This is a genomic window from Rhizobium sp. 05N430, assembly GCF_056396985.1.
Genome location: NZ_JBFTMO010000004.1, coordinates 168472 through 222868, shown reverse-complemented (window position 1 = coordinate 222868; position 54397 = coordinate 168472). Strand labels below are relative to the sequence as shown.

59 protein-coding genes (2 of these 59 running past the window's edge) are annotated in these 54397 nt (G+C 60.9%); 32 read left to right on the top strand and 27 right to left on the bottom strand.

The window, feature by feature from the left end; translation table 11 throughout:
* Positions 1 to 648 carry the 3' portion of an aldo/keto reductase gene (locus AC1DJO_RS11560; protein ID WP_477970590.1) on the top strand. 183 nt of this gene lie to the left of the window's left edge, so only the last 648 of its 831 coding nucleotides appear in the window; its start codon lies beyond the left edge, outside the window; the stop codon is at positions 646 to 648.
* A gap of 63 nt (positions 649 to 711) precedes the next feature.
* On the opposite strand, the gene leuC is transcribed toward AC1DJO_RS11560, so the two are convergent.
* The 4 genes from leuC to rplS form a co-directional block, all read right to left on the bottom strand.
* Complete coding sequence (leuC, locus tag AC1DJO_RS11555) at positions 712 to 2121, bottom strand: 3-isopropylmalate dehydratase large subunit (protein ID WP_112385849.1); 1410 nt, start codon at positions 2119 to 2121, stop codon at positions 712 to 714.
* A gap of 237 nt (positions 2122 to 2358) precedes the next feature.
* On the bottom strand, positions 2359 to 3177 hold the full coding sequence (locus tag AC1DJO_RS11550) for an amino acid ABC transporter permease (RefSeq protein WP_477970588.1): 819 nt from the start codon (positions 3175 to 3177) through the stop codon (positions 2359 to 2361).
* 16 nt (positions 3178 to 3193) lie between these two features.
* Entirely contained in the window at positions 3194 to 3991 is a 798-nt protein-coding gene (locus AC1DJO_RS11545; protein ID WP_477970586.1) for a transporter substrate-binding domain-containing protein, read from the bottom strand.
* Positions 3992 to 4141: 150 nt separating this feature from the next.
* Positions 4142 to 4678: a 50S ribosomal protein L19 gene (gene rplS / locus AC1DJO_RS11540; RefSeq protein WP_112385845.1), complete on the bottom strand. Its 537-nt coding sequence runs from the start codon at positions 4676 to 4678 to the stop codon at positions 4142 to 4144.
* Between the two features lie 345 nt (positions 4679 to 5023).
* Here rplS and AC1DJO_RS11535 point away from each other — a divergent pair, with 345 nt between their 5' ends.
* On the top strand, positions 5024 to 6478 hold the full coding sequence (locus AC1DJO_RS11535) for an NCS1 family nucleobase:cation symporter-1 (RefSeq protein WP_477970584.1): 1455 nt from the start codon (positions 5024 to 5026) through the stop codon (positions 6476 to 6478).
* A gap of 28 nt (positions 6479 to 6506) precedes the next feature.
* Here the strand turns inward: AC1DJO_RS11535 and trmD are convergent, their stop codons facing one another.
* The 5 genes from trmD to ffh form a co-directional block, all read right to left on the bottom strand.
* Positions 6507 to 7187, bottom strand: a complete 681-nt coding sequence (trmD, locus tag AC1DJO_RS11530; protein WP_477970582.1) for a tRNA (guanosine(37)-N1)-methyltransferase TrmD — start codon at positions 7185 to 7187, stop codon at positions 6507 to 6509.
* Between the two features lie 3 nt (positions 7188 to 7190).
* Positions 7191 to 7760, bottom strand: a complete 570-nt coding sequence (gene rimM / locus AC1DJO_RS11525) for a ribosome maturation factor RimM (RefSeq protein ID WP_112386059.1) — start codon at positions 7758 to 7760, stop codon at positions 7191 to 7193.
* Between the two features lie 126 nt (positions 7761 to 7886).
* Positions 7887 to 8255: a 30S ribosomal protein S16 gene (rpsP, locus tag AC1DJO_RS11520; RefSeq protein ID WP_477970580.1), complete on the bottom strand. Its 369-nt coding sequence runs from the start codon at positions 8253 to 8255 to the stop codon at positions 7887 to 7889.
* A gap of 48 nt (positions 8256 to 8303) precedes the next feature.
* Entirely contained in the window at positions 8304 to 8612 is a 309-nt protein-coding gene (locus AC1DJO_RS11515; RefSeq protein WP_112385841.1) for a chorismate mutase, read from the bottom strand.
* Positions 8613 to 8628: 16 nt separating this feature from the next.
* On the bottom strand, positions 8629 to 10200 hold the full coding sequence (gene ffh / locus AC1DJO_RS11510; protein ID WP_112517792.1) for a signal recognition particle protein: 1572 nt from the start codon (positions 10198 to 10200) through the stop codon (positions 8629 to 8631).
* 293 nt (positions 10201 to 10493) lie between these two features.
* On the opposite strand from ffh, the gene AC1DJO_RS11505 reads away from it, so the two are divergent.
* From AC1DJO_RS11505 to AC1DJO_RS11480, 6 genes are all read left to right on the top strand, one after another.
* Positions 10494 to 11501: an MBL fold metallo-hydrolase gene (locus AC1DJO_RS11505; protein WP_477970578.1), complete on the top strand. Its 1008-nt coding sequence runs from the start codon at positions 10494 to 10496 to the stop codon at positions 11499 to 11501.
* A gap of 73 nt (positions 11502 to 11574) precedes the next feature.
* Entirely contained in the window at positions 11575 to 12480 is a 906-nt protein-coding gene (dapF, locus tag AC1DJO_RS11500) for a diaminopimelate epimerase (RefSeq protein ID WP_477970576.1), read from the top strand.
* Positions 12477 to 13751, top strand: coding sequence for a tRNA (N(6)-L-threonylcarbamoyladenosine(37)-C(2))-methylthiotransferase MtaB (mtaB, locus tag AC1DJO_RS11495; protein ID WP_477970574.1), 1275 nt, complete (start codon positions 12477 to 12479; stop codon positions 13749 to 13751). Before dapF ends, mtaB begins: the two co-directional genes overlap by 4 nt.
* 15 nt (positions 13752 to 13766) lie before the next feature.
* Positions 13767 to 15365, top strand: a complete 1599-nt coding sequence (gene ftsY, locus AC1DJO_RS11490; RefSeq protein WP_477970572.1) for a signal recognition particle-docking protein FtsY — start codon at positions 13767 to 13769, stop codon at positions 15363 to 15365.
* A gap of 65 nt (positions 15366 to 15430) precedes the next feature.
* Positions 15431 to 16075 (top strand): septation protein A, encoded by a 645-nt coding sequence (locus AC1DJO_RS11485; protein ID WP_477970570.1) that lies wholly within the window; start codon positions 15431 to 15433, stop codon positions 16073 to 16075.
* Positions 16072 to 16659, top strand: a complete 588-nt coding sequence (locus AC1DJO_RS11480; protein WP_477970568.1) for a DUF2585 domain-containing protein — start codon at positions 16072 to 16074, stop codon at positions 16657 to 16659. The genes AC1DJO_RS11485 and AC1DJO_RS11480 overlap by 4 nt, the downstream gene beginning before the upstream one ends.
* On the opposite strand, the gene AC1DJO_RS11475 is transcribed toward AC1DJO_RS11480, so the two are convergent.
* The 5 genes from AC1DJO_RS11475 to ccmA all read right to left on the bottom strand — a co-directional run bounded on the left by AC1DJO_RS11475 (position 16656) and on the right by ccmA (position 19758).
* Positions 16656 to 17261, bottom strand: a complete 606-nt coding sequence (locus AC1DJO_RS11475) for a DsbE family thiol:disulfide interchange protein (protein ID WP_477941204.1) — start codon at positions 17259 to 17261, stop codon at positions 16656 to 16658. The two genes, AC1DJO_RS11480 and AC1DJO_RS11475, sit on opposite strands and share 4 nt — an antisense overlap.
* Positions 17258 to 17425 (bottom strand): heme exporter protein CcmD, encoded by a 168-nt coding sequence (gene ccmD / locus AC1DJO_RS11470; protein WP_112385833.1) that lies wholly within the window; start codon positions 17423 to 17425, stop codon positions 17258 to 17260. The genes AC1DJO_RS11475 and ccmD overlap by 4 nt, the downstream gene beginning before the upstream one ends.
* Before the next feature lie 3 nt (positions 17426 to 17428).
* Positions 17429 to 18190, bottom strand: a complete 762-nt coding sequence (locus tag AC1DJO_RS11465) for a heme ABC transporter permease (protein WP_477941207.1) — start codon at positions 18188 to 18190, stop codon at positions 17429 to 17431.
* A 58-nt stretch (positions 18191 to 18248) separates the two neighbouring features.
* Positions 18249 to 18908, bottom strand: coding sequence for a heme exporter protein CcmB (ccmB, locus tag AC1DJO_RS11460; protein ID WP_477970566.1), 660 nt, complete (start codon positions 18906 to 18908; stop codon positions 18249 to 18251).
* Positions 18909 to 19110: 202 nt separating this feature from the next.
* The gene (gene ccmA / locus AC1DJO_RS11455) at positions 19111 to 19758 is read right to left on the bottom strand and encodes a heme ABC exporter ATP-binding protein CcmA (RefSeq protein ID WP_477970840.1); all 648 of its coding nucleotides are present in this window, start codon (positions 19756 to 19758) and stop codon (positions 19111 to 19113) included.
* Between the two features lie 261 nt (positions 19759 to 20019).
* Here ccmA and acnA point away from each other — a divergent pair, with 261 nt between their 5' ends.
* The 3 genes from acnA to AC1DJO_RS11440 all read left to right on the top strand — a co-directional run bounded on the left by acnA (position 20020) and on the right by AC1DJO_RS11440 (position 24349).
* Positions 20020 to 22710: an aconitate hydratase AcnA gene (acnA, locus tag AC1DJO_RS11450; RefSeq protein WP_477970564.1), complete on the top strand. Its 2691-nt coding sequence runs from the start codon at positions 20020 to 20022 to the stop codon at positions 22708 to 22710.
* 220 nt (positions 22711 to 22930) lie between these two features.
* Positions 22931 to 23671: a DUF1223 domain-containing protein gene (locus AC1DJO_RS11445; RefSeq protein WP_112385827.1), complete on the top strand. Its 741-nt coding sequence runs from the start codon at positions 22931 to 22933 to the stop codon at positions 23669 to 23671.
* A 276-nt stretch (positions 23672 to 23947) separates the two neighbouring features.
* A complete protein-coding gene (locus AC1DJO_RS11440) occupies positions 23948 to 24349 on the top strand; it encodes a DUF2794 domain-containing protein (protein WP_477970562.1) in 402 nt (133 codons plus the stop codon).
* A gap of 3 nt (positions 24350 to 24352) precedes the next feature.
* On the opposite strand, the gene AC1DJO_RS11435 is transcribed toward AC1DJO_RS11440, so the two are convergent.
* Entirely contained in the window at positions 24353 to 24910 is a 558-nt protein-coding gene (locus AC1DJO_RS11435; protein ID WP_477970560.1) for an N-acetyltransferase family protein, read from the bottom strand.
* A 304-nt stretch (positions 24911 to 25214) separates the two neighbouring features.
* On the opposite strand from AC1DJO_RS11435, the gene AC1DJO_RS11430 reads away from it, so the two are divergent.
* The gene (locus AC1DJO_RS11430) at positions 25215 to 25415 is read left to right on the top strand and encodes a hypothetical protein (protein ID WP_112444593.1); all 201 of its coding nucleotides are present in this window, start codon (positions 25215 to 25217) and stop codon (positions 25413 to 25415) included.
* A gap of 149 nt (positions 25416 to 25564) precedes the next feature.
* Here the strand turns inward: AC1DJO_RS11430 and AC1DJO_RS11425 are convergent, their stop codons facing one another.
* The 3 genes from AC1DJO_RS11425 to AC1DJO_RS11415 form a co-directional block, all read right to left on the bottom strand.
* Entirely contained in the window at positions 25565 to 26293 is a 729-nt protein-coding gene (locus tag AC1DJO_RS11425) for a Bax inhibitor-1/YccA family protein (RefSeq protein ID WP_112385825.1), read from the bottom strand.
* Between the two features lie 194 nt (positions 26294 to 26487).
* Positions 26488 to 29031 carry an ABC transporter permease gene (locus tag AC1DJO_RS11420; protein ID WP_477970558.1) on the bottom strand — a complete coding sequence of 848 codons (2544 nt, stop codon included), beginning with the start codon at positions 29029 to 29031 and terminating at the stop codon, positions 26488 to 26490.
* On the bottom strand, positions 29028 to 29735 hold the full coding sequence (locus tag AC1DJO_RS11415; protein ID WP_477970556.1) for an ABC transporter ATP-binding protein: 708 nt from the start codon (positions 29733 to 29735) through the stop codon (positions 29028 to 29030). Before AC1DJO_RS11415 ends, AC1DJO_RS11420 begins: the two co-directional genes overlap by 4 nt.
* Positions 29736 to 29788: 53 nt before the next feature.
* On the opposite strand from AC1DJO_RS11415, the gene AC1DJO_RS11410 reads away from it, so the two are divergent.
* A complete protein-coding gene (locus tag AC1DJO_RS11410; protein ID WP_477970838.1) occupies positions 29789 to 30433 on the top strand; it encodes an arylesterase in 645 nt (214 codons plus the stop codon).
* Positions 30434 to 30501: 68 nt separating this feature from the next.
* Positions 30502 to 31095 carry an RNA 2',3'-cyclic phosphodiesterase gene (gene thpR, locus AC1DJO_RS11405; protein WP_477970554.1) on the top strand — a complete coding sequence of 198 codons (594 nt, stop codon included), beginning with the start codon at positions 30502 to 30504 and terminating at the stop codon, positions 31093 to 31095.
* Here the strand turns inward: thpR and AC1DJO_RS11400 are convergent.
* Positions 31002 to 31502 carry a low molecular weight protein-tyrosine-phosphatase gene (locus AC1DJO_RS11400; protein ID WP_477970552.1) on the bottom strand — a complete coding sequence of 167 codons (501 nt, stop codon included), beginning with the start codon at positions 31500 to 31502 and terminating at the stop codon, positions 31002 to 31004. The genes thpR and AC1DJO_RS11400 overlap by 94 nt on opposite strands.
* 36 nt (positions 31503 to 31538) lie before the next feature.
* Between AC1DJO_RS11400 and AC1DJO_RS11395 the strand changes: the two genes are divergently transcribed.
* Complete coding sequence (locus AC1DJO_RS11395) at positions 31539 to 31847, top strand: 4a-hydroxytetrahydrobiopterin dehydratase (protein WP_477970550.1); 309 nt, start codon at positions 31539 to 31541, stop codon at positions 31845 to 31847.
* 50 nt (positions 31848 to 31897) lie between these two features.
* A complete protein-coding gene (locus tag AC1DJO_RS11390) occupies positions 31898 to 32287 on the top strand; it encodes a YkvA family protein (RefSeq protein ID WP_112385818.1) in 390 nt (129 codons plus the stop codon).
* On the opposite strand, the gene AC1DJO_RS11385 is transcribed toward AC1DJO_RS11390, so the two are convergent.
* On the bottom strand, positions 32284 to 32844 hold the full coding sequence (locus AC1DJO_RS11385) for a sigma-70 family RNA polymerase sigma factor (protein ID WP_477970548.1): 561 nt from the start codon (positions 32842 to 32844) through the stop codon (positions 32284 to 32286). The two genes, AC1DJO_RS11390 and AC1DJO_RS11385, sit on opposite strands and share 4 nt — an antisense overlap.
* Before the next feature lie 337 nt (positions 32845 to 33181).
* On the opposite strand from AC1DJO_RS11385, the gene AC1DJO_RS11380 reads away from it, so the two are divergent.
* The 7 genes from AC1DJO_RS11380 (at position 33182) to AC1DJO_RS11350 (ending at position 39690) form a co-directional block, all read left to right on the top strand.
* Positions 33182 to 33700, top strand: a complete 519-nt coding sequence (locus AC1DJO_RS11380) for an invasion associated locus B family protein (protein ID WP_112385816.1) — start codon at positions 33182 to 33184, stop codon at positions 33698 to 33700.
* Positions 33701 to 33928: 228 nt separating this feature from the next.
* Positions 33929 to 35158 carry a dual-specificity RNA methyltransferase RlmN gene (gene rlmN, locus AC1DJO_RS11375; RefSeq protein ID WP_477970546.1) on the top strand — a complete coding sequence of 410 codons (1230 nt, stop codon included), beginning with the start codon at positions 33929 to 33931 and terminating at the stop codon, positions 35156 to 35158.
* An 89-nt stretch (positions 35159 to 35247) separates the two neighbouring features.
* Entirely contained in the window at positions 35248 to 36201 is a 954-nt protein-coding gene (locus tag AC1DJO_RS11370) for an ABC transporter substrate-binding protein (protein ID WP_112385814.1), read from the top strand.
* A gap of 116 nt (positions 36202 to 36317) precedes the next feature.
* Complete coding sequence (locus tag AC1DJO_RS11365) at positions 36318 to 37199, top strand: ABC transporter permease (RefSeq protein WP_477970544.1); 882 nt, start codon at positions 36318 to 36320, stop codon at positions 37197 to 37199.
* Positions 37196 to 37990, top strand: a complete 795-nt coding sequence (locus AC1DJO_RS11360) for an ABC transporter ATP-binding protein (RefSeq protein ID WP_477970542.1) — start codon at positions 37196 to 37198, stop codon at positions 37988 to 37990. Before AC1DJO_RS11365 ends, AC1DJO_RS11360 begins: the two co-directional genes overlap by 4 nt.
* Before the next feature lie 93 nt (positions 37991 to 38083).
* Entirely contained in the window at positions 38084 to 38437 is a 354-nt protein-coding gene (locus tag AC1DJO_RS11355; RefSeq protein ID WP_477970540.1) for a YciI family protein, read from the top strand.
* Positions 38437 to 39690, top strand: a complete 1254-nt coding sequence (locus tag AC1DJO_RS11350) for an RNA polymerase sigma factor (protein WP_477970538.1) — start codon at positions 38437 to 38439, stop codon at positions 39688 to 39690. The genes AC1DJO_RS11355 and AC1DJO_RS11350 overlap by 1 nt, the downstream gene beginning before the upstream one ends.
* A gap of 2 nt (positions 39691 to 39692) precedes the next feature.
* Here AC1DJO_RS11350 and AC1DJO_RS11345 read toward each other — a convergent pair whose 3' ends face one another.
* On the bottom strand, positions 39693 to 40334 hold the full coding sequence (locus AC1DJO_RS11345; protein ID WP_477970536.1) for a LysE family translocator: 642 nt from the start codon (positions 40332 to 40334) through the stop codon (positions 39693 to 39695).
* A gap of 98 nt (positions 40335 to 40432) precedes the next feature.
* Positions 40433 to 41284 (bottom strand): SDR family NAD(P)-dependent oxidoreductase, encoded by an 852-nt coding sequence (locus tag AC1DJO_RS11340; protein ID WP_477970534.1) that lies wholly within the window; start codon positions 41282 to 41284, stop codon positions 40433 to 40435.
* A gap of 190 nt (positions 41285 to 41474) precedes the next feature.
* On the opposite strand from AC1DJO_RS11340, the gene AC1DJO_RS11335 reads away from it, so the two are divergent.
* Positions 41475 to 42698: an argininosuccinate synthase gene (locus AC1DJO_RS11335; protein ID WP_477970532.1), complete on the top strand. Its 1224-nt coding sequence runs from the start codon at positions 41475 to 41477 to the stop codon at positions 42696 to 42698.
* Positions 42699 to 42818: 120 nt separating this feature from the next.
* Positions 42819 to 43460, top strand: coding sequence for a LysE family translocator (locus AC1DJO_RS11330; RefSeq protein ID WP_477970530.1), 642 nt, complete (start codon positions 42819 to 42821; stop codon positions 43458 to 43460).
* A gap of 3 nt (positions 43461 to 43463) precedes the next feature.
* Here the strand turns inward: AC1DJO_RS11330 and AC1DJO_RS11325 are convergent, their stop codons facing one another.
* Positions 43464 to 43898, bottom strand: a complete 435-nt coding sequence (locus AC1DJO_RS11325; RefSeq protein WP_477947806.1) for a hypothetical protein — start codon at positions 43896 to 43898, stop codon at positions 43464 to 43466.
* Between the two features lie 212 nt (positions 43899 to 44110).
* Here AC1DJO_RS11325 and AC1DJO_RS11320 point away from each other — a divergent pair, with 212 nt between their 5' ends.
* The 4 genes from AC1DJO_RS11320 (at position 44111) to AC1DJO_RS11305 (ending at position 50561) form a co-directional block, all read left to right on the top strand.
* Positions 44111 to 46198 (top strand): M3 family metallopeptidase, encoded by a 2088-nt coding sequence (locus AC1DJO_RS11320; protein WP_477970528.1) that lies wholly within the window; start codon positions 44111 to 44113, stop codon positions 46196 to 46198.
* A gap of 133 nt (positions 46199 to 46331) precedes the next feature.
* A complete protein-coding gene (locus AC1DJO_RS11315) occupies positions 46332 to 47909 on the top strand; it encodes an alkaline phosphatase D family protein (RefSeq protein WP_477970526.1) in 1578 nt (525 codons plus the stop codon).
* A gap of 124 nt (positions 47910 to 48033) precedes the next feature.
* Positions 48034 to 49851 carry a translational GTPase TypA gene (gene typA / locus AC1DJO_RS11310; RefSeq protein WP_112385802.1) on the top strand — a complete coding sequence of 606 codons (1818 nt, stop codon included), beginning with the start codon at positions 48034 to 48036 and terminating at the stop codon, positions 49849 to 49851.
* Between the two features lie 203 nt (positions 49852 to 50054).
* A complete protein-coding gene (locus AC1DJO_RS11305) occupies positions 50055 to 50561 on the top strand; it encodes a GNAT family N-acetyltransferase (protein ID WP_112385801.1) in 507 nt (168 codons plus the stop codon).
* A gap of 10 nt (positions 50562 to 50571) precedes the next feature.
* Here the strand turns inward: AC1DJO_RS11305 and AC1DJO_RS11300 are convergent, their stop codons facing one another.
* Positions 50572 to 51012 carry an MEKHLA domain-containing protein gene (locus AC1DJO_RS11300; RefSeq protein ID WP_477970524.1) on the bottom strand — a complete coding sequence of 147 codons (441 nt, stop codon included), beginning with the start codon at positions 51010 to 51012 and terminating at the stop codon, positions 50572 to 50574.
* Here AC1DJO_RS11300 and AC1DJO_RS11295 point away from each other — a divergent pair.
* Both AC1DJO_RS11295 and ppa read left to right on the top strand, forming a co-directional pair.
* Positions 51011 to 51220 (top strand): hypothetical protein, encoded by a 210-nt coding sequence (locus AC1DJO_RS11295; RefSeq protein WP_477970522.1) that lies wholly within the window; start codon positions 51011 to 51013, stop codon positions 51218 to 51220. The genes AC1DJO_RS11300 and AC1DJO_RS11295 overlap by 2 nt on opposite strands.
* Positions 51221 to 51229: 9 nt before the next feature.
* Positions 51230 to 51763 (top strand): inorganic diphosphatase, encoded by a 534-nt coding sequence (gene ppa, locus AC1DJO_RS11290; RefSeq protein WP_112517760.1) that lies wholly within the window; start codon positions 51230 to 51232, stop codon positions 51761 to 51763.
* A gap of 2 nt (positions 51764 to 51765) precedes the next feature.
* Here the strand turns inward: ppa and AC1DJO_RS11285 are convergent, their stop codons facing one another.
* Both AC1DJO_RS11285 and AC1DJO_RS11280 read right to left on the bottom strand, forming a co-directional pair.
* Positions 51766 to 52080 (bottom strand): DUF167 domain-containing protein, encoded by a 315-nt coding sequence (locus AC1DJO_RS11285; protein ID WP_477970520.1) that lies wholly within the window; start codon positions 52078 to 52080, stop codon positions 51766 to 51768.
* A complete protein-coding gene (locus AC1DJO_RS11280) occupies positions 52077 to 52367 on the bottom strand; it encodes a YggT family protein (RefSeq protein ID WP_112386055.1) in 291 nt (96 codons plus the stop codon). Before AC1DJO_RS11280 ends, AC1DJO_RS11285 begins: the two co-directional genes overlap by 4 nt.
* Before the next feature lie 140 nt (positions 52368 to 52507).
* Here AC1DJO_RS11280 and AC1DJO_RS11275 point away from each other — a divergent pair, with 140 nt between their 5' ends.
* Positions 52508 to 53758 carry an MFS transporter gene (locus tag AC1DJO_RS11275; RefSeq protein WP_477947816.1) on the top strand — a complete coding sequence of 417 codons (1251 nt, stop codon included), beginning with the start codon at positions 52508 to 52510 and terminating at the stop codon, positions 53756 to 53758.
* On the opposite strand, the gene AC1DJO_RS11270 is transcribed toward AC1DJO_RS11275, so the two are convergent.
* Positions 53733 to 54397, bottom strand: the 3' portion of a protein-coding gene (locus AC1DJO_RS11270) for a glutamine amidotransferase (protein ID WP_112385796.1). Its footprint extends 97 nt past the window's final position; the window shows 665 of its 762 coding nt (coding positions 98-762); the start codon falls outside the window, past its right edge — the gene reads right to left on this strand; the stop codon is at positions 53733 to 53735. The two genes, AC1DJO_RS11275 and AC1DJO_RS11270, sit on opposite strands and share 26 nt — an antisense overlap.

Here is a 54397-nt window from a genome sequence, read left to right as displayed (position 1 = left end):
CGCTCTTCCGGTCTCGACCGCAAGGACGTTTTCATCACCACCAAGTTGCGCAACCCCGATCAGGGTTATGACAATACGCTTCGCGCCTTCGACGGCAGCCTGAAGAAGCTCGGCATGGACTATGTCGATCTCTATCTCGTCCACTGGCCGTCGCCGCATCGCGGCCTCTATCGCGAGACGTGGAAGGCTTTCGTGAAGATCAAGGAAGAGGGCCGGGCGCGCTCGATCGGCGTGTCGAACTTCTATCCCGATCATCTTGAGCACATCATCGGCGATACCGGCGTCGTGCCCGTCATCAACCAGATCGAGCTGCATCCTGATTTCCAGCAGAAGGCGGCGCAGGAGGCGCACAAGAAGCTCAACATCGTAACGGAATCCTGGAGCCCGCTCGGGCAGGGCAAGTTCATCGCTAATGCCGTCATCGGTGAGATCGCCAAGAAGCACGGCAAGACGCCGGCGCAGGTGATCATCCGCTGGCATATCGACACCGGTCTGGTGGTCATCCCGAAATCGGTAACGCCGTCACGCATCGAAGAGAACTTCAATGTCTTCGATTTCAAGCTGGATGCGGACGATATGGCTGCGATTGCCAAACTGGATGACAAGGGTGCCCGGATGGGGCCTGATCCTTATACGGCGACGTTCTGATATTATTCAGAAACAAAAAAGGGCGGCTCGAGGCCGCCCTTTTCATTTTATGCAGTTAGACGCTCAGTTCCATTCGCGGATATCGACGAAGTGGCCGGCAATCGCCGCAGCAGCAGCCATGGCGGGCGACACGAGATGGGTGCGGCCCTTGAAGCCCTGGCGGCCCTCGAAGTTGCGGTTGGAAGTCGAGGCGCAACGCTCGCCGGGCTTCAGGCGGTCGTCGTTCATCGCGAGGCACATCGAGCAGCCCGGCTCGCGCCAGTCGAAGCCCGCGGCCTTGAAGATCTTGTCGAGGCCTTCCTTCTCCGCCTGTTCCTTCACCAGGCCGGAGCCCGGGACGATCATGGCGCTGACGGTGGAGGCAACGGTCTTGCCTTCGACGACCTTGGCAACTTCGCGCAGGTCTTCGATGCGGCCGTTGGTGCAGGAGCCGATGAAGACGCGGTCGATGTTGATGTCGGTGATCGGCGTACCGGGCTTCAGGCCCATATAGTCGAGCGCGCGCCACTTGGAGGTACGCTTGGTTTCGTCCTTGATATCGTCCGGGTTCGGAACGATGCCCTGAACCGAGATGACGTCTTCAGGCGAGGAGCCCCAGGAGACGATCGGCGGCAGTTCGGCGGCGTTGAGCTTGACGATGCGGTCGAAATGGGCGCCTTCGTCGGTCTTCAGCGTCTTCCAGTAGGCGATCGCCTGTTCGCGCTCGGCGCCCTTCGGCGCGCGCGGCTTGTCCTTCAGGTATTCGAAGGTGATTTCGTCAGGCGCGATCAGGCCGGCGCGGGCGCCGCCTTCGATCGACATGTTGCAGATCGTCATGCGGCCTTCCATCGACAGCGCGCGGATGGCTTCGCCGGCATACTCGATGACGTAGCCGGTACCGCCGGCCGTGCCGATTTCGCCGATGATGGCGAGAACGATATCCTTGGCGGTGACGCCCGGCGGCAGCTGGCCGTCGACCTGCACCAGCATGTTCTTGGCCTTCTTCTGGATCAGCGTCTGGGTGGCGAGAACGTGCTCGACTTCAGAGGTGCCGATACCATGGGCAAGCGAGCCGAAGGCGCCGTGCGTAGAGGTGTGGCTGTCGCCGCAGACGATCGTCATGCCCGGTAGGGTGAAGCCCTGTTCCGGTCCAATGATGTGAACGATGCCCTGGCGCTTGTCGTTCTCCGAGTAATACTCGACGTTGAACTCGGCGGCATTGATCGCCAGCTGCTCGACCTGGATGCGGCTTTCCTCGTTCTTGATGCCGAGGTGGCGATCGGGAGAGGTCGGAACGTTGTGATCGACCACCGCCAGCGTCTTCTCCGGCGCACGAACCTTGCGGTTCGTCATGCGCAGGCCTTCGAAAGCCTGCGGGGAGGTGACTTCATGGACCAGATGGCGGTCGATGTAGAGAAGACAGGTGCCGTCGGCCTGTTCGTCAACCAGGTGATCGTCCCAGATCTTGTCGTAAAGGGTACGCGGTGCGCTCATAGCGGTATGTCCGTTTTTGGATGCAATGGAAAAAGGAAATGGCGGAAAAGCCCGCCGGCCGTCATTCGATCAACGAAGTCGGCTGTTGAGAGCGCCCGAAACGCACGCAAAGAACCGCGCCGGCAGGCGATAATGGTCCTGCAGCACGAAAATATGCGCGCCTGTGCACTTGAACTTGCTTTCCATGAGGCTGGATATAGCGATTTTTCTCATAAACGGCAATTCGAATCGTCGGGACTATCGTCCGTACTTGCGGCGCATCCGCTGCTCCACCTGTCTCAGCCCCAGCGACAGGCCGATGGTCAGGATCAGGTATATGTAGGTGACGATCGAGTAGGTCTCGAAGAAGCGGAAGGAGCCGGAGGCGTAAACCTTGCCCATCTGCGTGATGTCGGAGACGCCGAGCACAGAGACCAGGGATGAGTCTTTCACCATCGAGACGAAGTCGTTGGAGAGTGGCGGGAAGATGACGCGGATCGCCTGCGGGAAGATGACGAGCCGGAAGCGATGATAGCGCGACAGGCCGAGGGCCTTGGCGGCTTCGATCTGGCCGTGATCGACGGACTGGATACCGGCGCGGAAGACTTCGGCGATGAAGGAGGAGTAGCCGATCATCAGCGCGATAATCGCCCGCCACATCAGCGACAGGTCGCGAACGAGAATGGGTTCGGCGATGCCCGATTTCACCAGCGGTGTGATCAGGAAATTATAGGCAGCGACAATGCCGGGCGCGCCGACGAAGGCGACGTAGAAGAGCAGCACCAGCATGGGGATGCCGCGGATGATCTCGATATAGAAACGCGAGATCTGCCGCAGCACCTTGCTGTCGGACAGCCCGAGGAGTGCGATTCCAAGGCCGAGAATCGTTGCCAGCACAAAGGCGACGATGGTGACGAAAACAGTGATCCAGACGCCGTTGAAGACGGTCTGGAAGACCTGCGCATAGATGCCGTTGGTGACGATGACGATGGCGAGGATGATGCCGATAACGGCAAGGGCGACCAGCCACCAGGGATAGTCGCCCTTCTCGGATCGCGGGGATGGGTGTGGCGCCATCTGCGATGATCCGGAATTACTGGCCCATCTTGTAGTCGAGGAACCACTTCTTGTTCAGCGCATCGAGTGTGCCGTCGGCCTTGAGGCTGGCAATGGCGGCGTTCACAGGGGCAACGAGATCCGAGCCCTTTGGGAAGATGAAGCCGAAGTCCTCGGTACCGAGCGGGCCGCCGATGACCTTGAGCGTACCGTTCGACGCGTCGACATAGCCCTTGGCGGCGACACCGTCGGTCAGCACCGTATCGACGTCTCCGGTCTTCAGGGCCTGAACGGTGGCGCCGAAGGTTTCGAAGAGCTTGATGCGCGGGTTCTGCTCGTTGCCGTCGAGGATTTCGTAGACGGCGGTATAGAAGGGCGAGGTGCCCGGCTGGGCGCCGACCAAGCCGTCCTTGAAGGCGCCGAAAGTCTTGCCGTCGGTGAAGCGGTTTTCATCGGCGCGGACAAGCATGAACTGCTGCGAGCGCATGTAGGGGTCGGAGAAATCGACCTTCGTCTTGCGGTCGTCCTTGATGGTGATGCCGGTCATGCCGATGTTGTACTGGTTGTCGGAGACCGCCTGGATCATCGCGTCCCAGCTGGTGTTCTGGTATTCGGCCTTGAAATTCAGCCGCTTGGCGATCTCGTTCATCGCATCATATTCCCAGCCGATCTGCTTGCCGGATTTCGGATCGACAAACTGCAGCGGGGGATAAGCGTTTTCGGTCACGACCACGACCGACTTGCCGCCGAGATCAGGCAGGCTTTCGGCAACGGCGGCGAGCGGCGAAAGCGAAAGGGCCGCGAGGCCCGCGAGAATGGTGCGGCGGAAAAGCATGCTGAAAATCCCCGGTAAAATGTGGCTGGCGGAAACTGTCATAGAAGAGAATGCGATGGCAAGAGCGGCCAGTGCGCGGCTGCGGCTCTAAAACAGAAAAGGCGGCCCGAAGACCGCCTTTTCATGCAAGAATTTTGCGCTGGGCAGAACTTATTCTGCTGCAGGCTCAGCAGCGGCTGCTGCTTCTGCAGCTGCCTTTGCTTCAGCGGCTTCGGCTGCTGCCTTTTCGGCGGCGAGAGCCTGTGCTGCTGCAACCTTTTCAGCTTCCAGACGTGCCTTTTCCTCGGCAACGGCGGCGCGCTCGGCGTCGTTGAGCTTGCGGGCGCGAACGCCGGTGTCTTCAACGATACGGGCAGACTTACCGCGACGGTCGCGCAGGTAGTAGAGCTTGGCGCGACGGACCTTACCGCGGCGAACGATTTCGACGCTTTCGATCATCGGCGAATAAACCGGGAATACGCGCTCGACGCCTTCGCCGTAGGATATCTTGCGGACTGTGAAGTTTTCCTGCAGGCCGCCGCCGGAGCGGGCGATGCAAACGCCTTCGTAGGCCTGGACGCGGGTACGCGTGCCTTCCGTGACCTTCACGTTGACGCGGACGGTGTCGCCCGGGGAGAATTCAGGCAGGGTGCGCTTGGCTTCGATCTTGGCGACCTGTTCGGCCTCAAGCTGCTGGATGATGTTCATGACTCAACCTCTTTGTTGGTTCAACAGCCAGAGCGCTCTACGATCTATCTTTGGCGAAGCCTCGGATATATGCCGGTGAAGGCAGGAGCGAATTCGTCTGCTTTTCTTTACGTGGTTGATGGGATTTTTTCCCATTCCGGGCGTGCGCATACCCTATCGCGCAGGCTTTGTCACCCCTCCAGCCCTGAAAAACAGCAGGAAGCGTCCGTCCTGTGTGCCGGTTGCCGGATGCTGCGCGCAATCAAGGCAGCGAGTTCCCTGATTAAATATTTGTCGAATGCCTAATTTAGGAGCAGATTCTGATTCGGGCCAAATCATGACCCGTGGGAATTTGGAGGGGAATGAATGTCTATAAGCAATCCATCGCCTTCGTTGTATAACGAGGACTTGGCGCCTGCAGAAGAGAGGAAGTGGGGCGCCTTCAGTATTTTCAACGTCTGGACGTCTGACGTCCATAGTCTTTGGGGCTATTACCTCGCCGCAAGTCTTTTCCTGCTGTGCGGCAGCTTCATCAATTTCGTGATTGCGATCGGCATCGGTTCGCTGGTCATCTTCTGCTTGATGAGCCTTGTCGGCAATGCCGGCGTCAAGACGGGCGTGCCTTTCCCAGTTCTCGCCCGTGCTTCCTTCGGCACGTTCGGCGCCAACCTCCCGGCGCTGGTACGCGCCGTCGTTGCCTGCTTTTGGTATGGCGCGCAAACGGCGGCGGCTTCGGGTGCGATCGTTGCGCTCCTTATCCGCAACGACAGCATTCTCGCCTTCCACCAAAACAGCCACATGCTCGGTCATTCGACGCTGGAGCTCATCTGCTACGTGATCATCTGGGCGCTGCAGTTGCTGATTATCCAGCGCGGCATGGAAACCGTCCGCAAGTTTCAGGATTGGGCCGGGCCTGCGGTCTGGATCATGATGCTGGTGCTTGCCGTCTATCTCGTCGTCAAGGCGGGGACTTTCTCCTTCGGCAGCGAGATCCCGCGCGATGTGCTGCTCGAAAAGACGAAGGATGCGGGCGTTCCAGGTGAACCCGGTTCCTTCCCGGCACTCGCTGCGGTCGCGGCGACCTGGATCACCTATTTCGCTGCGCTCTACCTGAACTTTTGCGACTTCTCCCGCTATGCCAAGGACACGAAGACCTTGCGCAAAGGCAATCTCTGGGGCCTGCCGATTAACCTGCTGGCCTTCTGCCTGGTCGCGGGCGTGACGACGACGGCGGCTTTCACGGTTTATGGTGAGGTGCTGCTGCATCCCGAAGCGATCTCGGCGAAGTTCGACAGCTGGTTCCTGGCGCTGCTGGCGGCTCTGACCTTTGCGGTCGCGACGCTCGGCATCAACGTCGTCGCCAACTTCGTGTCGCCGGCCTTCGACTTCTCGAACGTCTTCCCGCGGCAGATCAGCTTTAAGCGGGGCGGCTATATCGCGGCTCTGATCGCGCTGGTGCTTTATCCGTTCGCGCCCTGGGAGACGGGTGCGGCGCATTTCGTCAACTTCATCGGCTCGACGATGGGGCCGATCTTCGGGGTGATGATGGTGGACTACTATCTGATCCGGAAAGGCGAACTTAACGTCGCGGCACTCTACCGCGAAGACGGCGAATTCCGCTTCCAGAACGGCTGGCACACCAACGCCTTCATCGCCTTTATCGTCGGCATGGTGTTCTCGTCGATCCTGCCGACCTTCACATCGATCCTGCCGGATTGGTGGGGTACCTATGGCTGGTTCTTCGGCGTCGGTATCGGTGGTCTGGTCTATTACGTGCTGAGGATGAGCACGCGCGGCTCTGCCGTTGGCGCCGCAACCTGACAAACGAGGCGCCTGGTCTTCCGGGCGCCTATTCTTCCAAGAGGTCGGGCCGTCGTTTCCTCGTCAGGTCAACGGCCTGTTCATGCCGCCATTTCTCGATGGCACCGTGATTGCCCGACGTGAGGATCGCAGGGATCTCGCGGCCTTCCCATTCCTGGGGACGGGTATAATGCGGATGCTCCAGCAGACCGCCTTCGAAGCTTTCATGCAGGCCCGAGAGATCGTTGCCCATGACGCCGGGCAGGATACGGATGATGGCGTCGAGAAGCGTCAGCGCCGCCGGTTCGCCGCCTGAGAGCACATAGTCGCCGATCGAGACTTCCTCGAGCTGGCGCGCCTCGATCACCCGTTGGTCCACGCCTTCGAAACGTCCGCAGACGATGATCACGCCTTCGCCAGCGGCGAGTTCGCGGACGCGCTGCTGCGTCAGGGGCTTGCCGCGCGGGCTCATCAGCAGGCGCGGGCGATTGTCGTTTTCGGAAACAGTATCGATGGCGCGGGCGAGCACATCCGGCTTCAACACCATGCCGGCGCCGCCGCCAGCGGGCGTATCATCGACCGTCCGGTGCTTGTCGGTGGAGAAATCGCGGATCTGGACGGTTTCCAGCGACCACTGCCCGCGCTCCATCGCCTTGCCTGACAGCGAAAAGCCGAGATGGCCCGGAAACATCTCCGGATAGAGGGTCAGCACGCTTGCCCGGAAGGCCATGGCTTACTTCTTTTTCTTCGGCTTGCCGGTGGCGAGCTTGGAGATGTCTTCCGGATCGTCGATCAGGCCGGCTGCCATCGGGTCGATACGGATCGTGCCGCCTTCGAGGTCGATCTCCAGCACCGAAGCTTCGGAGAAGGGGATCAGCACCGGGCGCTTGCCCGGGCCTTTCAGTTCCAGCAGATCGCCGGCGCCGAAGTCGAAAACGCCCGTGATCGTGCCGTAGCTGACGCCCTTGTCGTCGAGCGCTTCGAGGCCTTCGAGATCGGCATAATAGAACTCGTCCTCCTCCAGCTCGTCATCGGGAAGATTGTCGCGTTCCATATAGAGCTCGAGGCCGTTCAGCGCCTCTGCGGCGTTGCGGTCGTTGATGCCGCGGAAGCGGACGACGACCATGTTCTTCATCTCGCGCAGTTCGAGAATTTCGAAGACGCGGCCATCGAGGCTGTGCAGGTGGCCGTAATCGCCGAGTGCCGTCGGGTCGGCCGTATAAGGCTTGACACGAACTTCCCCGCGGATGCCCTGCGCGCCGCCTATGGTGCCCATCAGCACGGGGTTCTCAAGCTTTGTCATGGTGTCCTTCATCCGAATTCTGCATCGATCCGCGTTCAAGCCTCTCATAAACGAAGTGCGCCGGAATGAAAACGAAAACGGGCGGCATGTCGCCATGCCGCCCGTTCGAAACGAAATCCTTGCGGATTATTCTGCGGAAGCTGCAGCTTCGGCGGCGTCAGCAGCCTTCTGAGCCTTCTCAGCAGCGCGCTCCTGAGCCTTCTTGCCCGGCTTTGCCTTTTCCGGGTTGTTCTTGGTGTCGCGCTTGGCGAGACCAGCTTCGTTCAGGAAGCGCAGAACGCGGTCGGTCGGCTGTGCGCCCTGATCGAGCCAATGCTTGATACGGTCGTTGTCGAGCTTGATGCGCGCGTCGTTGTCCTTGGCGAGCATCGGGTTCCAGGAACCGAGGTTCTCCAGGAAGCGGCCATCGCGCGGCGAACGGGCGTCAGCGAGAACGATGTGGTAGTACGGGCGCTTCTTGGAACCACCGCGTGCGAGACGAATTTTCAGTGCCATGTCATTTACTCCTTAGGCTTTTCTTGACCGCTTCGTAGGGCGGCAGGTTCATTTTGCTGCGGCGTGGTCCGCAGCGATCTGCTCATGATGCCGGATGACTTCCTTGATGATGAAGTTCAGGAACTTCTCGGCGAAATCCGGATCCAGATTGGCATCCTTGGCCAGGCGGCGAAGGCGTTCGATCTGGTATTCTTCGCGCGCCGGATCGGCCGGCGGCAGCTGGTACTTGGCCTTGAGAACGCCGACCTCTTTGGTGCAGCGGAAGCGTTCGGCCAGAATGTGGACGAGTGCCGCGTCGATATTGTCGATCGACTGGCGGTAGCTCGAAAGCTGGGCTTTGATTTCAGGATCAATCATCGTTCAGGCGACCCTTTCACTTCTTCTTGGGCAAACCGGGAAGCCCCGGGAAACCGCCACCCAGACCCGGCAGCTTGGCGCCGCCCAGGCCCGGAAGTCCGCCAAGGCCCGGCATGCCGCCGCCCGGCTTTCCAAGACCCGCCGCTTCAGCCTGCTTCTGGAGCGCTTCCAGCTGCTTCGGGTCGATGTTCGAGAGGTCGGGCATGCCGCCCATTCCGCCACCCATGCCGCCAAGACCCATCTTGCCGGCGAGGCCGCCCATCATCTGCTTCATCAGGCCGCCTTTGCCCTTGCCGCCCATCATCTTCATCATGTCCGCCATCTGGCGGTGCATCTTCAGAAGCTTGTTGATGTCGGAGGCATCGGTGCCGGAGCCGGCGGCGATACGCTTCTTGCGCGAATGCTTCAGCATGTCGGGATTGGCGCGCTCGGCCTTGGTCATCGAGGAGATGATGGCGAGCTGGCGGCCGAACAGGCTGTCATTCAGACCGGCCGAAGCCATCTTGTCCTTCATGCCCGACATGCCGGGCATCATCGACATGATGCCGCCCATGCCGCCCATCTTCTGCATCTGGCGCAGCTGGTCGGCGAGGTCGTTCAGGTCGAATTTGCCCTTGGCCATCTTGGCAGCCATGGCGGCTGCCTTTTCGGCGTCGATGTTTTCGGCGGCGCGCTCGACCAGCGAGATGATGTCGCCCATGCCGAGAATGCGGTCTGCGATGCGGCGGGGGTGGAACTCTTCCAGCTCGCCCATGCGCTCGCCGACACCGATGAGCTTGATCGGCTTGCCGGTGACGGCGCGCATCGAAAGGGCGGCACCGCCGCGGCCATCGCCGTCCATGCGGGTCAGGACGAGGCCGGTAATGCCGACGCGCTCGTCGAAATTGCGGGCAAGATTGACGGCGTCCTGACCGGTCAGCGAATCCGCGACCAGGAGGATTTCATGCGGGTTCGACTTCTTCTTGATGTCGGCCATTTCGACCATCAAGGGTTCGTCGATATGCGTGCGGCCGGCGGTGTCGAGAATGACGACGTCGTGGCCACCAAGCTTGGCGGCCTGAACGGCGCGGGCGGCAATATCGGTCGGCGACTGGCCAGCGATCACAGGCAGCGTATCGACGCCTGTCTGGACGCCGAGCTGGCGCAGCTGTTCCTGGGCGGCGGGACGGCGCGTATCCAGCGACGCCATCAGCACCTTTTTCTTGTCGCGGTCGGTGAGCCGCTTGGCGATCTTTGCCGAGGTCGTGGTCTTGCCGGAGCCCTGCAGGCCGACCATCATGATGACGACCGGGGCAACGGCGTGCAGATCGACGCCCACGCCTTCGCCGCCGAGCATCTCGATCAGCTCGTCATGGACGATCTTGACGACCATCTGGCCGGGCTTGATCGATTTCAGAATTTCGGCGCCGACGGCCTTTTCGCGAACACGGTCGGTGAAGCCACGGACGACTTCCAGCGAAACGTCGGCTTCCAGAAGGGCACGGCGAACCTCGCGCAGCGCAGCGGAAACATCGGCTTCCGAAAGCGCGCCACGGCCTGTCAGTCCATTGAGAATGGATCCAAGACGGTCCTGGAGGTTTTCAAACATAGGCTCTTCCTTGTGTTTCCGGATATGCCGGAAACCTCGTGCTTTTCCTTGACGAAAACAAGACGCAAAGCCAAAAAGCACCCGAGGGCGCATCGCGCTGTCGGGTGTGGACCTCCGGGATCAGGTCCCGGTCGGCGGCTCGGAGTCATGTCGCTCGTCGCAGAATTGAGGCGCGGTAAACAGGAAAGCGGCCGGAAAGTCAAGCCAAAGCGGGCAAATTCGCGCTTCCGGTCCTTCTCAAATCGTCTGCGCCTTCCCAAATGCATCCTCCCGACACGAGAGTCCATCCGTTCATGCCCGACGCCAAGATGCGCAATTCCTATTACCAGGGGCCGGTCTCCGACCATTTCGATGGCGTCCATTTTTTCAATCCTGATGGGGTCGAGCCGCTCGGTTTTCGCGAGTTGATGCGCTGGCAGTTCGGCGGCGGGCGTTTTCGCTGGCCGAAGGCGGTGCAAAGCGCGTTTCCGTCCGCCAAGCCTGCAGAGCGCGTCAGCGGCGAGGATTTGCGGGTGACCATGGTTGGCCACGCGACGATGCTGATCCAGGTCGCGGGCCTCAACATATTGACGGATCCTGTCTGGTCGGATCGCGCCAGCCCCTTCTCCTTTGCGGGACCGCGACGGGTCTCGCCGCCCGGCATCCGCTTCGAGGATCTGCCGCCGGTCGATATCGTGCTCGTCTCGCACAATCACTATGACCATCTCGATACCAGGACGTTGAAGCGGCTCTTCGAGGAGCATGGTCCGCATTTCGTGACGCCGCTCGGAAACGATACGATCATTCACCGTGCCATTCCCGAGGCGAAGATCTCCGATATGGATTGGGGCGACCGGCTTTCTTATTGGGATGGGGTCACCATCGATGCCGAGCCCTGCCATCACTGGTCGGCGCGCGGCACGCGTGACCGGCGCATGGCGCTCTGGGCAGCCTTCGTCATCTCGACGCCATCAGGCAAGATCTACCATGTCGGCGATACCGGCTTTCACGATGGCATCAACTACCGGGCTATCCGCGAAAAACATGGCGGCTTCCGCCTGGCGATCCTGCCGTTCGGCGCTTACGAGCCGCGCTGGTTCATGAAAGGGCAGCATCAAAACCCAGAGGAGGCGGTGGAGGGCATGGAGCTCGCCAATGCCGCCTATGTGGCAGGGCACCACTTCGCGACGTTCCAGCTGACGAACGAGGCGATCGACGCGCCGGTCACGGCACTTGCGACCGCGCTTGCGGCGCGCAACATCGCGCCTGGCCGTTTCCGGCCGCTGAGGGCGGGCGAAGTGTTCGACGTTCCCAAGGCTTGAGCAATCGGCAGCCTACTGGTAATTCCCCCGCATTTCCGCCATATACAGGCCGAAAGCAACGGAAGCAGCAGCAATGAGCACGACGGTCGAATTCGCGAAGATGAACGGGCTTGGCAACAAGATCCTGGTTGTCGATATGCGCGGCCGTCCGGATGCCGTGACGCCCGCTGCGGCGATTGCGCTGAACGCCGATCCGGCAACACAGTTCGATCAGATCATGGCGATCCATGATCCGAAGGCTGAGGGCACTGATGCCTGGATCGATATCCTGAATTCCGACGGCTCGAAGGCCCAGGCCTGTGGCAACGGCACGCGCTGCGTTGTGCAGGCACTCGCTGCTGAGACCGGCAAGAAGGCCTTCACCTTCCAGACCGTCGCCGGGATCCTCAATGCCGTCGAGCAGGCGGATGGGACGATTTCCGTCGATATGGGCAAGCCCGTTTTCGAATGGGACAAGATCCCGCTTGCCGAAGAATTCTACGATACGAGCCGGATCGAACTGCAGATCGGGCCGATCGACAATCCGGTGCTGCATTCGCCGTCGGTTGCCTCGATGGGCAATCCGCATGCGATCTTCTGGGTTGACAAGGACGTGATGTCCTTCGATCTCGGCCGTTTCGGGCCGCTGCTCGAAAACCACCCGATGTTCCCCGAAAAGGCGAATATCACCCTGGCTGAGGTTACCTCGCCGTCTTCGATCACCACGCGGACGTGGGAACGCGGCGCCGGCCTGACGCTTGCCTGCGGTTCGGCGGCCTGCGCCACTGCCGTTTCCGCCGCCCGCACCGGCCGCACCGGCCGCGATGTCACGATCAAGGTTGCGAGCAGCCCGAATGCGGGTTCGCTCTCGATCGAGTGGCGCGAGCGCGACGATCACGTCATCATGACCGGCCCGGCCGAATGGGAATGGTCGGGCATGGTCGATCCCAAGACAGGCAGCTGGGCGCGCGACGCGGAGCAGGGAGCCGAGGCGCGGTGAGCGGCGTCGAGGTCATCACCTTCGGCTGCCGTCTCAATACCTACGAATCCGAAGTGATGCGGGCGGAGGCCGAGAAGGCCGGACTCAACAATGCCATCCTCGTCAATACCTGCGCCGTCACCGGTGAGGCCGTGCGTCAGGCCCACCAGGCGATCCGCCGCGCGCGGCGCGATAATCCGCATGCCCGCATCATCGTGACCGGCTGTGCGGCGCAGACGGAAAGCCAAGTCTTTGCCGAAATGGCCGAGGTCGATGCTGTCCTCGGCAATGAAGAAAAGCTGAAGAGCGCGTCCTATCGCGCACTGCCGGATTTCGGCGTTTCGGCGGAAGAGAAGCTGCGCGTCAACGACATCATGAGCGTCAAGGCGACGGCGCCGCAGATGGTCAAGCACATCGACGGCCATGTTCGCGCTTTCATCCAGGTGCAGAATGGCTGCGATCACCGCTGTACCTTCTGCATCATCCCCCATGGCCGCGGAAACTCGCGTTCGGTGCCGATGGGGGCTGTCGTCGATCAGGCCCGCAATCTGGTCGAGGGCGGATACAGCGAGATCGTGCTGACCGGTGTCGATGCGACCAGCTATGGCGTTGATCTTCCGGGCCAGCCGACGCTTGGAATGCTGGCCAAGACGCTGTTGAAGCAGATCCCGGAGATTCGCCGCCTCAGGCTCTCGTCGATCGACAGTATCGAGGCTGACAATCATCTGTTCGATCTGATCGCCGACGAGCCGCGCTTCATGCCGCATCTGCATCTGTCGCTGCAGCATGGCGACGACATGATCCTGAAGCGCATGAAGCGGCGGCACAGCCGCGCCGATGCGCTCGATTTTGTCGCTCAGGTGCGGCGCCTGCGCCCGGACATGGCTTTCGGTGCGGATATGATTGCCGGTTTCCCGACTGAAACCGAGGAGATGTTCGCCAATGCCGCCAGCCTCGCGGAAGAGGCTGATATCGCGCATCTGCACGTTTTCCCTTACAGCCCGCGTCCCGGAACGCCCGCCGCCCGCATGCCGCAGCTCGATCGTTCGCTGATCAAGGACCGCGCCGCACGGCTGCGTGCCACTGGACAGACGCTGCATCGCTCCCATCTGGACAGAATGGTCGGAACGCGGCAGTGGCTGCTGGTGGAAAACAACGGTCTGGCACATACGGAAAATTTCACGCTTGCCGCCGCTCCCGGCCTTCGCCCGCGCTCCCTGCTGCAGGCCGAGATCACCGGCCACAACGGCAAGCACCTCGACATGCAATTGACGGCGGCGGAAGCCGCCTGAGTTTACGGAATTCAAATGGCGTTCAGTTTCATCAAAAAGGTCTTCACCTTCGGCAAGTCGCTCGAGGAGGCAAAGCCGCAGGAGGCTGTGCCCGCGATCGAGCCGGTGAAGGACGAGCTGCCGGTTGCTGCCGATCCGGTGGTGGCGGAAGAGGTGGATACGGCCGGTGGGCCGGTTGCGGATGTTGCCGAGGCTGAGACGGTAGCTTCAGTGGAGGAAGAGCCGGCGATCCTGCCGGATGCCGAGCAGCTGGGTGATATCGGTGTCGTGCCGTTGTCGCTGTTGCAGGCGGAAGCTGAGGCCGGAACTGAAGACCAAAGCGCAATACCTGCGGATACACCCCCCTCTGTCCCTTCGGGACATCTCCCCCTCAAGGGGGGAGATCAGCTGGAGGTCGAGGCGGCTGCTGGTGCCAGCATAGCGCCCGAAGAGCCCGCTGATAGCGCCGAGCCGGAAACTGCAACGGTTTCGGTGGAAGACGAAATAGCTCCAGAAGCGAGCGAGCGCCCCCAGCCGATCTCCCCCTCTGAGGGGGAGATGCCCGGCAGGGCAGAGGGGGGTACCGCACCCACCGAACTCGAAGAATCGTCACCCACGGCCGTCGAGACATCGCCAGTCGAGCCGCTGATACTCCCCAAGGGTTTCGCCACCGGCACTGCCGCCTCCGAACCTGAACCGCTCGTTCCGCAACCCAAGCTCACCTGGTTCCAGCGCCTGCGCGCCGGCCTCGCCCGTACCTCCTCACAGCTCACCGGCCAGATCGCCGCACTCTTCACCAAGCGCAAGCTCGATGACGAAACGCTGCAGGACCTTGAAGATCTGTTGATACAGGCCGATCTCGGCGTCGAGACGGCGATGCGCGTCACCGATACGCTGGCTTCCGAGCGCTACGGCAAGGACGTAACGGGCGAAGACGTCAGCCGCATCATGGCGAGCGAGATTGCCAAGGTGCTGAAGCCGGTCGCCAAGCCGCTGCAGCTCGATCTCAGCCACAAGCCGCATGTCATCCTCGTCGTCGGTGTCAATGGCACCGGCAAGACGACGACCATCGGCAAGCTGGCCGCCAAGCTCTCAGGCGCTGGGCTGAAGGTGATGGTTGCCGCCGGCGATACGTTCCGCGCTGCGGCGATCGAGCAGCTGAAGATCTGGGCCGATCGCACGAAATCCGAATTTATCGGCACCAAGCTTGGCGCCGATGCCGCTGGGCTTGCCTATGATGCCTTCGAGCAGGCCAAGGCAAAGAAATGCGACGTGCTGATCATCGATACCGCCGGACGCCTGCAGAACAAGGCGGAACTTATGGCGGAGCTGGAGAAGATCGTGCGCGTGCTCGGCAAGCTCGATCCGGATGCGCCGCATACCGTTTTGCAGACGCTGGACGCGACAACAGGCCAGAACGCCCTCAACCAGGTGGAAATCTTCCGCAATGTGGCGGGCGTCAACGGGTTGATCATGACCAAGCTCGACGGCACGGCGCGCGGCGGTATCCTCGTGGCGATCTCCGCAAAGCACAAGCTGCCTGTTTATTTCATCGGCGTCGGTGAGGGTGTGGACGATCTGGAGCCGTTCGAGGCCGAGGATTTTGCTCATGCCATTGCCGGTCTCGGGCAATGATGCCACAGATATGACGAGAAGGGCGCGCATGCCGCGCCTGACAAACGAATAGGTTCGACGCACGCATGACCACCGAAAGCGACATCACGCCCTCTTCCGCCGACCGGCATCACCCGCTGCTGAAGCTGGCGCTCGAGCTCGGGCCGCTGCTGATCTTCTTCTTCGCCAATCTTCGCGGCCAGTGGCTGGTCGACCGGTTTCCTGCTCTGAGCGAGCTTGGTGGTCCGCTGTTCGTCGCCACCGGCCTGTTCATGGCGGCGACCGTCATTTCGCTGGTCGCCTCGAAGATCATCCTCGGCCATCTGCCGATCATGCCCTTCGTCTCGGGTATCGTTGTCCTGATCTTCGGTTCGCTGTCGATCTATCTGCAGAACGAAACCTTCATCAAGATGAAGCCGACGATCGTCAATGCGCTGTTTGGTGTGGCGCTGCTAGGCGGCCTTGCCTTCGGCAAGTCCTTGCTCGGCTATGTCTTCAACGCCGCCTTCCAGCTCGATGCCGAAGGCTGGCGCAAGCTGACGCTGCGCTGGGGCATCTTCTTCCTGTTTCTGGCCGTGCTCAACGAAGTCGTATGGCGGAACTTCTCCGATGACTTCTGGATCGCCTTCAAGGTTTGGGGCACGATGCCTGTTACGATCATCTTCACCATGGCGCAGATGCCGCTGATCCTGAAACATACGGTGCAGCCTGCCGGAGAAACCGACAAGTGAGCTTCGACGGCACGGTTGAGCGGACGAAACATCAGAACTTCTGGTTCATCGCCTGCGCGGGCGTGCTTCTGGCGCAGATCGTTGCCGAATATTTTATGGGCCGCACGCCGATCTGCACCTGCGGCTACGTCAAGCTCTGGGAAGGCACGGTCAATTCCAGCGGCAATTCGCAGCATCTGTCCGACTGGTACACGCCGTCGCATATCATTCACGGCTTCCTGTTCTATGGGCTGGCGCATCTCGTGCTGCGCAACAAGCCGATCGGCGCGAGATTGCTGCTGGCGCTGGTGATCGAATCCGGTTGGGAACTGCTCGAGAATTCGCCGATCATTATCGACCGCTATCGCGCCGCGACGATCTCACTCGATTATTACGGCGACAGCATTCTCAATTCGGCGATGGATGCCGTCTTCATGGTCGTCGGTTTCTTCTTCGCCGCGCGTGCGCCGGTGGCGCTGACGGTAGCGATCGCCATCTTCTTCGAGATTTTTACCGGCTACATGATCCGGGACAACCTGACGCTCAATGTCTTGATGCTGGTCTGGCCGGTCGAGGCCGTGAAGGCCTGGCAGAGTGCGGTTTAGGACGCCGGTTTTCCCAGCACCTTCTCCATCGCCGGAAACAGCCCTTCCTTCATGCTGATCTCGTCGAAGGGGCCGACGCGCTTGTAGAGGATCGTACCGTCGGGGCCGACGAGATAGCTTTCAGGAACGCCATAGACGCCCCAGTCGATCGCTGCTTTGCCGTTCGGATCGACGCCGATGGCGTTGAAGGGGTTGCCGAGCTCGTTCAGGAACTGGAGCGCGTTCGCGCTCTTGTCCTTGTAGTTGATGGCGACAATGTTCAGCCTGCCGTCGGCGGCCAGCTGCTTCAGGATCGGATGCTCCTGGCGGCAGGGGATGCACCAGGAAGCGAAGACGTTGACGAGCGTCAGCTTGCCCTTCACGGCCGCATCGGTGAGCGCCGGAAGGTTCGAGCCTTCAAGCGGGGCGAGGTTCAGCGATGGTGCCTTGGTGCCGAGCAGCGCCGAGGGAATCTCGGAAATGTCCTTGCCGTGGAAATCCTGGTCGTAGAGCATTTTTCCGGCAGTGGCGGCGATACCGCCGAAGACGACGAGCGGGATCAATGCCACGACATAGCGGCTGAGGCCGCGGCGGGCTGCCGGCTGGGTTTCGGGCGCGCTCATTCGCTACCCTTCGGCCGTGCCGAGCGGCGGCGGATGCCGGATGCTTCCAGAGCGGCGAGTTCCTTCTGGCGTGCGCGGCCATCGGCCCAGATCCAGAGCGTGACGGCTATGGTGATGACGGCAGCGAAGCCGTAGGCGCTATAGACGTAGAAAGCGTGAGACATCGATCAGTCCTCGCGGCTTGCCAGACGGGCCGCAAGGCGGCGCTGGGCGGCGACACGGCGGCGCCAGATCTCGTTGCGCATCGCCATGATGTGCAGCGTGAAGAACAGCAGCGTGAATCCAATGGCCATGACGAAGAGCGGGCGCAGGAATTCCGGATCGATCGCTGGGCCATCGAGACGCATGACGCTTGCCGGCTGGTGCAGCGTGTTCCACCATTCGACCGAGAACTTGATGATCGGGATGTTGACGAAGCCGACCAGGATTAGCACGGCGACGACACGGGCAGCCTTCGAGGGATCGTCGATGGCGCGGTTCAGCGCGATCAGCCCGAGATACATTAGAAAGAGCACGAAGACAGAGGTCAGGCGTGCATCCCAGACCCACCATGTCCCCCACATCGGCTTGCCCCATAGCGAACCGGTGACGAGCGCAAGCAGGGTGAAGGCGGCGCCGAGGGGTGCCGCGGATTTGGCTGCGACGTCGGCCAGCGGGTGGCGCCAGACGAGCGTGCCGATCGCCGAGATGCTCATCACCGTGTAGCACATCATCGCCAGCCAGGCGGAGGGCACATGGATATACATGATGCGGACGGTTTCGCCCTGCTGGTAGTCGCCCTCGGTCGCGAAGCTGAGATACAGCCCCACGGCCAGACAGAGAGCCGTGATGCCGGCCATCCACGGAATGACGCGTTGCGCCAGCGCCAGGAACCGCGTCGGGTTCGCGAGGTCGCTGAATTTGCTGATGGCAAGGCTTGTTTCGCTCATGAGCGGTTCTTTACCTTGAACGGGTTCTTCCCGCAATTGATGCCGGTCAACGCCATGATCAATCCGACGTGTTTCTGAGTGCCAGCGCTGCCGCTGCCGGGCCGATGACCGCAAAGAACAGCGTCAATGCGATGAGAATAAGGAAGGGCGGCAGGAAGGGTGCCGGATCCTCGACGGCCGCATAGCTGGCGCTGACGCCGAAGATCAGCACTGGAATGGCGAGCGGCAACACGAGGATCGAGACCAGCAGCCCGCCGCGCGGCAGGGCAACCGCGACGGCTGCGCCGACGGCGCCGATGAAGGTGATGGCGGGCGAGCCGACCAGCAGCGTCAGCATCGTGGCGCCGATCGCCGTTTCGTTCATGTTCATGAAGAGGCCGAGCAGCGGCGAGGCGATAACCAGCGGCAGACTGGTGGCGGTCCAGTGAGCGAGGCATTTGACGAGGACGGTGAGTACCAGCGGCGTTTCCTGCATCAGCAGAAGATCCAGCGATCCGTCGTCGCGCTCGGCCTGGAACAGGCGGTCGAGGCCGAGAAGCGCCGATAGCAGTGCGCCGATCCAGACAATGGCTGGGCCGATGCGGGAAAGCAGGTTGAGATCGGGGCCGACGCCGAAGGGGATGACGGCGACGACGGTGAGGAAGAACAAGACGCCGATGAGCGCGCCGCCGCCGGAGCGGATGGAGAGCTTCAGGTCGCGGAGGAAGAGGGCGGTCATTGGAGGAGGCCCTCGTTGCCGGTTGAGCGTGGAGTACCCCCCTCTGTCCTGCCGGACATCTCCCCCACAAGGGGGGAGATTGGCTGGGCGCGACCGCTCGCTCTCTTGTCACTATTTAGCGGGGCCGTCGCAACAGGTTGATCTCCCCCCTTGAGGGGGAGATGCCCGGCAGGGCAGAGGGGGGTGGACACACGGTAAAACCTCATCCCCACACCCCCTGATCCACCCCGGCAAATCCGCTCATCCGCAATTCCCTTGCATTTTCCAGCCCCAGCGGCTGATGCGTCGCGGCCAGCACGATTCCGCCCTTCTCCTGATGCGCTGCAATCAGCGCCGCAAACATCCTGTCCGCACTCGCATCGAGTGCTGCAGTCGGTTCATCCAGTATCCACACCGGACGGTAGGCGACCAGCAGTTTGGCGAAGGCGAAGCGGCGTTGCTGGCCGGCGGAGAGATAGCCGAAGGGGAGATGAGTGATGCCGGGGAGGCCGACGGCTTCCGCGGCCTCCATGATCGGCAGTCCCTCGCCACCGGAAGCGTTACCGAGAAAGTCCTGCCAGAAGGTCAAATTTTCGGCGACCGTGAGCTCGCTTTTCATCGCGTTCCGGTGGCCGAGATAGTGGCTGATTTCGCTGGCGCGATGTTCCGAAGAGCCCTGCGAATCAGAGAAACGGACGCTGCCGTTTTCGGGCCGCAGAAGCCCCGCCGCAACACGCAGTAAAGTGGACTTTCCTGATCCATTTTTCCCTGTCAAAACCAGTGCTTCGCCGGCTTCGATGCGGAACGAGATATCCTTGAAAATCAGGTCTTCGCCGCGGCGTGCTGAGAGATTTTCGGCAGTCAGATGCATGGCGTTTCCGTTGATTAAGATTTTAGTCATCGCGACGCAAAAAATGTCCGAAATGGGCCACGCAGTATCTGGCACCCTTCTTAGAAATTATCTATAAGACCCGCAACCACGCCAGCGGTCGGCGTGAACTTCATCCTTGCGCCGAACATGGAATATTCTTTCCACGTGCGGACAGCGGAAATGGCCGTACCCGCATCCTGATGTGCATTAAGTGCATAGGCGTTCGCACGACTGTGTTGGCTATCAGAAACGGGGTATCTCGTGTCTAAGTCTCTTGACAGCTTCAATTGTCGCTCCACCCTCACTGTCGATGGTAAGGACTACGTCTATTACAGCCTTCCCAAGGCTGAGGCGAATGGTCTTCCGGGCGTTTCGAAGCTTCCCTATTCGATGAAGGTTCTGCTTGAGAACCTTCTGCGCTTCGAAGATGGCCAGTCGGTCACCAAGGAGCACATCCTCGGCGTTGCCGAGTGGTTGAACAACAAGGGCACCGTCGAAAACGAAATCGCCTATCGCCCGGCGCGCGTGCTGATGCAGGATTTCACCGGCGTTCCCGCCGTCGTCGACCTCGCGGCAATGCGCGACGCGATGGTGTCGCTCGGTGGCGACCCCGAGAAGATCAACCCGCTGGTTCCCGTCGACCTCGTCATCGACCACTCCGTCATCGTCGACGAATTCGGCACACCGCAGGCTTTTGCCAAGAACGTCGAGCTGGAATACCAGCGCAACGGCGAGCGCTACCGCTTCCTGAAGTGGGGCCAGCAGGCATTCAAGAATTTCCGCGTCGTTCCTCCGGGCACCGGAATCTGTCACCAGGTCAACCTCGAATATCTCGGCCAGACCGTCTGGACCAAGGAAGAGGATGGCGAAACGATCGCTTATCCGGATACCTGCGTCGGCACCGACAGCCACACGACGATGATCAATGGTCTCGGCGTTCTCGGCTGGGGCGTTGGCGGTATCGAAGCCGAAGCGGCCATGCTCGGCCAGCCGGTCTCGATGCTTCTGCCTGAGGTCATCGGCTTCAAGCTGACCGGCAAGCTCAAGGAAGGCGTTACCGCGACCGACCTCGTGCTGATGGTCGTGCAGATGCTGCGCAAGAAGGGCGTTGTTTCCAAGTTCGTCGAATTCTTCGGCCCGGGCATGGACAACATGCCGCTCGCCGACCGCGCGACGATCGGCAACATGGGTCCGGAATATGGCGCGACCTGCGGCTTCTTCCCGGTTGACGGCGAAACCATCAACTATCTCAATGTTTCCGGCCGCACCAAGGAGCGTATCGCGCTCGTCGAAGCCTATTCCAAGGCTCAGGGCATGTGGCGCGATGGCGATGGTTCCGACCTCGTCTTCACCGATACGCTGGAACTCGACCTCGGCGACGTCGTGCCTGCAATGGCCGGCCCGAAGCGTCCGGAAGGCCGCATCCCGCTCGAAAACATCGCTGCCGGTTTCGCCGGTTCGATGGACGCTGACTACAAGAAGCCGGGCCAGCTCTCGAACCGCTACCCGGTCGAAGGCACCGATTTCGATCTCGGCCATGGCGACGTTGCCATCGCGGCGATCACCTCCTGCACCAACACGTCCAACCCGTCGGTTCTGATCGCTGCCGGCCTTCTCGCCCGCAACGCCGTTGCCAAGGGCCTGAAGACCAAGCCGTGGGTCAAGACTTCGCTAGCACCTGGCTCGCAGGTCGTTGGCGAATACCTGGCAAAGTCGGGCCTGCAGGCTGATCTCGACAAGCTCGGCTTCAACCTCGTCGGCTTCGGCTGCACGACCTGCATCGGCAACTCTGGTCCGCTGCCGGCGCCGGTCTCTAAGACGATCAACGACAAGGGTCTGATTGTTTCGGGCGTGCTTTCGGGCAACCGCAACTTCGAAGGCCGTATTTCTCCAGACGTTCAGGCGAACTACCTCGCGTCCCCGCCGCTCGTCGTCGCCTATGCGCTCGCCGGCACGGTCCAGAAGGACCTGACCAAGGAGCCGATCGGTGAAGACCAGAACGGCAACCCGGTCTATCTGAAGGACATCTGGCCGACCTCGCACGAGATCCAGGAATTCATCCAGAAATACGTCACCCGCGAACTTTACGAAACGAAGTACGCCGACGTGTTCAAGGGCGACGTGAACTGGCAGGCCGTTCAGGTTCCTCCGGGCCAGACCTACGCCTGGGACGACAACTCGACCTACGTTCAGAACCCGCCGTATTTCGTCGGCATGGGCAAGACCGGCACGGGCATTTCCGACATCAAGGGTGCGCGCGTTCTCGGTCTCTTCGGCGACAAGATCACCACCGACCACATTTCCCCGGCCGGTTCGATCAAGGCGGCGTCTCCTGCCGGTGCCTACCTCATCGAGCACAATGTCGGCGTTGCTGACTTCAACCAGTACGGCACGCGCCGCGGCAACCATGAAGTCATGATGCGCGGCACCTTCGCCAACATCCGCATCCGCAACCACATGCTCGGCCCGAACGGCAAGGAAGGTGGCTACACCATCCACTACCCGTCGAAGGAAGAGGAATCGATCTACGACGCGGCCATGCAGTACAAGGCCGATGGCGTTCCGCTCGTCATCTTCGCGGGTGTCGAATACGGCAACGGCTCGTCGCGTGACTGGGCTGCGAAGGGCACCAACCTGCTCGGCGTCAAGGCCGTCATCGCCCAGTCCTTCGAGCGTATCCACCGCTCAAACCTGGTCGGCATGGGCATCATCCCGTTCGTCTTCGAAGAAGGCACGACCTGGGCAAGCCTCGGCCTCAAGGGCGATGAAATCGTCACGATCGAAGGTCTCGAGAACATCAAGCCGCGCGAAAAGAAGATCGCCAAGATCACCTATGGCGATGGTTCGGTGAAGGACGTCCCGCTGCTGTCGCGCGTCGATACGCTCGATGAGGTGATCTACCTCAACAACGGCGGCATCCTGCAGACGGTTCTGCGCGACCTCGCTGCTTAATTCTTAAGACAAGCACATGATAATCACCGCCGGGGAGCAATCTCCGGCGGTTTTTCTTTGCGGGGACGGGGCTCACGGCGATGTGTTCCCGGCGCGGCGGCGGGCGGGGATGTCTCACCCCTTCGTTACTTCCCGTTTGGAACCGGAAGGATTATCTCTACGGTCGTCAATCAGGCCGCGCGGCCTTCGTTCGCCCGACGTCCTGGATAAAGAGGTTGCAATGTCGCCGCGTTTTTTGATTTCGCTGATTGCCGGTCTGGTGCTCGCAGCGCCACTTCAAGCCGAAGACGGCAAGCCGAAGGGCGTCGTTGAACTGTTTACCTCGCAGGGTTGCTCATCCTGTCCGCCTGCCGATGCCGCATTTCGCAAGATCGTTGGCCAGGGGAATGTAATCGCGCTCGCCTATCATGTCGATTACTGGAACTATCTCGGCTGGACCGACACGCTGAGTTCCAAGCAGAACACCGAGCGTCAGTACGGCTATGCCCGCATGCTCGGCCGCAGCAACGTTTACACGCCGCAGGTTGTCGTCAACGGCCGTGATCATATGACCGGTTCCGATCTCTCGGCGATCAACGGAAAGATCGACGGCTTCTCGACCGACGGCAAGGGGCTGAATGTCCCTATCGATGCGCAGATGCGGGGCGATGAGCTGGAGATCAAGATTGGCGCCGGCCAGGGGAAAGCCAATGTGGTGATGGTCTATTTCGACAAGGAAAAGACCATCGACGTCGAGAAGGGCGAAAACAGCGGCCAGAAGATTTCCTATATCAACAGCGTCAGCGATATCGAAACTGTCGGAATGTGGGACGGAAAGGCAACAAGCCTGACTTTACCTGCAACGGTTCTGCAAAAGGCCGACCTTGAAGGCTGTGCAATCCTGTTACAGGCTGCTACGGCTGACGGTGATCCGGCCGCGATCCTGGGCGCAACCGTCGTCATGGCCGGGAAAAATATCTGAAAGTTTCATCCGTTCAGGATGGAAAACGGGGCGGCCCGGCTAATCGTATTCGGGGCTGGGGTTAAGGTCGATACGCTCAGCCGGGCCCTTTGGCGCGCTGGCGCCAAATCGGTGAGCGGAATTTCCCCTGCAAATGAGGCGCTGTTTTGACTGAATTGCGGCGCTCAGGAGATTGCATAGCATATGCTTAATGTGATGACTGGCCGCACTTGCAATTTGCGGCGGGTCGGGCAAACTGTCACTCTCCTGTCATAAGCGAGAGGCCTTGGGAGACTGATGACAGATCAGCCGGATTTGCGGCATGGCTATCACCGTTCCGCCGACAATAGTTCCTCAGTCGTCGTCGATCTTAAAGAATACAAGCAGAATAAGGATCCGTTGCCGGTGACCTTTCACCGGCGAGAGCTGGATGCGATCCTGTGGATCTACGGCCGCATGGTCGGCGAGGGCGAGTGGAAAGACTACGCCATCGACCACATGAAGGACAAGGCGGTGTTCTCCGTCTTCAAGCGCTCCGGCGAAATGCCGCTCTTCACCATCGAGAAAGACCCCAAGCTTGCCAACAAGCAGGGGGCTTATTCCGTCGTCAACACCAACGGCATGATCCTCAAGCGCGGCCATGAGCTGCAGCAGGTATTGAAGGTCTTCGACAAGGTTTTGAAGCTCGTCGACAAATAGCGATCAGCCCCTGTAGAGGCTGCCTGGATAGACCGAGGGGTCCGGATCGGTATCCTTTCCCTCGCCCAGCTGCCGCTGCATGAGCATGGTGTCCAACCAGCGGCCGTGCTTGTAGCCGGTACCCTTGAGCAGGCCGGTTTCCTCGAAACCCAATGAACGATGCAGCGCGATCGATGCCGGATGGGCGCCACCGATGACGGCGACCATCTGCCGGAAGCCTAGGGCGATGCAGCGGGCGATCAGTTCCGCGAGCAGCGCCTTGCCGACGCCCTTTCCCCGGGCCTCTGGCGCCAGATAGATCGAATCCTCGACCATCCACCTGTAGGCCGGACGTGTGCGGAACGCCGACGCGTAGGCATAGCCCAGCAGCACGCCGTTTTCATCAACGGCAGCGAGATAGGGGTAGCCCTGGCCTGTTGTGGCAGACAGCCGTGCAGCCATCTCCTGGCGCTCCGGCGGGGCGATCTCGTAGCTGGCGACCCCTGACAGCACCGCTTCACGGTAGATCGCGGTGATGGCATCAAGGTCGGAGGTGGCGATGTCGCGGAGTTGAACGGTCATTGGGCGGCCGATGTCTGGTGTATGGTTCAGGCTGAAAACCATCCGGCGCGAGATTTGGCAATAGGAAAAGCAAGGGGTCGCACGGGAGCATTCAAAATGATCGCGCTGGTCCGTCGCTGTTGTGATCGTTCTTTGACTTCTTGTTTGGCAAGCTGTGCGTTGACAGCTGCGTGGTGGCCGCCAAGCCGGCGAGTTGACCGAACCCGCCGGAGCTTCTAGAGAACAGCTTCGCGGAACAGGCCTTTGCGTCAGGCGGCAGATCGGCCGCGTGCGTCAGCCATGGAGAAACGCCATTATCAAGATTCTGGTTTTGCTGCACGCCGCCGTCGGCATCGATTGGCAGTCTCCCCCTGAGGGCACCAGCCTGAAGACCTTGAACGAAGCCGAGGAGAAGGGCTTTATCGAGATTCGCGGCGAGTTCCAGAAGCGGCAATTCCGCCTGACGAAGCGCGGCTCCGACCATGTTGCGCTCGACCGTCGGCGCCTGGCGGCACGCAAGCTTTAAGACGCGCAAGGCTGGCCGTTATTTGCCAGCTGCATGACCACAGCGCTCAATCCACACTCCGAAAAACAAAACCGCCCGCAACATCTCTGTCGCAGGCGGCTCGGTTGTCTCGCGTTCGGCCAGACGGTCTGGCCGTCAACAGTTCCGTCTTACTTGCGGTTACCCATGAACTGCAGAAGGAACATGAACAGGTTGATGAAGTCGAGGTAAAGCGTCAGCGCGCCCATGATCGCCTTGCGGCCCATGACTTCGGCACCATCGGCTTCGTAGTACATTTCCTTGATCCGCTGCGTATCGTAGGCCGTCAGGCCGGCGAAGATCAGGACGCCGATCACGGAGATCGCGAACTGAAGGGCAGACGAGCCCAGGAAGATGTTCACGACCGACGCGATGATCAGGCCGAACAGACCCATGACCAGGAACGAGCCCATGGCCGAGAGATCACGCTTGGTCGAATAACCGTAGAGCGACAGTGCGCCGAACGAAGCGGCGGTGATGAAGAATGTCTGCACCACGCTCTGGCCGGTGTAGATCAGCAACAGAGACGAGAGCGACAGACCCACCAGCGCGGCGTAGATCCAGAAGGTGGTCTGCGCGGCCGAAACGCTCATGCGGTTGATCCGGAAGCTCAGGAAGAACACCATGGCCAGAGGAGCCAGGATGACGACCCACTTCAGCGGGCTCAGATAGATGGCCTGGCCAAAGGCGGTCAGCTGACCGTCGGCAAAGGCGAATTGGAATGACAGAAATGCGGCTACACCCGTGATCGCCAGACCCAGCGCCATCAGGTTGTAGACCTTGAGCATATAGGAGCGCAGCCCCTGGTCGATCATCTCGCCAGTCTGCGTCCGGCTTTGGTAGTTACGAAGGTCAGCCATAGTTTCCTCTTACAAGCTCCGATGTGAATACGGTGTCGGGCTTTGCGACCCGGGCGCCGCTGCGGAGCTCCAGCATGCCTGCGGTCAATATGAGGCTTTCGCCCTTTGCAAACAAGGCCCTTGCAACCGGCGGCGGGGTTAAATCGCCGTAAGGTGAAGCTATTTTATCGGGCGCTGCTTTACCAGTGCCAGCCCTAGAGCTCGCGCAGAACGGGTGCCGCCTTCTGGCCGAGGATGCGCCAGGTTCCGATCAGGCCGATCCCGACGGTCAGCACCAGAGCGGTGGCGATCGTCAGACCCGCGACATCCGGGAGGAAGGCTGAGGGTAGCCGCATGATACGGCTGACGATGAACCATGCTGCCACGCCGCCTGCCAGAAGCGCGAAGATGGCCGTGGCCGCGCCGAGGATCAGATACTCGTAACTGAAAGCGCGGATGAGCATGGCGCGCGTAGCACCCAGCGTTTTCAACACCACCGCATCGTGCGTCCGGGCCCGGTTTCCGGCGGCGAGCGCGCCTGCCAGCACCAGGATAGAGGCAATGAGTGCGACCGAAGCCGCCGCGCGGATCGCGGTCGCAAGCTGTCCGACCAGCTGGTTGACGATATCGATCGCATCCTTGACGCGGACGCTTGTCACCGTCGGATAGGTGTTGGTGACAGTCTTCAGGATCGCTGTCTCTTCGGTCGCACTTGCCGAGGGATCGGTCAGCGTTGCCAGCCAGGCATGCGGGGCGCCACGGAACGTATTCGGCGAAAAGACCATCACGAAGTTCAGCGATAGCGATTCCCACTGGACCTTGCGCAGGTTGGTGATCCGCGCGGTGATGTTCCTGCCTAGCACGTTGACAGTGACGGTATCGCCAATCTTGAGGCCGAGTTCGCCTGCCTCTTCGGCGGAAAAGGAAACCTGCGGCTCGCCGCTGTAATCCTTCGGCCACCAGCTGCCCTCGGTGAGCGCGGCATTCTCCGGCATGCTTTCAGAATAGGTGATGCCGCGGTCGCCGCGCAGCACCCATTGCCCTGCCGGCGGGACCTTGCGCTTGGTGACGTCTTCGCCGTTGAAGGCCAGGATGCGGCCTCGCAGCATCGGTACTTCGACCAGCTTGCCCTCGGGCGCCTGCTGCTTGATCAGATTGCGGAAGCTCTCCACCTGGGCACTCTGGATATCGACAAAGAAGAAATTAGGCGCGCCGCCGGCCATGCGGCCAGTCAGCTGCTGGCGCAGATTGCCGTCGATCAGCGTCAGCGTTACCAAGAGCGCCAGCCCGAGGCCGAGCGAGAGCACGACGGAGGGCGTCAGGGCGCCGGGGCGGTGGATATTGCCGATTGCCAGACGCAGCGCCGGCGAACTGACGCGCGGGCTGCGTTTTGCCAGCCAGGCGATCACGGCGGCGACGGCGCGCAGAATCACGAAGGCGAAAACGATGGCGCCGACGAAGACCACGGCGATGAAGCGGTCATAGGCGGTGACGATCGCCAGCCCGGCAAGTGCTGCCATGAAGACGCCGGCCAGCAGGATATAGGGCCAGGAGGGAAGGGCACGGGCTTCGAAGCCCTGCTCGCGGAACAGAGCCGTTGCGGGAACTTCGCGGGCATGCCCCAGCGGCAGGATGGCAAAGGCCAGCGTCGTCAGGGTGCCGAAGACAGCGGCCAGCAGCAGCGCGCCCGGATAGAGCGCCGGTGCCGTCGAGACCGGCAGGAACTGCGCCAGGAATTGGGCGGCGATCACAGGCGAGATGGCGCCGAGCGCCAAGCCGATCAGGATGCCTGCGAAGGCGATGATGGCGATCTGGAAAAGATACACGAGCACCACGACCGACGCGGGAGCGCCGAGGCATTTGAAGGTGGCGATCGTCGTCCGCTTGGAGTCGAGAAAGGCCCGGACCGCGTTGGCAACGCCGACACCGCCGACGATGAGCGCGGTGAGGCCGACCAGCGTCAGGAACTGCGAGAAACGGGTGATATTCTCCGTCAGCGATGGCGCAGCGCGGTCACTGGTGCGAATCGACCAGCCGGCGGAGGGAAATTCCTTGGCAGCGCGGTCGCGCACCGCGCCAATTTCGCCGGGATCATCCAGCTTGATCTTGTAGGCGTGCTCGACGAGGCTGCCGGTCTGGATCAGTCTCGAGGCCTGCAGCGCGGCGCGGCTGACGATCAGCCGTGGCGCGAAGCCGAAGCCCTCGGAGAGCGCGTCCGGCTCCGTCTTGACGGTTCCGGTGATGCTGAGCGTTGCGTTACCAAGCAGGATTTCGTCGCCGACGGCAAGGCCAAGGCGCTGAAGCAGCAGCGGGGCGGCTACCGCGCCATAGGTGCCGCTTTGGTCGGAGAGCAGGGCCGCCAGCGGATAATCGGGCTCCGATTGGAACGTGCCATAGAGCGGGTAGGCGTCATCGACGGCCTTGACCTCGACCAGCGCCTGGTCGGAACCGTCAGGTTTTCTCGCCATCGAACGCAGTCCCGTCGAAACCGAGACCTTCCCGAAGCCGCGCAGGAAATTCATCTCATCCTGCGATGCCTCGCGATTGTTGAGCTCGAAGCGGACGTCGCCGGCAAGCAGTTCCTGTCCTTGCGAAGCGATCGTGTCGGTAATCGAGGTCGAGACGGAATTGACGGCGGCGATCGCGCCGGTGCCGAGGGCGATACAGGCGAGGAAGATGTAGAAGCCCCTGAGGCCGCCGCGCAGCTCGCGAAGGGCCAGGCGGAAGGCGAGTGACGCGCGCGGCGTGATCAGGGTCATGCGAGGACTGCCGCAGACTGGCGTGCCGGGCTGTCGCCTTCGATCTTGCCGGAGCGCACGCGGATCTGCCGCGAGCAGCGGCTGGCAAGCGCATTGTCATGGGTGACGAGCAGCAGGGTCATCCCGCGCTCGGCCTGCTTTGCGAACAGCAGATCGGCGATCTGGCGGCCGGTTTCGGTGTCGAGATTGCCGGTCGGTTCGTCGGCGATCAGAAGAGCGGGAGACGGCGCCAGCGCCCGGGCGATCGCTACGCGCTGCTGCTCGCCGCCGGAAAGCTGGCCCGGATAGTGGTTCAGCCGCTCGCCGAGACCAACGGAGCGCAATTCGCGCTGGGCGATCTCGAACGGGTTGGCCACGTTGGCAAGCTCGAGGGGCACTGCGACATTCTCGAGCGCCGTCATGTTGGCGATCAGGTGGAAGGACTGGAAAACGATGCCGATGTTCCGGCCGCGGAAATCGGCAAGCTGATCCTCGCTCATCGCATGGAGTGGCGTGTCCTGAATGTGGATTTCGCCGCTATCGAGCCTTTCCAGACCGGCAAGCACCATCAGCAGCGTCGACTTGCCGGATCCGGATGGCCCGACGATGCCGACGGATTCGCCGGCCTCGATCGTCAGGTCGATGCCTTTCAGCACGTGGACCGACGCCGCGGCATTGCCCAATGTCAAATCCGCGTGCTTCAGCTCGATGATGGTTTTTGCCAAAGAAAATAGCCCTATATAAATCCCAAAGACTTCGACAATTTAGGGAACGCGGAATGAGATTTAAAGTTGGCCTGCTTCACATCGCTGTCATTGCGGGCTCTCTGCTTGCCGCTACACTGGCAAATGCCGCGACAATCAACCTCGTCGGCTTCGGTGATAGCCTCATGGCCGGGTTCCAGCTGCCGCCGGGAGACGGCTTTCCCGAGAAGCTGCAGGCCGCACTCAAAGCGAAAGGCGTCGATGTCGCGATCACCAATGCCGGCGTTTCCGGCGACACCTCGACCGGAGGGCTTGCGCGGGTCGACTGGTCGGTTCCCGACGGAACGAGCGGCGTCATCCTCGAGCTCGGCGCCAATGATGCGCTTCGGGGGATCGCGCCCGAGGAAACCGAGCGAAACCTTGATGAAATCATTGCCCGGCTAAAGAACAGAGGTATTCCGGTCCTGCTTGCCGGCATGATCGCGCCGCCGAACATGGGGGCGGACTATGCTGCTCGGTTCAATCCCATCTTCGAGAAACTGGCGCAAAAACATCAGGTTCCGCTCTACGCCTTTTTCCTCGATGGCGTTGTGCTAGACCCCAGCCTTAAGCTTGAGGACGGTATGCACCCTAATCCCAAGGGAGTGGATGTCATGGTTCAGAAGATGGAGCCGGCTGTCACAAATTTCATCGGGACGATTTCTACTGTGAAGAAATAGGGGCTTGCGCGGCTCACCATTGCGTGATTCCGTGTTAGCATCTGCAAAAGATTCGGGGAGTGCTCGTTATGCCGAGACTTTTTACCGCCCTCGAAATTCCGCGCAATGCGGCGATGAGCCTTTCATTGCTGCGCGGTGGTCTTCCCGGTGCCCGATGGATCGATGTGGAGAATTACCACGTCACTTTGCGCTTCATCGGCGATGTCGATGGCCGCACCGCTGACGAGATCGTCGAGCGGCTGGACAGGATCGACCGCCCGGAATTCCAGATCAGGCTCGATGGTATCGGCGCTTTCGGTTCCAAGAAGCCGCACTCGGTTTGGGCGGGTGTGTCGCCTTCACCCGAGATGTATGCTCTTCAGGGCGAGATCGAGCGCATCTGCCAGAGGATCGGCCTTCCGCCCGATCCCCGCAAGTTTACGCCGCATGTGACGCTTGCCCGCCTGAAGTCGTCACGCGTCGATGACGTGGTTCACTACCTCTCGGGCCGCGGCAATTTCCAGACTTCGACCTTCACCGTGCCGCGCTTCGTCCTGCTCTCGTCGAGGGATTCGGTCGGCGGCGGGCCCTATCTGACGGAAGAGGTCTTCCCGCTCCATGAAGCGCTGTCGGCGCCGAGTTCGCCGAGCAACTTCATGCAGCCTGCCAAGAGCCTGGTATAGACATGCTCGAAGCCTTCCGGACCACCGTAATAGGGGTCCGGAATATCCTCGCCGGTGCCGAGGGCGATGTCGCCGAAAAGGTGGATGTTGCGGGCGTTCGGTGATGCGCGCCTAAGCTCGGCCACGTTGTTCCGGTCCATCGCGATAACCAGATCAAATGCCGCGAAGTCTTCGCTGCGGATGCGGCGTGCCCTTTGTGCGGATATGTCGATCCCGTGCTGTCTGCCTGTTGCGGCAGATCGCCGGTCTGGCGGGTCGCCTTCGTGCCAGCCGCCCGTTCCGGCCGAATCGATGGCAAACTTGCCCGAGAGCCCGGCCTCCGCCGCGGTATGGCGAAAGATTCCTTCCGCCAGCGGCGACCGGCAGATATTGCCCATGCAAACAAACGGGATGCTGACGCGTTTCATGAAGAGACCTATGAAAGGTGATCGGAGGACAATGACATGAAGATGGAAAAACTGGAACGCCGTGCAATCGACGAGCATCTGGTAGCCGTCGCAGGATGGGCGCTTGCCGAGGATGGCAAGTCGATCTCCAAAACCTTCAAGTTCGGCAGCTTCGTCGAAGCATTCGGCTTCATGGCGCAGTCGGCGCTTTCGGCCGAGAAGCTCAATCACCATCCGGAATGGTTCAATGTCTATTCGCGGGTCGATGTGACGCTTAACACGCATGATGCCGGCGGGCTGACCGAGCTTGATTTCAAACTGGCCAAGGCAATGGACAAGGCGGCCGGTCTGAACACAAACAATTGAATCGCGTCCGGCAGTCACCATATCAGGCCATGCATTTTGAGGAGATCGGAATGGACGACGTCAAATACGGTGAAATCCTGCTGCCCGGCGATGAGGAAACCCAGAGCCGCCGGGAAAAGGCCGTGCGCAAGAAGTTCTGGCCGACCTTCAAGCGCGCCGTCCGGCAGATCCCGTTCTCGCGCGATGTCGTTGCTGCTTTCTATTGCGCCACCGACCCGGCGACGCCTGCGCGCGTCCGCGGCATCCTGTTGGCAGCACTCGCCTATTTCGTTCTGCCGTTCGACATGATCCCGGATATTTTCGCGGTTGTCGGCTTCTCCGACGACATTGCCGTGCTGTCGGCCGCCTTTGCGCTTGTCAGCGGCCATATGAAGCCCAAGCACTATGAGGCTGCCGATCGCGCCCTTGCCGATCAGCCCGAGGGCATGAAGACCGTCTAGGCGGTTTCCGCTTCCAGAACCTTCTTGAGCTTGCCGAAAGCGAGCCTGATCCTCGATTTCACCGTGCCGAGCGGCAGTCCCGTGGCTTCGGCGATTTCCGAATGCGATTGCCCAAGAAAGAAGGCGGCGCGCAGCATCTCACGCTGCTCTTCCGGCAGCTGGCTGACCGCGGCGCGCACGTGGGCATCGCGGTCATCATTGGCGACCGCCTCGTCGGCACCGATTTCGGCAGCCGGTTGCAGTGTCGGGTCGTCTTCATCAAGGACGCGAGCCCTGGCGCGCCGCTGCAGGTCGATGCGGCGGTTGCGGGCGATGCGGAACAGCCAAGTGGATAGCGAAGAGCGCGCCGGATCGTAGAGACCGGCCTTGTGCCAAAGCACGATCATCACTTCCTGGACGAGCTCCTCGGCTTCGGTTGCCGGCATCCGCTGGCGCAACAGCCAGGATTTCAAGCGTGGCGCGAAATAATCGAACAGGACGGAGAAAGCCTGCTGGTCCCGCTGATCGGCGACAGCTTTTGCGAGGGCAGCGAAACGCTGTTTTTCCTCAGCATCCATGTCCGGTCACGTTCCCCCTGGCTCAGGCAATTCTTGGACGAATTTCCAATACCTTAATGAGGTACAACGGATTTTCGAAAGGTCAAACTCTTGCCTGAATCTTTATGTCTTAAATTGCTCTCGAAGGGATGACGCGATGTCATCGACGCATAACATCACCGCAGGCAGCCGCACCAAGCCGAACGTTGACACACAGGCCTAAATGACACAGGTGGAGACAAATCACGGTCTCCGTTGACGCTTTGGTAACCTGAATTAAGTCAAAATAAAGCAGATCGTGACGAAAGCGCTGCCCGCTCTGATCGGGCGCTGAATCGCAAGAACCGGCAGGAAATCAATGTTTGTAAAAAGTATCGCACCCGCTCTCGCTCTCGTTCTCATCACGGCCGGAGTCGCAGGAGCGCAGCAGGGCGGAGCCTCGGCGCCGACCCGCATCCAGCAGTTCCAGGCTTGGGGCGCCTATTCCTACAAGCAGGGCAACAGCACCGTCTGCTACGTACTGTCCGTTCCGACAACGAAGCAGCCGGCAAGCGTCGATCACGGTGATAACTTCTTCATCGTATCGCAGCGCCCGGGCCAGAACATTTCCTACGAGCCGCAGGCGATGATGGGCTACACGGTCAAGGAAAACTCCAAGATCAACGTCGTCATCGACAACAAGACCTTCGTCATGTTCACCAAGGACAAGGCGGGCTGGGTCGAGAATGCAGCTCAGGAGCCCGCTCTTGTGGCGGCGATGAAGGGCGGCCATTCGATGACGGTCACAGCCGTCTCGCGCAAGGGTACCGGCACGTCCTACGCCTATTCGCTGTCCGGCATCTCGGCGGCGCTGAAGCAGATTGAAAGCTGCAAGTAAGCTCTTCCGCTTGATCGAAGAATTCGAAGGCCGGCCTTGCGCCGGCCTTTGCCGTTTCCATCTATAGTGACGTGCGGGGAAAATGATGATAAAGCCCCGCGCAACAGCGGAACGATTGCGGCTTTGCCCGTAGCTCCGCATTCAATTTTCTGCGAACTGCCGATGTCACCCGCCAAGTCTTCCGGCTTACCGGGATGCGTCCAGTTTTGATTTCGGGATCGAGAAACTATGTCCGTCATGGATGCTATGGCCGTTACCAAGCCGCAGGCGCCGCGCCCCCAGCTCAGCGACGAGAAGCCCTCGCTGATCGGTCTGTCGCGCGAGCAGATGGCCGATGCGCTGCGCGAAAAGGGCGTGCCGGAAAAGCAGATCAAGATGCGCGTCAGCCAGTTGTGGAACTGGATCTATGTGCGCGGCGTCTCCGATTTCGATCATATGGCGAATATCTCCAAGGATATGCGCGAAACGCTGAAGCAGCATTTCACGATCGCCCGTCCTGAAATCGTCGAGGAGCAGGTTTCCAACGACGGCACCCGCAAGTGGCTGCTGCGCTTTCCGCCGCGCGGCGCCGGGCGTCCCGTCGAGATCGAGGCCGTCTATATTCCCGAAGAAGGCCGCGGCACGCTCTGCATTTCCAGCCAGGTCGGCTGCACGCTCACTTGTTCCTTCTGTCACACCGGCACGCAGCGCCTGGTGCGCAACCTGACGGCTGAGGAAATCCTGTCGCAGCTGCTGCTTGCCCGCGATCGGCTGGGCGACTTCCCGGATCGCGAAGCGCCGCAGGGCACGATCATGCCGGCCGAGGGCCGCAAGGTCAGCAATATCGTGATGATGGGTATGGGCGAACCGCTCTACAATTTCGATGCCGTCAAGCAGGCGCTGCTGATCGCGACGGATGGCGATGGGCTGTCGCTCTCGAAGCGCCGCGTCACGCTGTCCACATCCGGCGTCGTGCCTGAGATCTTCCGCACCGGCGACGAGATCGGCGTCATGCTGGCGATCTCGTTGCACGCCGTTCGCGACGACCTGCGCGACATCCTGGTGCCGATCAACAAGAAGTATCCGCTGAAGGAACTGATCGACGCCTGCCGGAAGTATCCGGGTCTTTCCAACGCCCGCCGCATCACCTTCGAATATGTGATGCTGAAGGACGTCAATGACAGCCTGGAGGATGCAAAGGGGTTGATCCAGCTGCTGAAGGGTGTTCCGGCGAAGATCAACCTGATCCCGTTCAACCCGTGGCCGGGCACCAACTATCAGTGTTCGCATTGGGCGCAGATCGAGAAGTTTGCCGATTTCATCAATTCGGCCGGCTACGCCTCGCCGATCCGCACGCCGCGCGGCCGTGATATTCTTGCAGCCTGCGGGCAGCTGAAGTCGGAATCCGAGCGCATGCGCAAGACCGAGCGTCTCGCCTTCGAAGCGATGATGATTGCCAATCACGGCGCGGACGACTGATCAGCAAGTTTGATCCTTCCAACAGTTCTTTGCGATTGATCGGGCCTTCGTCTTTTTCTAGAAGCGCCTGATAATCGATGGAGGACTCTATGCGTTCGATCTTGCTCGCCGTTGCGGCGACCCTTGCCCTTACCCTGCCTGCAAAGGCTGAAGACGTCACGGTTGCCGTGACGGCGATCGTCGAGCATCCGGCACTCGATGCCGTTCGCAAGGGCGTGCAGGACACGCTGGCGGCTGCCGGCTACAAGGAAGGCGAGAACCTCAAGTTCCTGTTCGAATCCGCGCAGGGCAACCCAGCAACGGCTGCGCAGATCGCCCGCCAGTTCGCTGGTGAAGATCCCAATGTCATCGTACCGATCTCCACGCCGTCGGCGCAGGCCGTCGTTTCCTCGACGCGCGATATTCCTGTCGTCTTCACCGCGGTTTCCGATCCGCTCGGCGCACAGCTGGTGAAGGACATGGACAAGCCGGGCGGCAACGTTACCGGTCTGTCCGACATGTCGCCGGTTGCCGAGCATATCGCGCTGATCAAGGAAATCCTGCCGAACGTGAAGTCGATCGGCTATCTCTACAATTCGGGCGAAGCCAACTCCGTATCGCTGTTAGCCGTGCTGAAGACGGAAGCCGAGAAGGCCGGCCTCAAGGTCGTTGAATCCGCCGCCACCAAGTCGGCTGAAGTTCAGGGCGCCGCCCGCGCGCTTGTCGGTCGTGCTGACGTCATCTACGTGCCGACCGACAACACGATCATCTCGGCTCTCGAAGGCGCGGTTGCCGTTGCCGAGGAAGCGAAGCTGCCGCTCTTCACCGCCGACACCGATTCCGTCTCGCGCGGCTCGATCGCCGCCCTCGGCTTCAACTACTACGATGTCGGCAAGCAGACCGGCGATATCGTCGTGCGCATTCTCAAGGGTGAGAACCCAGGCGACATCGCGGTCAAGGTTGCCGCCGGTAGCGACCTCGTCGTCAACAAGAAGGCTGCCGAAAAGATGGGCGTGACGCTGCCGGAAAGCGTGCTGAAGCGCGCCAACCGCGTCGTCGAGTAAACCGAAACCGTCGCTTTCGATATTGCGTTTAGCCGCCCCTGTTTCTAAACGGGGGCGGTTTGGTATTTTAAGACCCGCGAAAGCACGGGCACAGAAGAACAGAAAGGCGGGAGGCCTTGAGCCAGATTGCATTTTGGGGAGCCGTGGAGCTTGGGCTGGTTTATGCCTTCGTTGCGCTCGGCGTCTATCTCGCCTTCCGCGTTCTCGATTTTCCGGATCTGACCGTCGACGGGTCGTTTCCGCTCGGAGCCGCCGTCACGGCGGTGCTGATCATCGCGGGCGTCAATCCATGGCTTGCCGCGCTGGTGGCGATGATTGCGGGTTCGGCTGCCGGCATCGTCACGGCGATGCTGAACGTGCGGTTCAAGATCCTCAATCTGCTGGCCTCGATCCTGACGATGATCGCGCTGTTCTCGGTGAACCTGCGCGTCATGGGCAAGCCGAACGTGGCGCTGATCAATGCCGATACGATGATCAGCCCGTTCGTCGGCCACGGCTTGCGCGATTTCTACGTCCGCCCGCTTTTCGTCGGCGTTCTCGTCGTCATCGCGGTCATCGTCGTCTGGCGTTTCCTTGAGAGCGATGCGGGACTTGCGATGCGTGCCACTGGCGCCAATGCCCGCATGGCCCGCGCCCAGGGCGTCGATACCAACCGGCAGATCTATCTCGGCATGGCGATCTCGAATGCGCTGGTGGCGCTTGGCGGCTCGCTGTTCGCGCAGACCAATGGCTTTGCCGACGTCACATCGGGTGTGGGTACGATCGTCGTCGGTCTCGCGGCCGTCATCGTCGGCGAGACGCTGCTCGGGCGGCGCGGCCTGCTGATCGCGTTGATCGGCTGTGTGCTCGGCTCGATCATCTATCGCATCGCCATCCAGCTTGCGCTGTCGACCGATTTCATCGGCCTGCAGGCTTCGGACCTCAATTTCGTCACGGCGGTACTCGTCACGATCGCGCTGATCCTTCCCCGTCTTCGCCGCGGAGGAGCTGCATCGTGATCAGCGTTCAGGATATCAAGGTCGTCTTCGGCAAGGGCACGCCACTTGAAAAGAAGGCGTTGAACGGCATCAGCCTGACGATCGAGCAGGGCTCCTTCGTCACCGTCATCGGCTCGAATGGTGCCGGTAAATCGACCCTGCTCGGCGTGCTCGCCGGCGACGTGCTGGCAAGCGAAGGCAAGGTGACGATCGGCACAACCGACGTCACGCGCAAGCAGACGGCGGCGCGGGCCGGTCTTGTGGCACGCGTGTTCCAGGATCCGTTGACCGGAAGCTGCGGTGCCCTGTCGATCGAAGAGAATCTGGCGCTGGCCGCCCGCCGCGGCGAGCGGCGCGGCCTGGTGTCGGCGCTCGGGCCAAAGCGCCGCGGGCATTTTCGCGAGCGCATCGGCGAGCTCAATCTCGGTCTCGAAAACCGCATGGCCGACCGTATGGATCTGCTCTCTGGCGGTCAGCGGCAGGCGGTCTCGCTGGTCATGGCAACGCTTGCCGGTTCGGAAGTGYTGCTGCTCGATGAGCATACGGCAGCGCTCGACCCTGGGATGGCCGAGTTCGTCATGGGGCTGACGGACAAGATCGTTTCTGAGCGCAAGCTGACGACGCTGATGGTCACCCATTCGATGCGCCAGGCGCTCGACTACGGCCATCGGACGATCATGCTGCATGGCGGCGAGATCGTGCTCGATGTCAGCGGCGACAACCGCAAGGATCTGCAAGTCGAGGACCTGATCGCGATGTTCCGCAAGATGCGCGGGCAGACGCTTGACGATGACGCGCTGCTGATCGGCTGATCGAAATATTTTCGAGCCGATGTCGATCCGCTTGCATCGCATTCGTTATCCGTCACCATCGCATGGAGCGGTGGTGAGCTGAGGAGACGGATGATGAAATATATAGCGCTGATCTACATGGACCCAAGCACGCGCACGCCCCCGGATTCTCCTGAATTCGGTAAGATGATGAGCGGCTATGCCACCGCGACCGAGACCTACAAGAAGGATGGGATCTGGGTTGCCGGCGATGCGCTACAGCCGGTGGCCACCGCGACCACCGTTAGGGTGCGCAACGGCCGGACCGAGACCATGGATGGTCCTTTCGCCGATACCAAGGAGCAGCTTGGCGGCTTCTACATCCTCGATTGCGACAATCTCGACGATGCGATCAAATACGCAGCGATGATCCCGCATGCGGCTATGGGCTGCGTCGAGGTGCGGCCGATCATGGTCTTCGACCGCTGATGAGCGAGGTTCCGGCCGCCGGTCCAGTTGCCGACGCGATCGACAGGATCGCCCGGCAGGACGGTGGCCGTCTCCTTTCCAGCCTGGTGGGCGCGCTGCGGGATTTCCAGCTCGCCGAGGACAGCCTGCAGGACGCACTGGAATCGGCGCTGGTCCATTGGGGCCGCAATGGCTTGCCCGCTTCTCCAAACGCCTGGTTGATGCAGGTCGCCCGCCGCAAGGCGATCGACCGGCTGCGGCGCTCCGCCAATTTCCGGGCGAAGTCTGCAGAGATCGCCCACCTTGTCGACCTGGAGCGCGCATCGCCCATGGCGGACGAGCCTGATCCGATCGGCGATGAGCGGCTGAAGCTGATCTTTGCCTGCTGCCATCCGGCGATCGACCGGAAGACCTGCGTGGCGCTGACTTTGCGCTCTGTCTGCGGACTGAAGACCGAAGAGATCGCCGGGGCCTTCCTCGACCGGCACGATGCGATGGCGCAGCGGCTTGTGCGCGCCCGCGACAAGATCGCCAAGGCCGGCATTGCCTATGAAGTGCCGGGGCCGGAGGGGTGGACAGCGCGGCTCGAAAGCGTGCTTGCCGTCGTCTATCTGATCTTCAATGAAGGATATGCTTCCGGCAGCGGCAGCCATATCCGCGTCGATCTTTGCGAAGAGGCGATCCGGCTCGGGCGGGTGCTGATGGCGCTGCGTGCTGATGAGCCTGAGATCGAGGGGCTGCTATCGCTGATGCTTCTGCACCATGCTCGCAGAGCGGCGAGGCTCGGCGAGAGTGGCGGGATCCTGACCCTCGAAATGCAAGATCGCAACCTCTGGGATCGCGCCGTGATTGCCGAAGGTGTTGGGCTGATCGAACGGGCGCTCAAACGCGGCTGCCCGGGGCGTTATCAGTTGCAGGCCGCGATCATTGCTGTTCATGCGGAGGCGCCGAGCTTTGCCGAAACGGATTGGCGGCAGATCGCCTTGCTCTATGGCGAGCTTGCCGGGACTGCCGACAACCCGGTCTATGAACTGAACCGGATCGTCGCGCTGTCCTATGTCGAGGGTGCGGCCGCAGCGCTTGCCCGGCTCAAGCCGATCGCCATGGCGCTTACGCAGTATCAGCCGTTTTACGCGGTTCAAGCCGATCTTCTGGCGCGCGACGGCCAGGTTGATCAGGCAAGGCTCGCTTATGCCAGGGCCATCGAGCTCTCGATGTCCGATGCTGAGAAGCTGTTTCTGGAGCAGCGGCTCGAGGCGCTTCGGAGCCGCTAAGCTTAGCGGGCCTGCGTGAAGAAAATCTTCGCCGCGAAGATCGAGAAGACGCCTGCGAAAGTGTAGTCCATGCCGCGCAGCACCTTTCTGTTCTTCTGCAGCCAGCCGGCCAGCCAGTCGGAGGCGAAGACCACGGCCGCATTCACCGGCATGCCGATCAGAATGAAGAAGAAGCCGAGGAAGAGCAGCTTGTGCGTGACGGCGGGATCGCCCGCGGTGACGAACTGCGGCAGGAAAGTCATGAAGAAGATGATGACCTTCGGGTTCAGAAGATTGACCCAGAAGCCGCTGGAGATGTTGGAGAACGGCGTACCCTTTACCTCATCGACCTTTTCGACCGAGAGTTTCGAGCCGAAACGGATCGCCTGTACGGCGAGCCACAACAGATAGGCGGCGCCGCCGGTCTTGAGGATTAGGAAGGCGGTCGGCGAGGCTGTGATCAGCGCCGAGATGCCGAAGGCAACCAGCATGGTATGGACGACGATGCCGAGGCTGGTGCCGAGCACGACGTAAAGTGCCGGCTTCTTGCCCTGCGACAGGGCGCGGCTGATCGAGAGCGTCATGTCCGGCCCGGGCGTTGCTGCAAGCAGCAGGCTTGCAGCGGCAAAGGCGAGGAGCGTTGGCAGGGTCGGAAGAAAGTCCATGGTGCACTCTGAAAGCCGGAAGGAGATGTTGTTTCTCATATCCGGCTTTCGAAAAATTACCAATCAAACCTTCTGATGTGGCCGATCGTTTCCGGTCGTTACTTGGCTTCCAGGAACGCCTTGAACTTGTCGGCGTAGTCCTTGTGCCAGCGCGACAGCGGCGGGCGATTTTCGATGATGTCGCCAGCCGCCCAGGCCATGCGGCGCTCATCGACGGGACGCGCGACGTCATTGTCAGGGCAGAGGATGTAGAAGTCGCCCTTTGCCAGGCTCTCGACCATGAAGTCGACCGTCTGCTCCGGCGTCCAGGCCGCAGCCGGCTTTTCGGCGCGATCGCCCTTGGTCAGCCCGGTGAAGACGAAGCCGGGGATCAGCAGATGAGCGGAAATCCTGGAGCCTTCGGTGTTGCGCAGCTCGTGTTCGAGCGCCTCCGTGAAGACCTTCACGCCGGCTTTCGAAACGTTGTAGGCGGGGTTGCCCGGCGGGGTGGTGATGCCCTGCTTCGAGCCGGTGTTGATGATCAGGCCGGGCTCGCCATGCTTGGCCATTGCGGCGCCAAAGGCACGAGTGCCGTTGATGACGCCCAACAGATTGACGCCGAGAATGCTGTCCCAATCGGCCTGCGGGCTGAAGATCGAGGTCTCCGGCCCGATGCCGGCATTGTTCATAAGCACGTGAACACGGCCGAAGCGCTGGATGACCGTCCGCTCCAATGCCTCGAGCGCCGCCTTGTCGGAGACATCTGTTTCGGCGGCAAGAACGTGTTCTGCGCCAACGATGGCCTCGAGCTCGGCACGTGCCTTGGCGAGCTTCTCCTGGCCGAGATCGGCGATGACGACGCTCATGCCTGCGCTGGCAAAATGCTTTGCCGCCGCTAGGCCGATGCCGGAGGCTCCGCCGGTAATGACGGCAACGTTGGATCGTTTGAAAATCTCTTGAATATTCGTCACGGGACCGGCTCTCCTCGAAGCGTTGTGCGGACGAAGCCAGATATGGGTTGGCATTCGACGCTGTCAAACACTATCCGCGACCGAAAAGCGGCGCTCCCTGCCCTTGCGTCGTGTGACAATCTCGCTAAAAGTGCCCGCGACACCGGGCTTTGCGGTTTGCCGCTGCCCCTTTGCAACGGACCTCATCATCATGGCACCTAAAAAAGACGTGAAGAAAGTCGTGCTTGCCTATTCGGGCGGCCTCGACACCTCGATCATCCTGAAGTGGCTGCAGACCGAGCTCGGCGCCGAAGTCGTGACCTTCACGGCCGACCTTGGCCAGGGCGAAGAGCTCGAGCCGGCGCGCAAGAAGGCCGAGATGCTCGGCATCAAGGAAATCTACATCGAGGACGTTCGCGAGGAATTCGTGAAGGACTTCGTCTTCCCGATGTTCCGTGCCAATGCCGTCTATGAAGGCGTCTATCTGCTCGGCACCTCGATTGCCCGTCCGCTGATCTCGAAGCACCTGATCGATATCGCCCGCAAGACCGGCGCCGATGCGATCGCGCATGGCGCGACCGGTAAGGGCAACGACCAGGTTCGCTTCGAGCTGTCTGCCTATGCACTGAACCCGGATATCAAGATCATCGCGCCGTGGCGCGACTGGGACTTCAAGAGCCGTACCGATCTGCTGGCCTTTGCCGAACAGCATCAGATTCCTGTTGCCAAGGACAAGAAGGGCGAAGCGCCGTTCTCGGTTGACGCCAATCTGCTGCACTCCTCGTCCGAGGGCAAGGTTCTGGAAGATCCGGCTCAGGAAGCGCCTGAGTATGTGCACATGCGCACGATCTCGCCGGAAGCCGCTCCCGACAAAGCCACCGTCATCAAGGTCGGCTTCGAAAAGGGCGATGCCGTCTCGATCAACGGCGTCCGCATGAGCCCGGCGACCCTGCTCGCAGAGCTCAACAATTACGGCCGTGACAACGGCATCGGCCGTCTCGACCTCGTCGAGAACCGCTATGTCGGTATGAAGTCGCGCGGCGTCTACGAAACGCCCGGCGGCACGATCCTGCTCGCGGCTCACCGCGCCATCGAGTCGATCACGCTCGACCGCGGTGCAGCTCACCTGAAGGATGAGCTGATGCCGAAATATGCCGAGCTCATCTATTACGGCTTCTGGTTCTCGCCGGAGCGCGAGATGCTGCAGGCGCTCATCGACAAGAGCCAGGAGCATGTCGAAGGCGAAGTGACGCTGAAGCTCTACAAGGGCAATGTCATGGTCACCGGCCGCGAGAGCCCCAAGTCGCTCTACTCGGACAAACTGGTCACCTTCGAAGACGATCAGGGCGCCTACGACCAGAAGGATGCAGCGGGCTTCATCAAGCTCAACGCGTTGCGCCTGCGCACGCTCGGCAAGCGCAATCTGAAGGGCTGATCCTCTTCCCGACGAAACATGAAAGGCCCGCCGTTGCGCGGGCCTTTTCTTTGCATCGCGGATGGCCTTGACGGCCCCCTGCATTGGCATAGTCTGCGCGGATCATCTGCGGAGCATTTCATGACGCAATCGCTGCTTTTGGGCGCCTTTCTGGCCGCACTTTTCTATGTCCTCATCCCCGGTCCCGCTTTCCTGCAGCTGCTCGGTATCGGTGCCGGGCAGGGCCGCAAGGCGGGAGCGTTTTTCCTGATGGGACATCTGGTCGGTGACATCATTTGGTCGGCGCTGGCCTTAATCGCGATCGTCGGTGCGAAGATCATCGGCACCTTCGTGTTCGACCTGCTCGGCCTGCTTTGCGGCTTCTACCTTGCCTGGATCGGCTGGAACGCCGTGAGCGCCAAACCGAAGGCCGATGGTCAGGCGCTCGTCGTCGTCGAACGCCCGTTCCGCCGCGGCCTGATCTTCGGCGTTACCAATCCCAAGGGATATCCGGTGGCGCTGGCAACATTCACGGCGCTTGTCGCCGGTTCGGCAAATGCGCTGGATTTCGCAGCTTTGCCCCTGATGCTCAGCGTCTCTTTCGTCGGCTTTGTGACTGCCGATATCATACTCGTCACCATCATCGGTGCGGGCGCCGTGCGCCGCTTCTATCGCACCCACGAGCGGCTGATCGTGCGCTGCTCCGGCGTGCTGTTCATGGGTTTTGCCGTCCAAGCCCTATGGCATGCGACGCCCGGGCTGCTTGGCTGGCGCAAGGCATGAGCGTCAGGCGCTGATGAAATCGACGATCGACTTCAGTGTCTTCTCGCCATCGGTGTCGCCGAGGGACTTGGCGATCTGCAGCTGGTTTTCGTAGTAATCACGGAAATTGAACGCTGTGCCGTCGGTGACGCCGCGCAGGTCCAGCAGATTGCCCTGCGCATCGATCGCATGCATCGGCAGAGGCTCTGAGATCGCCGCAAACGTGTCCTGGTCGAGCTCCCCGGAATCGTAGCTCTGCCGGGCATAGCTTCGCAACTCGCCCGGGCTGACTGCGGTGAAATCCGGGCCGCCGGATGCTGTTACGTCGTCTACTCTGAAGCCGGGTTGGACTGCCGGTCCAGTATCAATTTCAATATCGGAGGTCTTCGAAGATTTTGCGTTATTGTGACTGTTTTTAAAAAGCAAACTTTGAGAAGACCGCACAGAAAAAATTTCCATGGCGCATGTCCCCTTACGAAAAGAGTAAGCGAAAACTAGCGTCTAGGACCGCCGGGCGTCAATCGTTAACAAATAGTTAATTTTCGTCTATCAGTTTTCATGGATCAAATCTTCCATGTACCGGCAAAAGGCGAATTTGATCAGCAACATACCATTGCCGCGAAGCGTCACCTATATTGCCGTTTCACTTGCTTGCGTAAAAGGATGTCAGCATGCCTTCCACACCAGAATTCAATCCGGCGCTCGTCAACTGGAACGGGCATCACGGCCTGCCGCGCTTCGAAGCGCTCAATGATGGCGACTTCGCAGCCGCCTTCGATACGGCGCTCGCGTCTCACGAAACGGAGATCGATGCGATTGCCGCCAATGCCGAAGCGCCGACCTTCGAAAACACCATCGTCGCGCTGGAAATCGCCGGCGATGAGCTGTCGCGCGTCTCGGCGCTGTTCTGGAACCGGGCAGGTGCGCATACCAACGATGTCATCCAGGCGCTCGAGCGCGAGATCTCGCCGAAGATGTCGCGGCACTATTCGAAGATCGGCATGAATGCCGGTCTCTTCGCGCGCATCGATACGCTGTGGGAAAGGCGCGCCGAACTGGGGCTGACCCTGGAGCAGACGCGGGTGCTGGAACGGCACTGGAAGGGCTTCGTGAAATCCGGCGCCAAGCTGCCGAAGCCGGAGCAGGAAAAGCTCGCCGGCATCAACGAGAAGCTGGCCAGTCTCGGGACCAATTTCGGACAGAACGTTCTCGCCGACGAAAAGAGCTGGTCGCTGCTCTTGTCCGAAGGACCGGAGCTCGCAGGTCTTCCGGATTTCCTGAAGGATGCAATGGCGGCGGCAGCCCGTGAACGCGCGGAAGACGGCAAGTTTGCGGTCACCCTGTCGCGCTCGATCATCGAGCCGTTCCTGACATTTTCAGAACGCCGCGACCTACGCGAACAGGCCTTCAAGGCCTGGACTGCCCGTGGCGCGAATGCCGGCGCAACCGATAACCGCGGCATCATCAAGGAAACGCTGGCGCTGCGCAAGGAAATGGCCGGCCTTCTCGGCTACGGCAATTTCGCCGAGCTGAAGCTCGACAACACGATGGCGAAGAAGCCTGTTGCTGTCGACGAGCTGCTACGGGCAGTCTGGGCGAAAGCTGTTTCCCGCGCCCGCGAGGAAGAAGCCGATATCGCCCGGCTGATTGCTGAGGACGGCAACAACCACGAGGTCATGCCTTGGGATTGGCGCTTCTATGCGGAGAAGATCAGGGCACAGAAGTTCAACTTTTCCGAAACGGAGCTGAAGCCCTATCTGCAGCTCGAAAAGATCATCGAAGCCTGCTTCGACGTGGCCAACCGCCTGTTCGGCATCCGGGCTGTCGAGAAGAAGGGCATTGCCGCCTACCATCCCGATGTTCGCGTCTTCGAAATTCGCGACGCCAGCGACAAGCTCGTGGCGCTGTTTCTTGGCGACTATTTTGCCCGCAGCTCGAAGCGCTCGGGTGCCTGGATGAGTTCCTTCCAGTCGCAGCACAAGCTGACGCTGAAGAACGGCAACACCGGCGAGCTGCCGATCATCTATAACGTCTGCAATTTCGCCAAGCCTGCGGAAGGCAAGCCTGCGCTGCTGTCGCTCGACGACGCCCGAACGCTGTTCCACGAATTCGGCCATGCGCTGCATGGGATGCTGTCGAACGTCACCTATCCGTCGGTTTCCGGCACCGGTGTCTCGCGCGATTTCGTCGAATTGCCGTCGCAGCTTTACGAGCACTGGCTGACCGTGCCCGCGATCCTCAAGCAATATGCGGTGCATTTCGAGACAGGCGAGCCGATGCCGCAGGCGCTGCTCGACAAGGTTCTCGCGGCGCGGACCTTCAATGCGGGCTTCAATACGGTGGAATTCACTTCCTCGGCGATCGTCGACATGGAATTCCATACGCGCGATGCCGTCGATGATCCGATGGCGGTTCAGGCGGAGGTTCTGGCCGAGCTCGGCATGCCGAAGTCGCTGGTCATGCGTCATGCTTCGCCGCACTTCCAGCATATCTTCTCCGGCGGCTATTCGGCCGGCTACTATTCCTACATGTGGTCGGAAGTGCTGGATGCCGATGCGTTTGCGGCTTTCGAGGAAACCGGCGATGCCTTCAACCGCGAAATGGCGGCGAAGCTGAAGGACAACATCTATTCGACCGGCGGCTCGCTCGACCCCGAAGATGCCTACAAGGGCTTCCGCGGCAAGCTGCCGAGCCCGGACGCGATGCTGGTCAAAAAGGGTCTGGCAACCTTCAAGGAGCTCTCGGGCAGCGATGCCTGAGCGCTTGCCATAACAAAACTGTCGCCGAAGTTTCGGCAAACCGTCATGTGGTCTTCAAGAGACTGACATGACGGTTGCCCAAGGCTGGGGCGGGACACTTCGTTCCCGCTCCTGAAGCAGCCGGGGCTTTGGCATGATCTTGAAAGAAACGACGCGCCGCCGGTTTTTATCCTCGGTCGGCGCGGTCGGTGGGTTTGCGGCGGCGGGCCTTGCGATGCCGTTCTATGCGCGTGGCTCGTCAAGCCGGCCGGTCTTTACCTCCGGCGTGCAATCCGGCGATGTCGATGTGGATTCCGGCGTGATCTGGGCGCGCGTCGACCGGCCCTCGCGATTGTTCGTCGAATATTCCACCACCGATAAATTTGCGAACGCGGTTCGGCTTGCATCCTTCGATGTCACGCCCGATACCGATCTTGCCGGCAAGGTGCTGCTTGAGGGATTGCCGCCGGATCAAGAGATCTTCTATCGTTTCGTGGCTGCAGACCTGCAGGATATCAACAGCCGCTCTGAGCCCATTCGCGGTCAGTTCCGCACGGCGCCGTCGACAAGGCGGGATATCCGCTTCGTCTGGTCCGGCGATACGGCAGGACAGGGATGGGGGATCGATGACGAGGGCATGCGGAGCTACCAAACGATCGCCTACCATCGGCCTGATTTCATGATCCATTCCGGCGACACGATTTACGCCGACAATCCGATCCCCGACGAGATCCGTCTGCGAGACGGCGGGATCTGGAAAAACCGCGTGGTCACCGACGAGAAACGGACGATCGCGCAGACGCTGTCCGAATTTCGCGGCCAGTGGAAATACAATCTGCTCGACGAGCATGTGACGGATTTCAACGCCGTCTGCCCGGTTTTCTACCAATGGGACGATCACGAGGTGCTGAACAACTGGTCTCCTTCCACCGATCTGAGTGTCGACGATCGCTACAAGGAAAAGTCCGTCTCGACGCTCGCTGCACGCGCCAGCCGGGCTTTTCACGAGATGACGCCGATCCGCTATGTGGCGGAGGAACCGGGGCGGATCTATCGCAAGGTTTCCTACGGCCCGCTGCTCGATATCTTCTTCGTCGACCTTCGCTCCTACCGCGGTCCCAACACAAATGGTCTCGACGGCGATCTCACGCCGCAATCGCGGCTTTTCGGTGAGGCGCAGGTGGCGTGGCTGAAGCGCGAACTTGTCCGTTCCACGGCAACCTGGAAGGTGATCGCCTGCGATCTGCCGGTCGGGCTGGTGATCTGGGACGATTATGGAAAGCGCAGCGGCAGTGAATCCGTCTCCAACGGCGATAACGGCGCGCCGCTTGGCCGGGAGCTTGAGTTCGCCGATCTGCTGCGCTTCATCCGTGACGCGGCGATCGGCAATATCGTCTGGCTGACAGCCGACGTGCACTATACGGCGGCTCATTATTACGATCCCGGCAAGGCCAGGTTTCAGGATTTCCTGCCCTTCTGGGAATTCGTCTCCGGGCCGCTTCACTCGGGCACCTATGGGCCGCAGGAGCTGGATGGCACGTTCGGCCCCGAGGTGCGCTTCATCAAGGCTGCGCCCGGCGGGATCGAATCCAATCTGCCGCCAAGTGCCGGAATGCAGTTCTTCGGCTTGGTCGATATCGATGGCGCAACGGAGCAGATGACCGTGCGCCTGATGGATCGCGATGACAACGAGTTGTGGCGAACCGTCATCGACCCGCAACGTACGAGTTAACCCTGTCTATGGCCGCTCTCGCCTCTCCCCCCCTTTCGCAATCGCAAAAAACACTGTATGAGCGCGCCAAACGTAATAGGCGCCTCCTCCCGACGTAGCGCCCCAGCCTCAGAGATTTGATATAATGGCACTTCGCAACATCGCGATCATCGCGCACGTTGACCATGGCAAAACGACCCTGGTGGACGAGCTCCTGAAACAGTCCGGCTCGTTCCGCGAAAACCAGCGCGTTGCAGAACGCGTCATGGATAGCAACGATCTGGAAAAAGAGCGCGGCATCACGATTCTTGCCAAGGCGACCTCGGTCGAGTGGAAGGGCGTTCGTATCAACATCGTCGACACCCCCGGCCACGCCGACTTCGGTGGCGAAGTCGAGCGTATCCTGTCGATGGTGGATGGCGCGATCGTTCTGGTCGACTCGTCGGAAGGCCCGATGCCGCAGACGAAGTTCGTCGTCTCCAAGGCGCTGAAGGTCGGCCTTCGCCCGATCGTCGCGATCAACAAGATCGACCGCCCGGATGGCCGCCACGAAGAAGTCATCAACGAAGTCTTCGATCTCTTTGCCAACCTCGACGCTACCGACGAGCAGCTCGACTTCCCGATCCTCTACGGTTCGGGCCGCGATGGCTGGATGAACGTCAATCCTGAAGGCCCGAAGGACCAGGGTCTTGCACCGTTGCTCGACCTCGTGCTCAAGCATGTTCCGGAGCCGACGGTGCACGAAGGCCCGTTCACGATGATCGGCACGATCCTCGAAGCCAACCCCTTCCTCGGCCGTATCATTACCGGCCGTATCAATTCCGGTTCGATCAAGCCGAACCAGGCCGTCAAGGTTCTGAGCCAGGATGGCAAGTTGATCGAAAATGGCCGCATCTCGAAGATCCTCGCGTTCCGCGGTATCGAGCGCACGTCGATCGAAGAGGCTCACGCAGGTGACATCGTCGCGATCGCCGGCCTTTCCAAGGGTACGGTTGCCGACACGTTCTGCGATCCGGCTGTCACCGAGGCACTGACCGCGCAGCCGATCGATCCGCCGACAGTCACCATGTCCTTCATCGTCAACGATAGCCCGCTGGCAGGTACCGAAGGCGACAAGGTCACCTCGCGCGTCATTCGCGACCGTCTCTACAAGGAAGCTGAAGGCAACGTCGCGCTGAAGATCGAAGAAGCCGAAGGCAAGGATTCGTTCTTCGTGTCTGGCCGTGGCGAATTGCAGCTTGCCGTTCTAATCGAAACCATGCGCCGCGAAGGCTTCGAGCTGGCCGTGTCGCGTCCGCGCGTCGTCATGCACCGCGACGAGAACGATCAGCTGATGGAGCCGATCGAAGAAGTCGTCATCGACGTCGATGAAGAGCATTCCGGTGTCGTCGTTCAGAAGATGTCCGAGCGCAAGGCTGAAATGACCGAGCTGCGTCCTTCGGGCGGCAATCGCGTTCGCCTGGTGTTCAACGCGCCGACCCGCGGCCTGATCGGCTACCAGTCGGAACTCTTGACCGACACGCGCGGCACGGCTGTGATGAACCGCCTGTTCAAGGACTATCAGCCTTACAAGGGTGAAATCGGCGGCCGTACCAACGGCGTTCTGCTGGCAAACGCAGCCGGCGAGGCCGTCGCCTACGCCATGTTCAACCTGGAAGACCGCGGCCCGATGATGATCGAGCCGGGCGAAAAGGTCTATATGGGCATGATCATCGGCATCCACAGCCGCGACAATGACCTTGAAGTCAACGTTCTCAAGGGCAAGCAGCTGACCAACATCCGCGCTGCCGGCAAGGACGAAGCCGTCAAGCTGACGCCGCCGATCCGTATGACGCTCGACCGCGCTCTCTCCTGGATCCAGGACGACGAACTGATGGAAGTGACGCCGAAGTCGATCCGTCTGCGCAAGATGTATCTCGACGCGAACGACCGCAAGCGTTTCGCCAAGGCGAAGTCGGCCTGATAGCGGCTGCCATTCCCTGGATAGTTGAAACCCCGGCCTTCCAGCCGGGGTTTTTATTTGTGCGCCGTGTCGAATCCTTCTTGTCGCAATAGTTAAAAAAGCGTTAAATTTTGCCCATCGTCCACATGTTAAGTCTGTGGGCAATTGGCGACGGCGCATGATCGCGCATGGTTAATTGTCCGCTGAAGGACCAGAGTAGCGTTATGAAGACGTTGTCGATCGATGTTCGGCGGGCCGAGCCGCAAGATGCCCGCGCCATATCGGAGGCGCATCGCCTTGCGTGGCAGCACACCTATGCCGGCATCATCCCCCATCGCGCACTGACGCAGATGATCGAACGGCGCGGCGAAGGCTGGTGGCGCAAGGCAACCCGGGGTCCGGCAACACTCCTGGTTCTCGATGTGGCCGGAACGGTTGCGGGCTATGCCACGCTTGGTCTCAACCGTGCCCGCGCTCTGCCGCAGGAAGGCGAAATCTACGAACTCTATCTTCGCCCAGAATATCAGGGTATCGGCCTTGGCCGCATGCTGTTCGGCGAAGCGCGTCGGCTGCTGAAGTCGCTCGGCTGCAACGGTCTCGTCGTCTGGTGCCTTGAGGACAACGATAATGCCAGCCGCTTCTATCGCGGCCATGGCGGTGTCGATTTCTGCGAAGGCATGGAAAATTTCGACCACAAGCAGCTGAAGAAGATCGGCTTCATCTGGAACTGACGGCTGCCTTTTATGGCAGCCTTGCGGCTTGGCCGCGGATCGTCCCATCCACATCGATCAATTGCCAGACCGTGACATCCGCAATCGGAAAGCGCTTTCCCGATTTGCTGATCCTTATGCCCTCGTAGTCGTTGACATAACCGTGCTCGGCAACCTGCCGCAGAAAATTCTCGCGCGCCTGGCGTTCCGGCGCTTCGGCAGACAGCCTCGAGGGCAGTGCCGTGAGCTCCTCCCAGCTGTATTCGAAGCGCCGCTGAGCGCTCTTGTTTCCATAGGTGAAGACGGGATCTGTGGCCGTGTCGTGCGCCAGGAGGCTAAACGGTGCGTCCTCGTAAAGCCAGCGAACGGCTTCTCTCTGCGTCAGCACCCGGGGGACGAGATCCTTGCCGACAATGCGGCGATAGCTGCCACACAGGAGTTCGAAAAAGTCTTTCTGTTCGTAAAGATGCATGACCGTCTATCGCAATGGGGAATCTGAAAAGCACAGCCAACTTGGATATTGCGACCTGTTTGTGGCGCCGTTTCCCATTATTGCGCCGATCCCCGAACTTTTGCTTCAAGGCCAAACTCTATTAGCCAAAACGACGGAAGATGCGCCTGACATGTTGCGTTGCGAAGAGATTCTGATTATCTGGCAGCCGGATACCATCCTATATTAGGGGACACTGATGCGCATCGACGCCATTTCCATCGGCAACAATCCACCGGAAGATATCAACGTCATCGTTGAGGTGCCGGTCGGCGGCCATCCCATCAAATACGAAATGGACAAGGAAGCCGGCACGCTCGTCGTTGACCGTTTCCTCTACACGCCGATGACCTATCCGGGCAATTACGGCTTCGTGCCGCATACGCTTTCGGAAGACGGCGACCCGATCGACGTGCTGATCGCCAGCACCCGTCCGCTGGTTCCGGGCTGCGTTATCAATGTGCGCCCGATCGGCGTGCTGATGATGGAAGACAATTCCGGCAAGGACGAGAAGATCATCGCCGTTCCGTCGCCGAAGCTGACGCTGCGCTACGAGAAGGTTAAGGAATATACCGACCTTCCCGATATCACCGTCAAGCAGATCGAGCACTTCTTCGAGCATTACAAGGATCTGGAGCCCGGCAAGTGGGTAAAGATCTTTGGCTGGAAGGGCTCCAAGGAAGCCGGTGAACTGATCCTCGAAGCCGTCGAGCGCGCCAAGAAGGCGAAGTAAGCTCAGGCCGGAACGAAAGCTTTCAGCCTTTCGACCAGATCCTCCGTATCGCCCTCGATGCGGAGGATTTTTTTGCGCGACGTTTCGCCGGAGACAAGAGCTATCGCAGACTTCGGAACGCGAAGCGATTTTGCGAGAAGGGCGACGAGCGCCTTGTTCGCCTTGCCGTTCTCCGGCACGGCGCTAACGCGGGCTTTCAGGTGCGCGTCTCCTTCGGCATCTGTTTCCAAGCCGTCAATGGCGTCACGTCCGCCGTTCGGCGTCAAACGCACCGTCAGGCGGAGATAGCCGTCGAAGGTCGTCCAGGCAGAATTCACGCCACCAGCGGGAAGATCGTGTTCCACATGAAGGAGCGCAGGAAGAAGATGATCAGCAGCAGGATGATCGGAGAGATGTCGATACCGCCCAGATTCGGCAGCACGCGGCGGATCGGCCGCAGCACCGGTTCGGTGACGTTATAGAGGAACATCCCCACCGAATTGACGAACTGGTTGCTGGAATTGATGACGTTGAAGGCATAGAGCCACGAGAAAATGGCACTCCCAATCAGCACCCAGGTGTAAAGATTCAAAGCCAAATCAATGGTTTGAAAGAGGGCAATCATCGTCGTCTCCAGTTCGTTGTTGACAGACATGTAGCTATTGGCGACTAAACGGGCAAGTGCCGTGTCTTAACGCGCGGTGAATCATGTTTAATGGGCGCGTTTGAACTGTCCCGCGCGGCCCGGTTTCATTGGTTGCCCCCATGTCTTTCTCGTCCACCGGAGACCGTTTTGCGGCGTTCCGGCATTCTTCCTACACCCGGTTCTTCTTCGCGAAGTTCCTGCTGTCCTTCTCGCAGCAGATTCTCAGCGTTGCTGTGGGTTGGCAGATGTATGACCAGACACGGAGCGCCATCTATCTCGGCCTGATCGGCCTGGTGCAGTTCCTGCCGTCGCTGGTGCTGATGCTGGTCACGGGCTCGGTCGCCGACCGCTACAACCGCCGCGCCGTCGCCTCGATCTGCTCACTCGTCAGCGCGCTCTGCACGCTGGCGCTGCTGATCATGACTGTTACCGGCACGTTCTCGCCGATCCCTGTCTTCATCGTGCTGCTGATTTTCGGCATCGAGCGCGCCTTCGCTGCGCCTGCCATCCAGTCGCTCGCGCCGAACCTCGTGCCGGAGAAGGATCTTTCGAACGCGATCGCCTGGAATTCGTCGTCCTGGCAGCTGGCGGCGATTACCGGTCCCGTGCTCGGCGGTCTGCTCTATGGCGTCAGTGCGACAACGGCCTACACAGTCTCGGTGGTGTTCGCGATACTGGGCGCCATCCTGCTCTTCATGATCCCGAAGCCTGCGCAGCGCAGTTCCGGCGAGGCAAAGAGCTGGGACATGATCCTCGGCGGCTTCCGTTTCATCAAGGCGGACAAGGTGGTGCTCGGGGCGATCTCGCTCGATCTCTTCGCGGTGCTGCTCGGCGGTGCCACGGCGCTGATGCCGATCTATGCCCGCGATATCCTGACGCTCGGCCCCTGGGGGCTCGGTCTGCTGCGGTCGGCGCCAGGCGTCGGTGCGATCGTGATGGCGCTGTTCCTCGCCGCGCGCCCGATGAAGCATCGCGCCGGCTTCTACATGTTCATGGGCGTCGGTCTGTTCGGCATCGCAACCATTGTATTCGGCGTCTCGACGCATACCTGGACCTCGATCGCCGCGCTGGCGATCATGGGCGCTGCCGACATGATCTCGGTCTATGTGCGCGAAAGCCTGATCGCGCTCTGGACGCCGGATGAGCTGCGCGGCCGTGTGAACGCCGTCAACATGGTCTTTGTCGGCGCGTCGAACGAGCTCGGCGAGTTCCGGGCTGGAACCATGGCGCATGCGTTCGGTGCGGTTCCAGCCGTGGTTATCGGCGGGATCGGTACGCTTGCGGTCTCGGTGATATGGGCCATGAGCTTCCGGCAGCTGCGGCAGATCGATACGCTGGATGCGCCTATGCGCTCAGCGACGCCGGCATAGAGACAGGCGCGCTCTTTGCCGCCTTTCCCTCGAAGACGATATCGAGGAATTCGTTCAGCCAGGCTTTTAGCGGCGCGTCAAAGAGCATGCGGCCTTCCAGATGCTCGCGGCCCTGCTGGGCGTTCGGCAGGATGAAGCGGTGGGCGCCATGGACGACCCAGCGGTGCATCATCACCCGCGTCAGCTCGGCATGGAACTGCAGCGCCCAGGCATTCTTGTTGTAGCGGAAGGCCTGGTTCGGATAGGCGTCACCCTCAGCCAGAAGCTCGGCGCCGCGGGGAAGGTCGAAGCCCTCGCGATGGAAATGGTAGACCATCTTCGGCCAGTGCATCAGCAGCCGGCCCTTTTCAGTCGGATGCAGCGGGTACCAGCCGATTTCCGTCGAGCCGTCGGCATTCGCCTGCACCTTGCCGCCGAGATGGCGGACCAGCATCTGCGCGCCGAGGCAGATGCCGAGGAATGGCCGGTTCTCTTTGAGTGGGATGTCCAGCCAGTTGATTTCGGATTTCACGAAGTCGTCGGGATCGTTGGCGCTCATCGGGCCGCCGAAGACGACAACGCCGGCGTGGTCGTCGAGTGTTCCAGGCAGTGTGTCGCCGAGAACCGGGCGGCGCATGTCGAGCCTGTAGCCCTTCTCGA

Excerpts from the sequence above, each read along its gene's own strand:
- leuC (WP_112385849.1), bottom strand. The coding sequence starts at position 2,121 with ATGAGCGCACCGCGTACCCTTTACGACAAGATCTGGGACGATCACCTG.
- AC1DJO_RS11550 (WP_477970588.1), bottom strand. The coding sequence starts at position 3,177 with ATGGCGCCACACCCATCCCCGCGATCCGAGAAGGGCGACTATCCCTGG.
- AC1DJO_RS11545 (WP_477970586.1), bottom strand. The coding sequence starts at position 3,991 with ATGCTTTTCCGCCGCACCATTCTCGCGGGCCTCGCGGCCCTTTCGCTT.
- rplS (WP_112385845.1), bottom strand. The coding sequence starts at position 4,678 with ATGAACATCATCCAGCAGCTTGAGGCCGAACAGGTCGCCAAGATCGAA.
- AC1DJO_RS11535 (WP_477970584.1), top strand. The coding sequence starts at position 5,024 with ATGTCTATAAGCAATCCATCGCCTTCGTTGTATAACGAGGACTTGGCG.
- trmD (WP_477970582.1), bottom strand. The coding sequence starts at position 7,187 with ATGGCCTTCCGGGCAAGCGTGCTGACCCTCTATCCGGAGATGTTTCCG.
- rimM (WP_112386059.1), bottom strand. The coding sequence starts at position 7,760 with ATGACAAAGCTTGAGAACCCCGTGCTGATGGGCACCATAGGCGGCGCG.
- rpsP (WP_477970580.1), bottom strand. The coding sequence starts at position 8,255 with ATGGCACTGAAAATTCGTCTCGCACGCGGTGGTTCCAAGAAGCGCCCG.
- AC1DJO_RS11515 (WP_112385841.1), bottom strand. The coding sequence starts at position 8,612 with ATGATTGATCCTGAAATCAAAGCCCAGCTTTCGAGCTACCGCCAGTCG.
- ffh (WP_112517792.1), bottom strand. The coding sequence starts at position 10,200 with ATGTTTGAAAACCTCCAGGACCGTCTTGGATCCATTCTCAATGGACTG.
- AC1DJO_RS11505 (WP_477970578.1), top strand. The coding sequence starts at position 10,494 with ATGCCCGACGCCAAGATGCGCAATTCCTATTACCAGGGGCCGGTCTCC.
- dapF (WP_477970576.1), top strand. The coding sequence starts at position 11,575 with ATGAGCACGACGGTCGAATTCGCGAAGATGAACGGGCTTGGCAACAAG.
- ftsY (WP_477970572.1), top strand. The coding sequence starts at position 13,767 with ATGGCGTTCAGTTTCATCAAAAAGGTCTTCACCTTCGGCAAGTCGCTC.
- AC1DJO_RS11485 (WP_477970570.1), top strand. The coding sequence starts at position 15,431 with ATGACCACCGAAAGCGACATCACGCCCTCTTCCGCCGACCGGCATCAC.
- AC1DJO_RS11475 (WP_477941204.1), bottom strand. The coding sequence starts at position 17,261 with ATGAGCGCGCCCGAAACCCAGCCGGCAGCCCGCCGCGGCCTCAGCCGC.
- ccmD (WP_112385833.1), bottom strand. The coding sequence starts at position 17,425 with ATGTCTCACGCTTTCTACGTCTATAGCGCCTACGGCTTCGCTGCCGTC.
- AC1DJO_RS11465 (WP_477941207.1), bottom strand. The coding sequence starts at position 18,190 with ATGAGCGAAACAAGCCTTGCCATCAGCAAATTCAGCGACCTCGCGAAC.
- ccmB (WP_477970566.1), bottom strand. The coding sequence starts at position 18,908 with ATGACCGCCCTCTTCCTCCGCGACCTGAAGCTCTCCATCCGCTCCGGC.
- ccmA (WP_477970840.1), bottom strand. The coding sequence starts at position 19,758 with ATGCATCTGACTGCCGAAAATCTCTCAGCACGCCGCGGCGAAGACCTG.
- AC1DJO_RS11445 (WP_112385827.1), top strand. The coding sequence starts at position 22,931 with ATGTCGCCGCGTTTTTTGATTTCGCTGATTGCCGGTCTGGTGCTCGCA.
- AC1DJO_RS11440 (WP_477970562.1), top strand. The coding sequence starts at position 23,948 with ATGACAGATCAGCCGGATTTGCGGCATGGCTATCACCGTTCCGCCGAC.
- AC1DJO_RS11435 (WP_477970560.1), bottom strand. The coding sequence starts at position 24,910 with ATGACCGTTCAACTCCGCGACATCGCCACCTCCGACCTTGATGCCATC.
- AC1DJO_RS11425 (WP_112385825.1), bottom strand. The coding sequence starts at position 26,293 with ATGGCTGACCTTCGTAACTACCAAAGCCGGACGCAGACTGGCGAGATG.
- AC1DJO_RS11420 (WP_477970558.1), bottom strand. The coding sequence starts at position 29,031 with ATGACCCTGATCACGCCGCGCGCGTCACTCGCCTTCCGCCTGGCCCTT.
- AC1DJO_RS11410 (WP_477970838.1), top strand. The coding sequence starts at position 29,789 with ATGAGATTTAAAGTTGGCCTGCTTCACATCGCTGTCATTGCGGGCTCT.
- thpR (WP_477970554.1), top strand. The coding sequence starts at position 30,502 with ATGCCGAGACTTTTTACCGCCCTCGAAATTCCGCGCAATGCGGCGATG.
- AC1DJO_RS11400 (WP_477970552.1), bottom strand. The coding sequence starts at position 31,502 with ATGAAACGCGTCAGCATCCCGTTTGTTTGCATGGGCAATATCTGCCGG.
- AC1DJO_RS11395 (WP_477970550.1), top strand. The coding sequence starts at position 31,539 with ATGAAGATGGAAAAACTGGAACGCCGTGCAATCGACGAGCATCTGGTA.
- AC1DJO_RS11390 (WP_112385818.1), top strand. The coding sequence starts at position 31,898 with ATGGACGACGTCAAATACGGTGAAATCCTGCTGCCCGGCGATGAGGAA.
- AC1DJO_RS11385 (WP_477970548.1), bottom strand. The coding sequence starts at position 32,844 with ATGGATGCTGAGGAAAAACAGCGTTTCGCTGCCCTCGCAAAAGCTGTC.
- AC1DJO_RS11380 (WP_112385816.1), top strand. The coding sequence starts at position 33,182 with ATGTTTGTAAAAAGTATCGCACCCGCTCTCGCTCTCGTTCTCATCACG.
- rlmN (WP_477970546.1), top strand. The coding sequence starts at position 33,929 with ATGTCCGTCATGGATGCTATGGCCGTTACCAAGCCGCAGGCGCCGCGC.
- AC1DJO_RS11370 (WP_112385814.1), top strand. The coding sequence starts at position 35,248 with ATGCGTTCGATCTTGCTCGCCGTTGCGGCGACCCTTGCCCTTACCCTG.
- AC1DJO_RS11355 (WP_477970540.1), top strand. The coding sequence starts at position 38,084 with ATGAAATATATAGCGCTGATCTACATGGACCCAAGCACGCGCACGCCC.
- AC1DJO_RS11350 (WP_477970538.1), top strand. The coding sequence starts at position 38,437 with ATGAGCGAGGTTCCGGCCGCCGGTCCAGTTGCCGACGCGATCGACAGG.
- AC1DJO_RS11345 (WP_477970536.1), bottom strand. The coding sequence starts at position 40,334 with ATGGACTTTCTTCCGACCCTGCCAACGCTCCTCGCCTTTGCCGCTGCA.
- AC1DJO_RS11335 (WP_477970532.1), top strand. The coding sequence starts at position 41,475 with ATGGCACCTAAAAAAGACGTGAAGAAAGTCGTGCTTGCCTATTCGGGC.
- AC1DJO_RS11330 (WP_477970530.1), top strand. The coding sequence starts at position 42,819 with ATGACGCAATCGCTGCTTTTGGGCGCCTTTCTGGCCGCACTTTTCTAT.
- AC1DJO_RS11325 (WP_477947806.1), bottom strand. The coding sequence starts at position 43,898 with ATGGAAATTTTTTCTGTGCGGTCTTCTCAAAGTTTGCTTTTTAAAAAC.
- AC1DJO_RS11320 (WP_477970528.1), top strand. The coding sequence starts at position 44,111 with ATGCCTTCCACACCAGAATTCAATCCGGCGCTCGTCAACTGGAACGGG.
- AC1DJO_RS11315 (WP_477970526.1), top strand. The coding sequence starts at position 46,332 with ATGATCTTGAAAGAAACGACGCGCCGCCGGTTTTTATCCTCGGTCGGC.
- typA (WP_112385802.1), top strand. The coding sequence starts at position 48,034 with ATGGCACTTCGCAACATCGCGATCATCGCGCACGTTGACCATGGCAAA.
- AC1DJO_RS11305 (WP_112385801.1), top strand. The coding sequence starts at position 50,055 with ATGAAGACGTTGTCGATCGATGTTCGGCGGGCCGAGCCGCAAGATGCC.
- AC1DJO_RS11295 (WP_477970522.1), top strand. The coding sequence starts at position 51,011 with ATGACCGTCTATCGCAATGGGGAATCTGAAAAGCACAGCCAACTTGGA.
- AC1DJO_RS11300 (WP_477970524.1), bottom strand. The coding sequence starts at position 51,012 with ATGCATCTTTACGAACAGAAAGACTTTTTCGAACTCCTGTGTGGCAGC.
- ppa (WP_112517760.1), top strand. The coding sequence starts at position 51,230 with ATGCGCATCGACGCCATTTCCATCGGCAACAATCCACCGGAAGATATC.
- AC1DJO_RS11280 (WP_112386055.1), bottom strand. The coding sequence starts at position 52,367 with ATGATTGCCCTCTTTCAAACCATTGATTTGGCTTTGAATCTTTACACC.
- AC1DJO_RS11275 (WP_477947816.1), top strand. The coding sequence starts at position 52,508 with ATGTCTTTCTCGTCCACCGGAGACCGTTTTGCGGCGTTCCGGCATTCT.